56 protein-coding genes and 1 tRNA gene (2 of these 57 only partly in view) are annotated in these 56,090 nt (G+C 59.7%); 29 read left to right on the top strand and 28 right to left on the bottom strand.

Annotation, left to right across the window (positions count from 1 at the left end):
* The 10 genes from QOV41_RS18850 to QOV41_RS18895 all read left to right on the top strand — a co-directional run.
* On the top strand, window positions 1–487 hold the 3' portion of the coding sequence (locus QOV41_RS18850) for a substrate-binding periplasmic protein (RefSeq protein ID WP_284578479.1). 311 nt of this gene lie to the left of the window's left edge; the window shows 487 of its 798 coding nt (coding positions 312–798); its start codon lies beyond the left edge, outside the window; it ends in the stop codon at window positions 485–487.
* A 38-nt stretch (window positions 488–525) separates the two neighbouring features.
* Window positions 526–1,323 carry an amino acid ABC transporter permease gene (locus tag QOV41_RS18855; RefSeq protein WP_284578481.1) on the top strand — a complete coding sequence of 266 codons (798 nt, stop codon included), beginning with the start codon at window positions 526–528 and terminating at the stop codon, window positions 1,321–1,323.
* A gap of 63 nt (window positions 1,324–1,386) precedes the next feature.
* Entirely contained in the window at window positions 1,387–1,896 is a 510-nt protein-coding gene (locus QOV41_RS18860; RefSeq protein WP_284578482.1) for a CreA family protein, read from the top strand.
* A 177-nt stretch (window positions 1,897–2,073) separates the two neighbouring features.
* Window positions 2,074–2,709 carry a peroxiredoxin gene (locus QOV41_RS18865; RefSeq protein ID WP_284578484.1) on the top strand — a complete coding sequence of 212 codons (636 nt, stop codon included), beginning with the start codon at window positions 2,074–2,076 and terminating at the stop codon, window positions 2,707–2,709.
* A gap of 176 nt (window positions 2,710–2,885) precedes the next feature.
* The gene (locus tag QOV41_RS18870; RefSeq protein ID WP_284578485.1) at window positions 2,886–3,881 is read left to right on the top strand and encodes a BMP family protein; all 996 of its coding nucleotides are present in this window, start codon (window positions 2,886–2,888) and stop codon (window positions 3,879–3,881) included.
* Window positions 3,882–3,931: 50 nt separating this feature from the next.
* Window positions 3,932–5,485, top strand: coding sequence for an ABC transporter ATP-binding protein (locus QOV41_RS18875; protein WP_284578486.1), 1,554 nt, complete (start codon window positions 3,932–3,934; stop codon window positions 5,483–5,485).
* Window positions 5,482–6,564, top strand: coding sequence for an ABC transporter permease (locus QOV41_RS18880; protein WP_284578488.1), 1,083 nt, complete (start codon window positions 5,482–5,484; stop codon window positions 6,562–6,564). Before QOV41_RS18875 ends, QOV41_RS18880 begins: the two co-directional genes overlap by 4 nt.
* Window positions 6,565–6,568: 4 nt before the next feature.
* Complete coding sequence (locus QOV41_RS18885) at window positions 6,569–7,513, top strand: ABC transporter permease (protein WP_284578490.1); 945 nt, start codon at window positions 6,569–6,571, stop codon at window positions 7,511–7,513.
* Between the two features lie 20 nt (window positions 7,514–7,533).
* On the top strand, window positions 7,534–8,820 hold the full coding sequence (locus tag QOV41_RS18890) for an amidohydrolase family protein (protein WP_284578492.1): 1,287 nt from the start codon (window positions 7,534–7,536) through the stop codon (window positions 8,818–8,820).
* Between the two features lie 183 nt (window positions 8,821–9,003).
* Window positions 9,004–11,736, top strand: coding sequence for an EAL domain-containing protein (locus QOV41_RS18895; protein WP_284578493.1), 2,733 nt, complete (start codon window positions 9,004–9,006; stop codon window positions 11,734–11,736).
* 241 nt (window positions 11,737–11,977) lie between these two features.
* Here QOV41_RS18895 and msrA read toward each other — a convergent pair whose 3' ends face one another.
* Both msrA and QOV41_RS18905 read right to left on the bottom strand, forming a co-directional pair.
* Complete coding sequence (gene msrA / locus QOV41_RS18900) at window positions 11,978–12,640, bottom strand: peptide-methionine (S)-S-oxide reductase MsrA (protein ID WP_284578495.1); 663 nt, start codon at window positions 12,638–12,640, stop codon at window positions 11,978–11,980.
* A gap of 34 nt (window positions 12,641–12,674) precedes the next feature.
* Window positions 12,675–12,998: a hypothetical protein gene (locus QOV41_RS18905; RefSeq protein ID WP_284578496.1), complete on the bottom strand. Its 324-nt coding sequence runs from the start codon at window positions 12,996–12,998 to the stop codon at window positions 12,675–12,677.
* 245 nt (window positions 12,999–13,243) lie between these two features.
* On the opposite strand from QOV41_RS18905, the gene QOV41_RS18910 reads away from it, so the two are divergent.
* The 3 genes from QOV41_RS18910 (at window position 13,244) to QOV41_RS18915 (ending at window position 14,982) form a co-directional block, all read left to right on the top strand.
* A tRNA-Ser gene (locus QOV41_RS18910) sits at window positions 13,244–13,333 on the top strand.
* Window positions 13,334–13,430: 97 nt separating this feature from the next.
* The gene (locus QOV41_RS19830) at window positions 13,431–13,694 is read left to right on the top strand and encodes a DUF6538 domain-containing protein (protein WP_350151189.1); all 264 of its coding nucleotides are present in this window, start codon (window positions 13,431–13,433) and stop codon (window positions 13,692–13,694) included.
* Window positions 13,672–14,982: a site-specific integrase gene (locus tag QOV41_RS18915; protein WP_284578498.1), complete on the top strand. Its 1,311-nt coding sequence runs from the start codon at window positions 13,672–13,674 to the stop codon at window positions 14,980–14,982. The genes QOV41_RS19830 and QOV41_RS18915 overlap by 23 nt, the downstream gene beginning before the upstream one ends.
* A 119-nt stretch (window positions 14,983–15,101) precedes the next feature.
* Here QOV41_RS18915 and QOV41_RS18920 read toward each other — a convergent pair whose 3' ends face one another.
* From QOV41_RS18920 to tnpA, 5 genes are all read right to left on the bottom strand, one after another.
* Window positions 15,102–15,707 carry a DNA-binding protein gene (locus QOV41_RS18920; protein ID WP_284578500.1) on the bottom strand — a complete coding sequence of 202 codons (606 nt, stop codon included), beginning with the start codon at window positions 15,705–15,707 and terminating at the stop codon, window positions 15,102–15,104.
* A 141-nt stretch (window positions 15,708–15,848) separates the two neighbouring features.
* Window positions 15,849–16,172: a hypothetical protein gene (locus tag QOV41_RS18925; protein WP_284578501.1), complete on the bottom strand. Its 324-nt coding sequence runs from the start codon at window positions 16,170–16,172 to the stop codon at window positions 15,849–15,851.
* Between the two features lie 747 nt (window positions 16,173–16,919).
* Entirely contained in the window at window positions 16,920–18,464 is a 1,545-nt protein-coding gene (gene tnpC / locus QOV41_RS18930; RefSeq protein ID WP_284578503.1) for an IS66 family transposase, read from the bottom strand.
* A gap of 69 nt (window positions 18,465–18,533) precedes the next feature.
* Window positions 18,534–18,887: an IS66 family insertion sequence element accessory protein TnpB gene (gene tnpB / locus QOV41_RS18935; RefSeq protein ID WP_284577182.1), complete on the bottom strand. Its 354-nt coding sequence runs from the start codon at window positions 18,885–18,887 to the stop codon at window positions 18,534–18,536.
* On the bottom strand, window positions 18,884–19,276 hold the full coding sequence (tnpA, locus tag QOV41_RS18940) for an IS66-like element accessory protein TnpA (RefSeq protein WP_284577183.1): 393 nt from the start codon (window positions 19,274–19,276) through the stop codon (window positions 18,884–18,886). Before tnpA ends, tnpB begins: the two co-directional genes overlap by 4 nt.
* 211 nt (window positions 19,277–19,487) lie before the next feature.
* Here tnpA and QOV41_RS18945 point away from each other — a divergent pair, with 211 nt between their 5' ends.
* Window positions 19,488–19,763: a helix-turn-helix domain-containing protein gene (locus tag QOV41_RS18945; RefSeq protein ID WP_284578506.1), complete on the top strand. Its 276-nt coding sequence runs from the start codon at window positions 19,488–19,490 to the stop codon at window positions 19,761–19,763.
* Window positions 19,764–19,845: 82 nt separating this feature from the next.
* On the opposite strand, the gene QOV41_RS18950 is transcribed toward QOV41_RS18945, so the two are convergent.
* The 5 genes from QOV41_RS18950 to dctP all read right to left on the bottom strand — a co-directional run bounded on the left by QOV41_RS18950 (window position 19,846) and on the right by dctP (window position 23,758).
* Entirely contained in the window at window positions 19,846–20,157 is a 312-nt protein-coding gene (locus QOV41_RS18950; RefSeq protein ID WP_415926730.1) for a chorismate mutase, read from the bottom strand.
* Between the two features lie 257 nt (window positions 20,158–20,414).
* The gene (locus QOV41_RS18955) at window positions 20,415–20,864 is read right to left on the bottom strand and encodes a type II 3-dehydroquinate dehydratase (protein ID WP_284578508.1); all 450 of its coding nucleotides are present in this window, start codon (window positions 20,862–20,864) and stop codon (window positions 20,415–20,417) included.
* 9 nt (window positions 20,865–20,873) lie between these two features.
* Window positions 20,874–22,175 (bottom strand): TRAP transporter large permease, encoded by a 1,302-nt coding sequence (locus QOV41_RS18960; RefSeq protein ID WP_284578509.1) that lies wholly within the window; start codon window positions 22,173–22,175, stop codon window positions 20,874–20,876.
* Complete coding sequence (locus QOV41_RS18965) at window positions 22,172–22,690, bottom strand: TRAP transporter small permease (RefSeq protein WP_284578511.1); 519 nt, start codon at window positions 22,688–22,690, stop codon at window positions 22,172–22,174. Before QOV41_RS18965 ends, QOV41_RS18960 begins: the two co-directional genes overlap by 4 nt.
* An 87-nt stretch (window positions 22,691–22,777) precedes the next feature.
* Window positions 22,778–23,758, bottom strand: coding sequence for a TRAP transporter substrate-binding protein DctP (dctP, locus tag QOV41_RS18970; RefSeq protein WP_284578512.1), 981 nt, complete (start codon window positions 23,756–23,758; stop codon window positions 22,778–22,780).
* Window positions 23,759–24,032: 274 nt separating this feature from the next.
* Between dctP and QOV41_RS18975 the strand changes: the two genes are divergently transcribed.
* On the top strand, window positions 24,033–24,716 hold the full coding sequence (locus tag QOV41_RS18975) for a GntR family transcriptional regulator (protein WP_284581379.1): 684 nt from the start codon (window positions 24,033–24,035) through the stop codon (window positions 24,714–24,716).
* A gap of 3 nt (window positions 24,717–24,719) precedes the next feature.
* Here QOV41_RS18975 and QOV41_RS18980 read toward each other — a convergent pair whose 3' ends face one another.
* Window positions 24,720–25,631, bottom strand: a complete 912-nt coding sequence (locus QOV41_RS18980; RefSeq protein WP_284578513.1) for a shikimate dehydrogenase — start codon at window positions 25,629–25,631, stop codon at window positions 24,720–24,722.
* A gap of 143 nt (window positions 25,632–25,774) precedes the next feature.
* Here QOV41_RS18980 and QOV41_RS18985 point away from each other — a divergent pair, with 143 nt between their 5' ends.
* From QOV41_RS18985 to QOV41_RS19015, 8 genes are all read left to right on the top strand, one after another.
* Complete coding sequence (locus QOV41_RS18985) at window positions 25,775–26,437, top strand: TetR/AcrR family transcriptional regulator (protein ID WP_284578514.1); 663 nt, start codon at window positions 25,775–25,777, stop codon at window positions 26,435–26,437.
* Between the two features lie 330 nt (window positions 26,438–26,767).
* A complete protein-coding gene (locus tag QOV41_RS18990; RefSeq protein WP_284578515.1) occupies window positions 26,768–27,094 on the top strand; it encodes a Dabb family protein in 327 nt (108 codons plus the stop codon).
* Entirely contained in the window at window positions 27,091–28,983 is a 1,893-nt protein-coding gene (locus QOV41_RS18995; protein ID WP_284578516.1) for a bifunctional sugar phosphate isomerase/epimerase/4-hydroxyphenylpyruvate dioxygenase family protein, read from the top strand. Before QOV41_RS18990 ends, QOV41_RS18995 begins: the two co-directional genes overlap by 4 nt.
* Window positions 28,984–29,595, top strand: a complete 612-nt coding sequence (locus QOV41_RS19835; RefSeq protein WP_350150207.1) for a shikimate kinase — start codon at window positions 28,984–28,986, stop codon at window positions 29,593–29,595.
* Window positions 29,596–29,790: 195 nt separating this feature from the next.
* Entirely contained in the window at window positions 29,791–30,666 is an 876-nt protein-coding gene (locus QOV41_RS19000; protein WP_284578517.1) for an amidohydrolase family protein, read from the top strand.
* 127 nt (window positions 30,667–30,793) lie between these two features.
* A complete protein-coding gene (locus QOV41_RS19005; protein WP_284578518.1) occupies window positions 30,794–32,623 on the top strand; it encodes a feruloyl-CoA synthase in 1,830 nt (609 codons plus the stop codon).
* 55 nt (window positions 32,624–32,678) lie between these two features.
* Window positions 32,679–33,437 carry an SDR family oxidoreductase gene (locus QOV41_RS19010; RefSeq protein ID WP_284578520.1) on the top strand — a complete coding sequence of 253 codons (759 nt, stop codon included), beginning with the start codon at window positions 32,679–32,681 and terminating at the stop codon, window positions 33,435–33,437.
* Between the two features lie 61 nt (window positions 33,438–33,498).
* Window positions 33,499–34,293, top strand: coding sequence for a crotonase/enoyl-CoA hydratase family protein (locus QOV41_RS19015; protein ID WP_284578521.1), 795 nt, complete (start codon window positions 33,499–33,501; stop codon window positions 34,291–34,293).
* A gap of 23 nt (window positions 34,294–34,316) precedes the next feature.
* On the opposite strand, the gene QOV41_RS19020 is transcribed toward QOV41_RS19015, so the two are convergent.
* From QOV41_RS19020 to pcaD, 12 genes are all read right to left on the bottom strand, one after another.
* Window positions 34,317–34,742, bottom strand: coding sequence for a MarR family winged helix-turn-helix transcriptional regulator (locus QOV41_RS19020; RefSeq protein WP_284578522.1), 426 nt, complete (start codon window positions 34,740–34,742; stop codon window positions 34,317–34,319).
* 91 nt (window positions 34,743–34,833) lie between these two features.
* Window positions 34,834–35,856: a TRAP transporter substrate-binding protein gene (locus tag QOV41_RS19025; protein WP_284578525.1), complete on the bottom strand. Its 1,023-nt coding sequence runs from the start codon at window positions 35,854–35,856 to the stop codon at window positions 34,834–34,836.
* 48 nt (window positions 35,857–35,904) lie between these two features.
* Window positions 35,905–37,227, bottom strand: coding sequence for a TRAP transporter large permease (locus QOV41_RS19030; RefSeq protein ID WP_284578526.1), 1,323 nt, complete (start codon window positions 37,225–37,227; stop codon window positions 35,905–35,907).
* Window positions 37,224–37,757 carry a TRAP transporter small permease gene (locus QOV41_RS19035; protein ID WP_284578527.1) on the bottom strand — a complete coding sequence of 178 codons (534 nt, stop codon included), beginning with the start codon at window positions 37,755–37,757 and terminating at the stop codon, window positions 37,224–37,226. The genes QOV41_RS19030 and QOV41_RS19035 overlap by 4 nt, the downstream gene beginning before the upstream one ends.
* 147 nt (window positions 37,758–37,904) lie before the next feature.
* Entirely contained in the window at window positions 37,905–39,113 is a 1,209-nt protein-coding gene (gene pcaF, locus QOV41_RS19040; protein WP_284578529.1) for a 3-oxoadipyl-CoA thiolase, read from the bottom strand.
* 1 nt (window position 39,114) lies between these two features.
* Window positions 39,115–39,786: a 3-oxoacid CoA-transferase subunit B gene (locus tag QOV41_RS19045; protein WP_284578531.1), complete on the bottom strand. Its 672-nt coding sequence runs from the start codon at window positions 39,784–39,786 to the stop codon at window positions 39,115–39,117.
* A complete protein-coding gene (locus QOV41_RS19050; RefSeq protein ID WP_284578532.1) occupies window positions 39,786–40,505 on the bottom strand; it encodes a 3-oxoacid CoA-transferase subunit A in 720 nt (239 codons plus the stop codon). The genes QOV41_RS19045 and QOV41_RS19050 overlap by 1 nt, the downstream gene beginning before the upstream one ends.
* A complete protein-coding gene (locus tag QOV41_RS19055) occupies window positions 40,502–41,554 on the bottom strand; it encodes a 3-carboxy-cis,cis-muconate cycloisomerase (RefSeq protein WP_284578534.1) in 1,053 nt (350 codons plus the stop codon). The genes QOV41_RS19050 and QOV41_RS19055 overlap by 4 nt, the downstream gene beginning before the upstream one ends.
* Entirely contained in the window at window positions 41,551–42,171 is a 621-nt protein-coding gene (gene pcaG, locus QOV41_RS19060; RefSeq protein WP_284578535.1) for a protocatechuate 3,4-dioxygenase subunit alpha, read from the bottom strand. The genes QOV41_RS19055 and pcaG overlap by 4 nt, the downstream gene beginning before the upstream one ends.
* Entirely contained in the window at window positions 42,171–42,917 is a 747-nt protein-coding gene (pcaH, locus tag QOV41_RS19065; protein ID WP_284578536.1) for a protocatechuate 3,4-dioxygenase subunit beta, read from the bottom strand. Before pcaH ends, pcaG begins: the two co-directional genes overlap by 1 nt.
* Window positions 42,914–43,303 (bottom strand): 4-carboxymuconolactone decarboxylase, encoded by a 390-nt coding sequence (gene pcaC, locus QOV41_RS19070; RefSeq protein ID WP_284578537.1) that lies wholly within the window; start codon window positions 43,301–43,303, stop codon window positions 42,914–42,916. Before pcaC ends, pcaH begins: the two co-directional genes overlap by 4 nt.
* On the bottom strand, window positions 43,296–44,090 hold the full coding sequence (gene pcaD / locus QOV41_RS19075) for a 3-oxoadipate enol-lactonase (protein WP_284578540.1): 795 nt from the start codon (window positions 44,088–44,090) through the stop codon (window positions 43,296–43,298). The genes pcaC and pcaD overlap by 8 nt, the downstream gene beginning before the upstream one ends.
* A gap of 167 nt (window positions 44,091–44,257) precedes the next feature.
* On the opposite strand from pcaD, the gene pcaQ reads away from it, so the two are divergent.
* Complete coding sequence (pcaQ, locus tag QOV41_RS19080) at window positions 44,258–45,169, top strand: pca operon transcription factor PcaQ (protein WP_284578541.1); 912 nt, start codon at window positions 44,258–44,260, stop codon at window positions 45,167–45,169.
* Here pcaQ and QOV41_RS19085 read toward each other — a convergent pair.
* Entirely contained in the window at window positions 45,166–46,056 is an 891-nt protein-coding gene (locus QOV41_RS19085; protein ID WP_284578543.1) for a helix-turn-helix domain-containing protein, read from the bottom strand. The two genes, pcaQ and QOV41_RS19085, sit on opposite strands and share 4 nt — an antisense overlap.
* Window positions 46,057–46,130: 74 nt before the next feature.
* On the opposite strand from QOV41_RS19085, the gene pobA reads away from it, so the two are divergent.
* From pobA to QOV41_RS19100, 3 genes are all read left to right on the top strand, one after another.
* On the top strand, window positions 46,131–47,288 hold the full coding sequence (gene pobA / locus QOV41_RS19090) for a 4-hydroxybenzoate 3-monooxygenase (protein ID WP_284581381.1): 1,158 nt from the start codon (window positions 46,131–46,133) through the stop codon (window positions 47,286–47,288).
* 684 nt (window positions 47,289–47,972) lie between these two features.
* Window positions 47,973–49,196, top strand: coding sequence for a GGDEF domain-containing protein (locus tag QOV41_RS19095; protein WP_284578545.1), 1,224 nt, complete (start codon window positions 47,973–47,975; stop codon window positions 49,194–49,196).
* Between the two features lie 372 nt (window positions 49,197–49,568).
* Window positions 49,569–52,466, top strand: coding sequence for a PAS domain S-box protein (locus QOV41_RS19100; RefSeq protein ID WP_284578546.1), 2,898 nt, complete (start codon window positions 49,569–49,571; stop codon window positions 52,464–52,466).
* 93 nt (window positions 52,467–52,559) lie between these two features.
* Here the strand turns inward: QOV41_RS19100 and QOV41_RS19105 are convergent, their stop codons facing one another.
* On the bottom strand, window positions 52,560–53,402 hold the full coding sequence (locus QOV41_RS19105) for a LysR family transcriptional regulator (RefSeq protein WP_284578548.1): 843 nt from the start codon (window positions 53,400–53,402) through the stop codon (window positions 52,560–52,562).
* An 89-nt stretch (window positions 53,403–53,491) separates the two neighbouring features.
* On the opposite strand from QOV41_RS19105, the gene QOV41_RS19110 reads away from it, so the two are divergent.
* Window positions 53,492–54,319, top strand: coding sequence for a TlpA family protein disulfide reductase (locus QOV41_RS19110; protein WP_284578549.1), 828 nt, complete (start codon window positions 53,492–53,494; stop codon window positions 54,317–54,319).
* A gap of 315 nt (window positions 54,320–54,634) precedes the next feature.
* Window positions 54,635–55,761 (top strand): IS3 family transposase gene (locus QOV41_RS19115; protein ID WP_415926715.1). Its coding sequence is split into 2 segments (ribosomal slippage): window positions 54,635–54,875 and window positions 54,875–55,761, totalling 1,128 coding nucleotides; the frame shifts between segments, so codons are not numbered across the junction.
* A 226-nt stretch (window positions 55,762–55,987) separates the two neighbouring features.
* Here the strand turns inward: QOV41_RS19115 and QOV41_RS19840 are convergent.
* Window positions 55,988–56,090 carry the 3' end of a cupin domain-containing protein gene (locus tag QOV41_RS19840; RefSeq protein WP_350150218.1) on the bottom strand. Its footprint extends 338 nt past the window's final position, so the window shows 103 of its 441 coding nt (coding positions 339–441); its start codon lies off the right edge, out of view — the gene reads right to left on this strand; its stop codon occupies window positions 55,988–55,990.

The following is a 56,090-nucleotide window of genomic DNA, read 5'->3' on the forward strand; positions in this document are numbered from 1 at the left end:
GGAGCGCGAGGAGCAGATCGACTTTACCGATCCCTTCATCACGGTTGAGCAGTATTTCCTTGTGCGTGCCGACGAGGATCGTTTCACCGACGCCGAGAGCTTCGCTGCCAATGAGGAACTGCTGTTCGGCGCTCAGGCCGGCACCTCCTCCTTCTATACGGCCATCTATGACGTGCTGGACGGGGATGAAGCCAATCCGCGTGTTAAGGTCTTCGACAGCTTTGGCGCCGCAGTGCAGGCGGTCAAAGCCGGCGACGTCGATGCGGTGATTGCCGACCAGGCTGCGTCCACCGGCTATATCGGCGCCGATCCGGGCGCGTTCCAACAGGTAGGCGAGCCGATCAAGGCCGATCCGCTCGGCTTCATCCTCACCCCCGGCTCGGACCTTGTGGAGCCCTTCAACGCCGCGCTCGCAGAGATGCAAGCCGACGGGACACTGGACGCGCTCATCGACAAATGGTTCTTCGAGTACGGCTCGGCCGAGTAGGATAGATCTGGGGCCGGCACCTTCCCGGCCCCTCGCCCATGCCTCAACCCCAACCAACTCGCTCGCTGGCCCGCTTTCCCTGGTGGCTGCTGGCCATCGCGCTGATCGGCATCGTCCTGCTCTGGTCAGCCATCACCGACGCGGCCTATGCGCAGATCTTTGCAACACTGGCACGGGGCGTCGGCACGACGCTGTGGGTCACCATGGTGGCCTTTACTCTCGCAACGCTCTTGGGTCTCGTCGTGGCGCTGGCCCGAACGGCAACCAATCCGGTCCTGCGGCAGGTCGCGACTTTCTATATCGAGGTCATCCGCGGCATTCCGATCCTGGTTGCCCTCTTCTACGTCGCCTTTGTCGGGGCGCCAGCCATGGTCGGCGCGGCCAATTGGGTGCTCGAGCCCTTCGGCGCCAGCATCACCGTGCGGCAGTTCGACTTTGCCTGGCGCGCGATCGTGGCGCTCACCGTCTGCTACTCGGCTTTTATCGCCGAGATCTTTCGCGCCGGCATCGAAGCGGTTGACCGTGGACAGATCGAGGCGGCACGCGCTCTGGGCCTGTCACGCTGGAACACCTTCCGCTTCGTCACCGCGCCACAAGCACTGCGCACTATCCTGCCGCCGTTGGGGAACGACTTTGTCTCCATGGTCAAGGATTCCGCCCTGGTGTCTGCCCTTGGCGTCCAGGATATCACGCAGTTGGGCAAGGTCTATGCCTCGGGCACATTCCTGTTTTTCGAAACCTACAATGTCGTGGCGTTCCTTTATCTCGCCATGACCATATCGCTGTCGCTGCTGATCCGGTTGTTGGAACAGCGGCTCAATCGCCGGCGCTTTTAAGCGGCGCCCTTGCTCCGGCCCCAACGCACTCCCATGTGAGGCATGCCCTGAGAGGAGAATACCATGAAGCGTCTCGCTACCCTTGCCGTTGCCGCCGTCGCCGCCATTGCGCTTGCAGCCTGCGGGGACAGCCGCGAAGTGGGCAGCGTCGGCGTGGACTGGACTGGCAATGACATTGCCATCGATGCGGTGGCGGATGCCGAAGTGGATGGTGTGGTGTGTCACCTCGCCTATTTCAATCGCTCCTTCATCGATCGCCTCCAGCAGGGGAACTGGTTCGAAGACCCGTCCTACTCGGCGCTCGACTGTTCGGTGGTTGGTCCGGTCACCATCGGCGATATTTCACTACGGGGTGGCGGCGAGGAAGTGTTCCGCGAAGGTCGCTCGCTCATCTGGAAGTCGCTGCGGGTGTCCCGCATCTATGACGCGCAGAACAACGCTCTCATCTACTTGGGCCATGCTCGCGAGATCCAGCAGGGCTCGGGCAAGATGAGCCTGTCGGTGATACCGCTCAACGGCGTCGATGTGACCTGGGTGAATGGGGCGCCGGACCTACCCGTAGCCGCAGAGTAGAAAACCCTGAACAGCGCTGGTTTCCCTCGGCCTGCAGCGGGCGAGAACATGGTCGCGCGACTCCCCGTCGCTGCACAAATTTATTTCGGATTGAGCGACTTCAAAGCGCGTGGCGAGGTACGATATTCTCACTCACAGAAGTGGCACGTCCCTGGCGATGCAGAAGGAAGAGAGACTATGGCTATTTTGATTGGCGACACCGCGCCCGACTTCACCCTCGAATCTACTGAGGGCACCATCCACTTCCATGACTATGTCGAAGGGTCCTGGGCGGTTCTCTTCAGCCACCCCAAGAACTACACGCCGGTTTGCACGACCGAATTGGGTTATACCGCTAAGCTTAAGGACGAGTTTGCCAAGCGCGGCGTCAAGGTGCTGGGCCTTTCGGTCGACAAACTCGAGGATCATGCCGGCTGGGCCCGCGACATCGAAGAGACACAGGGTTCTGCACTCAACTTCCCGCTGCTTGCCGATACTAACGGCGAGGTCGCGCGCAAATACGACATGATCCACCCCAATGCCGACAATACGCTGACGGTGCGTTCCCTCTTCGTCATTGGCCCCGACAAGAAGGTGAAGCTCAAGATCGAGTACCCGGCGTCTACCGGGCGCAATTTCGATGAAGTCATTCGGGTGATCGACTCGCTACAGCTGACCGCGCAGCACCAGGTCGCCACACCCGCCAATTGGAAGAACGGCGAGGATGTGATCATCGTGCCGGCCGTTTCCAATGAACAAGCTAAGGCGAAGTATCCCGAAGGCTGGAAGGAACTGAAGCCCTATCTTCGCATTGTTCCGCAGCCCCGCGCGTAACGACGCGCACTCGTTTTCTCCCTGACAAACTGGCGGCAGGCAACTGCCGCCTTTTCTTTGTCCAGTGCTCGCCGCGGGGGATCATTGCGCTTTCCTGGTTGCCAAGCCCCACCCTTTGCCCGCTACATAGGCAGTGGGGAAGCTTGGGCGTTTTCTGGACAAATCGGGGAAGCAAAATGCAAAGACATCTGAAACTCGGTAGGCGGTCACTCTTGGCAGCGCTGGCGCTGGGTACCGCGCTTGTTGCGGCGGGTCCGGCCTGGGCACAAGACGCGCTAAAGGTTGCGGCCATCTGGACCGTACCGGTCGAGCAGCAATGGGCGAGCCGCCTGCACAATGCCCTCGTTGCGGCAGAAGAACGCGGCGAGATCGACTATGTGTTCTCCGAGAACATCTCCAATACCGACTATGAGCGCGTGATGCGTGAATATGCCGAACAGGGCGTCGAGCTCATGGTCGGAGAGGCATTCGGCGTGGAGCGGCCCGCACGTGCGGTGGCGGCAGACTATCCGGAGATAGACTTCCTGATGGGCTCGTCACTGCCGCCCGCCGAGCCGAACTTCGCGACCTTTGACAATTTCATCCATGAGCCGAGCTATCTCTCGGGCATGATCGCCGGCATGAACACCGAGACCAACGTCGTCGGCATGGTGGGCGGCTACGCCATTCCCGAAGTGAACCGGCTAATGAACGCTTTCATGGAAGGCGCGCTGTCGGTAAACCCCGACGTGCGGTTCTCCGTGAGCTTCATAAACTCCTGGTATGACCCGCCCAAGGCTAAGGAAGCGGCCTTCGCCATGATCGATGCGGGCGCTGACATCCTCTATGCCGAGCGCTTCGGTGTGTCCGACGCGGCCAAGGAACGCGGCGTCCTGGCCATTGGCAACGTCATCGACACGGCAGCCGACTATCCCGGCACGATTTTGGCGAGCGCCCTCTGGCATGGCGAGCCGATGATCGACATGGCCATTGCCGATGTGAAGGCTGATACGTTCACGGCTTCGGACTATGGCATCTATGCCTTCATGGAGCATGGCGGCTCGAGCCTTGTTTTCGATGCCGAACTTGCGGGCGAAGAAGCCATTGCCGCAGTGCAGGCGCGCCAGGACGAGATCCTCTCGGGTGCCTTTACGGTCGAGATCGACGACGCCGAGCCAGCCTCCAATATGTAAACGACAGCGCCGCGGCCTCCGGGGCGCGGCACTTCTACCCCGGGGGCACTATGCCTGACCATGACAGCGGCATCGTGCTCTCGCTCGAGGGCATCACCAAGCGCTTCCGCGCTCTGCTGGCCAATGACAGCCTCGACCTCGAGCTTCGCCGGGGTGAAATCCTCGCCCTTCTGGGCGAGAATGGTGCCGGCAAGACGACCCTGATGAACATTCTCTTCGGCCATTATGTGCAGGACGAGGGCTCGGTGCGGGTCGCGACGGACGAGGGGTTGGTGTCGCTGCCCCCCGGCTCTCCCGGCGCGGCATTAGCTGCAGGCGTCGGCATGGTGCACCAGCATTTCGCCCTGGCCGAGAACCTGACCGGCCTCGAGAATATTCGCTTGGGGACCGAACCCATCCTCAAACTTGGCACCGGCGGCGCCGCAGCGCGGCGCAAGGTGGAGCGGATCATTGCCGAGAGCGGTCTGGAGGTCGACCTTGACTGCCGCGTGGCCGCGCTCACCGTCGGCGAGAAACAGCGCGTCGAAATCCTCAAGGCGCTTTATCGCGACGTTCGCGTCCTGATCCTGGATGAACCGACGGCGGTGCTGACGCCACAGGAGGCCGAGGGTCTTTTCGTTATCCTCCGCCGCCTTGCAGCAAATGGGCTGGGCGTCATCTTCATCTCCCACAAGCTGGGCGAAGTCCTCGCCGTGTCGCACCGCATCCTCGTGTTGCGCGGCGGCCGCAAGGCGGGCGAACTCAAGACCGCGAACGCAGACCGGCGAGCCATCGCCGATCTTATGGTGGGCAAAGCCGTTGCGGAGGTGACGCGCACGTCCTCGACGCCGGCCGAACCCTTGCTGATGTTCGAGCGCGTTGGGCTGCGACATGGCTCCGTGCGCCTGCAGGATGTCAGCTTTTCCCTGCACGCCGGCGAAATAGTTGGCCTTGCCGGCGTTTCTGGCAATGGGCAGGCGGCCATTGCCGCGCTGATTTCGGGGCTCGCCGTGCCCGAGAGCGGTACTCTCCGTCTCTATGGCGATCCCGTGCGCAAAGCCGACCCTCGCGCGCTTGTCGCTGCTGGGGTCGCCCGTATGCCGGAGGATCGTCAGCATGATGGCGTGGTCGGTACCATGAGCGTCGCCGATAACATCGCCATCGAGGAAGTGCGCTCCCGATCATTCGCCCGCGCCGGAATGCTCGATCAAAAAGCCATGCGCCAGCGAGCTGAGGCGGCCATAGCCGCCTACGACATCCGCTGTCCCGGCCCTGATGCCGAAGCCCGCCTGCTCTCGGGTGGCAATGTGCAAAAGCTCATCCTCGCCCGCGTCCTCGAGCGGAGCCCCCGCGTCATCCTCGCCAATCAGCCGACCCGCGGCCTGGATGTCGGCGCGCAATCAGAAGTGCACCGCCGCATCATTGCCGCCCGGGATCGCGGCGCCGCCGTTCTCGTGATCTCGGAAGACCTTGACGAACTCTTTGCGCTTGCTGACCGCTTCCTCGTCATTCATGCCGGTGAAGTGAGCGACGCTGGTCCCTCGGAGCAGCTCGACCGAGGTTCCATCGGCCTTATGATGGCTGGGCAACACCGCGCACTACACATCAAGGCCGCTTCCGCATGAGTCTTCGCCTTGAGCCTCGTACCGGCGCCACGCTGGGCCTCAAACTCGCCGTTTCCATCCTTGCAGCCTTGGCAGCCCTGCTGCTGGTGGCCCTACCGGTCCTGCTGGCAGGCGGATCGCCGCTCGCATCCTATGGGCTGATCGTGCAGGGCGCCTTCGGCTCGCTCTTTGCGCTCTCCGAAACACTGACCCGGGCCACCCCGCTGATCCTCACCGGCCTCGGCGCCGCAATTGCGTTCCGCGCGCGGCTCTGGAACATCGGGCTCGAAGGCCAGCTCTATATCGGCGCCCTTGCCGCCGTACTGGTGGGCAGCGGCATATTTCAGCTCCCGCCCCTGTTGCTTATTCCCCTCGTCATGCTTGCGGGCTTCCTTGCCGGCGGATGCACCATGGTCGTTCCGGCCATTCTCAAGCAGCGTTTCGGCGCGGACGAGGTGGTGATTACGCTCCTCCTCAACTTCGTGGTCATACTCCTCGTCCAGATGCTGGTTGAAGGTCCGCTCAAGGATCCGCTCTCCATGGGGTGGCCGCAATCGGTACCCATCGACCCGGCCGCCGAGTTCCCCGCGCTCTTCCCACGCCTGCGCACCCATATGGGGCTGCTGGTTGGTATCGCCGCCGCGCTTGCGCTCTGGTTCGTCGTACGCAAGACGGTGCTGGGTTTTGAAATCCGCGCCGTGGGCGAAAACAAGGCCGCCGCCCGGTTTGCCGGCATTCCGGTCGACGGCACCATGCTCAAGGTGGCGCTAATTTCAGGCGGACTTGCCGGTCTCGCCGGCGTCGGGGAAGTTGCGGGCGTCAAAGGCTATCTCTCCGCCGACCTGTCGCCGGGCTATGGCTACTCGGGCATCGTGGTCGCCATGCTCGCGGGCCTTTCTCCCATCGGCACCGTCTTTGCCGCCATCTTCGTGGCCGCGGTATTTGTGGGTGCAGACTCGATGAGCCGCGCCACCGGCATTTCCAACTACCTCGCAGATCTCGTCGTCGCGCTGTCACTGCTCTGCGTGCTGGTCGGAGGCTTTTTCCTCCGCTTCCGCATCCACTGGGAGCGCTCTGCTCCCGCGTCGGCTGGAGAGTAGCGCCATGGAAATCATCGATATCCTCCTCTCCCCCAATTTCTGGGCCGCTGCCATCCGGATTGCAACGCCGCTGATCTTTGGCGTTCTGGGGGCCCTCCTTTGCGAGCGCGCCGGCGTGCTCAACCTCGGTATCGAGGGCATCTTCGTCGCTGGCGCGATGGCCGGCTGGTTCGCCGTCTACCTTGGCCTCGGTCTCTGGACGGGCGTTCTTGTTGCTGCAGCGGTAGGGGGAATGTTCGGCCTCCTCCACGCCGTCCTAACCGTTATCCTGGGCTTGTCACAGCACGTCTCGGGCATCGGCATTACCCTCCTGGCCACATCGCTGAGCTATTTCACCTATCGCACAGCCCTGCCCAGCGTCAGCACGCCGCCGCGCATCACGGCATTTCAGCCCCTTGCCATTCCCGGCCTTTCCGATCTGCCCTTTATCGGTCCGGCCCTCTTCCAGCAGACGCCCATGACCATGCTGTCGCTGGTCTGCGTGGGGCTTGTTGCCCTGGTACTCTACCGCACGCCCCTTGGCCTCGCTATTCGCGCGGTGGGCGACAACCCGGCCGCCGTCGAGGCGCAGGGGCTGTCCGTGCGCGGACTGCGCATCGGGGCGGTGGTCGCCGGCTCTGCCCTCATGGGGTTGGGCGGCGCCTTTCTCACCATGTCTGCTTTTGATGCGTTCTTTTTCGGCATGGTCAATGGCCGCGGCTGGATCTGCATTGCGCTGGTGGTCTTTGCCTCCTGGCAGCCGGGCAAGGCTCTCTTGGGCGCCCTCCTCTTTGGCGCCTTCGATGCCTTCCAAATCCGCCTTCAGGCGCAGATCGGGCAGGTGGTGCCGGGTCAGGTTTTCCTGATGCTGCCCTATCTGCTTTCCATCGCCGCGCTGGTTCTGGTCGCCCGCCGGGCCGACTATCCCCGCGCGCTCCTGCAGCCCTGGTTCAAGGGCCAGCGTCACTGACAAAGCCGAGGTAACCCCCCGTGTTCGATCTCAAAATTACCAACGCCACCCTACCCGATGGCCGTACCAATATGGGCATCGGCGTCAAAGAAGGGCGCATCGCAGCGCTCCAAGCCAATCTCGCGGGCGAGGCCGGCGAGACCATCGACGCTGCCGGGCAATTGGTCAGCCCGCCCTTTGTCGATTGCCACTTCCACATGGATGCAACGCTCTCGCTGGGCCTGCCGCGCCTCAACGAAAGCGGGCTACTCCTTGAAGGCATCCAGATCTGGGGCGAACTTAAGCCGCTCCTCACCCATGAGGTGGTGATTGAGCGCGCCTTGGCCTATTGCGACCTCGCCGTGTCGCAGGGGCTTCTCGCCATTCGCACCCATGTCGATGTGTGCGACGAGCGTCTCCTTGGCGTCGAAGCGCTCCTCGAGGTTAAGCGCCAGGTGGCGCCCTATATCGACCTTCAACTCGTCGCCTTCCCGCAGGACGGCTATTACCGCTATCCCGGCGCCCAGGACCTGCTCCGCCGCGCCCTAGACATGGGCGTGGAGGTGGTGGGCGGCATCCCCCATTTCGAGCGCACCATGGCCGATGGCGCCCGCAGCGTCACCGCACTCTGCGAACTCGCGGCCGAGCGCGGGCTCCTTGTCGATCTCCACTGCGACGAGACCGACGACCCTATGAGCCGCCACATCGAAACGCTGGCCTATGAAACCCAGCGCCTGGGGCTCGGTGGCCGCGTCAATGGTTCGCACCTCACCTCCATGCACTCCATGGACAATTACTATGTTTCCAAGCTCCTGCCGCTGATCGCCGAGGCCGGTGTTTCTGCCACCGCCAATCCGCTGATCAACATCGGCATCCAGGGACGCCACGACACCTATCCCAAGCGCCGCGGCATGACGCGCATCCCCGAAATGCTGCGCCATGGCATCACCTGCTCCTTTGGCCATGATTGCGTGATGGACCCCTGGTATTCGCTGGGGCAGGCCGACATGCTCGAGGTCGCCTCCATGGGCCTCCACGTGGCCCAGATGACCAGCCGCGAAGCCATGCGGCAATGCTTTGCCGCCGTAACGACCGGTCCTGCCAGCATCATGCATCTTGATGGCTATGGGCTCGAGCCCGGCTGCAAGGCCGACATGATCCTGCTCCAGGCGGCCGACCCAATCGAAGCAATCCGCCTCAAGGCGACCCGCCTGGCAGTCATCAAGAGCGGCAAACTCATCGCGCGCACCGCGCCGCGACAGACTGAGTTGCATCTGCCAGGCCGCCCTCCGCTGGTCGACGCCGCCACGCTAGGCCCCAAGCTCTAGGCAGCAAAGCCGCATCATTCCGGAAAGGACCTGTTCACCTTGGCGGCCGAAACTACCGCTCCACCGCGCCTTCCCCCCTCCCTTGTAATGCTTCGCTAAACCTGCACCGCAAAGGTGGGATGGAGGAAGCTCGCCCAGAAGGGCAGGCTGGCCTTGCACGCTGTGCAGGGCGGGAGGGTAGCGGTGCCAGAAGCGGGCAGCAGCAAAGATGGCGTGGGCGGAGGCGGCCGGTTGCTACCGCTCCTGCGCCGGCTCGCCCTGCTCCTGCCGCTGGTCTTGGTGGGCCTTGCAGCCTATCTGGGGCTCTTCGCGCCTGCCGATCAGGCGCTCCGCTCGTGGCGCTTCGAAGCACTCGACAAGCCGGCAAGCGGCGAAATCGTCTTTGTCGAAATCGACGCTCACAGTCTTTCGGTGGTGGGCGTATGGCCGTGGCCGCGCCAAGTCCATGCGGAACTCTTGGATCGGCTACTCGATCTTGGTGCGAGCGAAGTCGTCTTCGACGTCGATTTCAGCACAAGTTCCACTCTTAAAGGCGACCTCGCCTTTGAACATGCTCTGGAGCGAGCCGGAGGCTACGCCATGTTGGCCGCTTTCCAGCAAGTGGACGCAACGGGGCAGGTCCTGCTCAACCTGCCGCTGCCGCGCTTTGCGCAGCACGCCCCACCCGTCTTGGTCAATGTCGATGGGGACGGCACCGGCGCGGTGCAATCAACACCTGCCGCACTGCCGAGCCACAACATTCCCTCGCTTGCGCTAGGGCTGGTCCCGGGCAGCAGCCATAGTGGCGGGCGGATCGTCATCGACTTCGGCGTCAACCTGCACCAGATCGACCGCATCCCGGCGGCAGATGTCTTTACCGGCCGCATTGACCCCGCGCGCATCGCTAACAAGCAAGTCGTCATCGGCGCCAGCGCCATCGAGTTGCGCGACTTCTTCCCGGTGCCCCGCTTTGGTGTCGTGCCCGGTCCACTGGTGCAGATTGCCGCCGCCGAAACCCTTAAGGCCGATCGCAACCTGATCGATCTTGGTACCATGGTCAGCCATTGGATCGTGGCGGCGCTGGGCGGACTTGTCCTGCTGATGACCCACCGCAATACGACCATCCGGATGAATATGCTTGTTGGCCCCGTGGTCGCCGTGGCAACCGAGATTGCCGCCCTCACGGCCCAGGGCGCGAGCGGCACTCTCTTCGACACCGTGCCGGTCCATACCGCGATTGCCGTCATGCTCGTCACCGGGCTGGTTCGAGAACTGGCTATTCGTCGCCGGCAAAGTCGCCGCCTGCAGCGCCAACGCGCGGTGATGCGGCATATTCTTGAGCGCGTCGTGACCGACAATTTTGACGGCATTGTCGTGATCGATGCTGCGGGAATGATCGTGGCGGCGAGCCAAGCCGCCCAATCCATCCTCCAGCATGACGCCCCCTTGATCGGCAGCTCTGCAGAGGTAGCCCTGCCCACCCCAATGCTGACATTCGCGCGCACCCCTCCCGTCCGTGGAGCGGGGCAGGTCGAGTGCACCATCAACGGACAGATGCATCACTTCGAGTTGGTCTCGACGCGCTCCTGGGTGCCGACCCCCGACAATGAGGAGGGGCGGCAGGAAATCACCTGCCTCACCTTCCAGGACGTTACAGAGCGGCACCGGCAGGAGGCCCGCCTCGCCTATCTGGCCCGCCACGATGCGGTCTCTGGCGCACTCTCGCGCCAGGCCTTTGTCGACGCGATCGATCTCAGCCTCTCCAGCGGCATGGCTCCGGTTGTAGCCACGGTACGGCTGCGCCGCTTGCGCCAGGTCAACACCACCTTTGGCCATGAACTTACCGAGCGCATTGCGCGCGAAGTCGCACGCCGCCTCAAAGGGGCCGACCTCCAGCCAGCACGGCTTGGAACCGAGTTGTTCGGCTTCATCGTGCCGCCGGAGGTGGATCAAAGCAGTATGAGAACCTTCATCAGCAAGATCGCCTCGCGCCTTGAAGCACCCTACGAGGCGAACGAACATACGATCATCCTGGAAACGGCTTTCGGCCTGAGCGCATCGACTGGCGATGCCGTCAACGGGGCCGAACTGCTCCGCCAGTCCGACGTGGCGCTCTTCAGCGCCCCCTCCGGCCGAAGAGGCTTTGTTGAGTTCCAGATCGAGCAGGGCGACAAGATCCGCGAGCGCCAGGCGCTCGATATCGCCCTGCGGCGCGCGCTGGCCAAGAACGAGTTCTACCTGGAATTTCAGCCACAGATCGACATGGTGTCCGGCGCAGTGATCGGTGTTGAGGCGCTGGTGCGATGGCGTTCGGACGAGCTGGGCCGCGTCTCACCTGGCGCCTTCATCCCGCTCGCAGAAGAAACCGGCCTCGTTGTCGAATTGGGTGAATGGGTGATGATCGAAGCGTGCCGGCAAGCGGCAAGCTGGGGCTGGCAGGGCCGACTGTCGGTCAACGTCTCGGTGGTGCAGTTCCGTCTCGGCGATGTGGGTCAAATGATAAGGCGGGCTTTGGCAGTTTCCGGCCTCCCCGCCCATCAGCTCGATATCGAAATCACCGAGAGCCTGTTTGTCGACAACGATGCGGGGATCATCGAGACCCTGTCAGCGTTGCGGGAGCTGGGGGTCGGCGTTGCGATCGATGATTTCGGCACGGGCTATTCCTCGTTGAGCTATCTGTCCCGCCTGCCCATCGACAAGATCAAGATCGACCAGTCCTTCGTCCGCGCACTGCCTGACCCGCAAAGCCAAGCCATCGTCGACACGATCGTCGCCATGGCGCACCGCCTCGGCAAGCTGGTGGTGGCCGAAGGCGTGGAAACCGCGGAGCAGCGCGACTACCTCTCCAGCATCCAGTGTGAGGTTGGGCAAGGCTACCTCTTCGGGCGCCCCGCCAGCCCGCAAGCCCTCGGCTTGGTTTCCGAAGCAGCTGCGTGAAAAGCCCTTTCTCCTGCGCCCCCAGCTCGGGATCCCTGCTTTTTCAGAGCGATTGAACTGAGAGCCAATCATTATCTCGGAGATTGCAGCCTGCGGCTCCACCCAAGGACGTTTAAGATGGGGAACAGGGCAGGATTCTGACCTTGAAAATCTACAGCATGCTGCCCACCGGACACAAAAAAGGGGCTGATCCGATCGAATCAGCCCCAAAACCACATTCAGACTGCGTTCATTCTGGCATTTACTCGGCGGCGGCAGTAACGCCGAGCCCGATGGGGCAGGACACGCCCGTGCCCTGCAGGCCGCAATAGCCATTTGGATTTTTGGCCAGATATTGCTGATGATAGGTCTCGGCATAGAAGAAAGGACCAGCCTGAGCGATCTCGGTGGTGATCTGGCCAAGTCCACGCTGCCGCAACGCCGCTTGATATGCATCGCGGCTTCTGACCACAACTTGCGCCTGCTCAGGAGTTGTCGTGTAGATCGCCGACCGATATTGCGTGCCGACGTCATTACCCTGCCGCATACCTTGGGTAGGGTCATGCTCTTCCCAGAACGTCTTGAGCAGCGTCTCCAGAGTAATGACCTTGGGGTCATATACCACCTTGACGGCTTCCGTGTGCCCGGTTCGGCCCGAGCAGACTTCTTCGTAACTTGGATTTGGCGTCGAGCCACCCTGATAGCCGACCGCCGTTACTATCACGCCTGGCAACTGCCAGAACAACCTCTCGGCCCCCCAGAAGCAGCCAAGGCCGAGATAGATCGTCTCGGCACCCTCGGGATAGTGCCCCTTGAGCGGCTGGTCGTTGACAAAATGCTGCGGCGCAACAACCATTTCCACTTCGCGTCCGGGCAGTGCCTCGGCGGCGGTGGGAATGGTGGATGGCTTTGACTTGAAGAACATCGTGTCGTTTCCTTTCTGGGCACAACAACAGTGGTCAGATCTGGTCCTGCCGGAGATAGCGCAGGCGCCGCGGTGTTCGTCCCAGCAACGCCAGTATGACTCCCGGCACGCCAAAGACTGCAAATGCGGGATAGGTCAGCAGAGCCGCAAACCCGATTCGGAGCAAATCGGCAAAAAACCGGCTCTCCAAAAAGCCCTCCATCCCCGCCAAACTAGGCGGATGGATTTGCGTCCACAGCTCGAAAAGGCTGGTGAACATCAACTCATTGGCACCCAAAGACTTTGTGCCATCTATGACAAGCAGGACGAGCGCCAGGCCGATGAGCCAGGTGCCCGCAATTCTTAAGATCAGCCGCATCCTACATCCCGGTGCCTCGCGGGCATAAGTCGTGGCTGGCCTTGGCCGTTCCGCCCCGCGTATCGCTTCTTTTTGCCACGTGGCGAGGCTGCCTCACAAGATGGGGATGCGGTCGCTGCTCAAACAATCGTCATCTCTGTGTCGTGATCCCTTGCGCCCGGGCTCGCAATACGTATATTGCCCCCGCTCGCGCCGGCCTCTGGCTGGCCTCCCCGGAGGTATCCGATCTGGGGTTATGGCGATGCGGAGAGATGGCCGAGTGGTCGAAGGCGCACGCCTGGAAAGTGTGTAGGCGGGTAACCGTCTCGAGGGTTCGAATCCCTCTCTCTCCGCCACCTCCCTAAAAACCATCCGAATTCCGGCAAGTCCTTGCTATTAAGGCGTTTGCAACCGCGTCATTGGTACACAGGAGTGGTACACATGGGGTTGCGGATGCCGTCGCCGTATCGACACAAGGATTCGGGCATATTCTGGTTGCGCGTCCGCGTTCCTGCGGACCTCGTCCAGATTGTCGGCGCCAGAGAAGAAAAGCTCAGTCTCAGAACAAGGGACCCTCACCAAGCACGAGCGGCATTCATCGAGCAGATGAACAAGATCGAAGCCCGGTGGCGCTCCTTGCGCCTTGGGACAACCTCGCTTTCTCACAAAGATGCCGTGGCCATCGCCGGGGAAGATGGTCAGCGAGAACGAAGATGATCCGGGCGACCGCCAGCTGATTGGGGGCCGGCTACTATTCGACCGAGTTGCCGCGGGTCATCCCGGCGTGACGATCATCCGCTCGGGTCGGCCCGAGATGACAGAGCGCATGCTCGAGAGGCTGAAGAACCAAAATCGCCGGGCCGTGCAGCAATACCTGGATGAACGCGGTGAACGAATCGATGCCGACAGCTTCGAGCGGGTGCTGCAGGCGGTCAACAAGGCCATTCTGCAGGCCCGCGAGCAGGTGCTGCGCTACGCGGACGGTGACTACCGCGCCGATCCCAATGGAGACAGATTCCCAAGCCGGAACGCCAAGACTGAGGCGCTGCAAACTGACGCCGAAAAGGGGCCGAAGTACTATCTACTAACCGACGTGTACCACAGGTATGCCGTGGAGACGGAGCAAGCACCCTCTACGAGAAAGAAGTGGGGCCGCATCATCGAGCAGGTGGCTGAAGTGCATCCGGACATCAGGACCATCACACCCGACTGGTGTGTCGCCTGGAAGGACACTCTCTTGGATCGGGGCCTCTCCCCCCGATCAGTTCAGCTCGGCTACCTCGCCGCATTGCGATCCACATGCGAGTGGGGAAAAACCAACCGCCGCATCTCGACCAATCCAGTGGAAGGCATCGGCGTCAAGGTCAAGAAGACTCCTTCGGGGTTCAAGATGCGTGGCTATAGCGACACCGAAGCCAAGTTTGTTCTGGGCCTAACCCTCCAGCCGGTCACGGAGAAACTCTCCTCATACCATAAGGCAGCCCGGCGCTGGATCCCCTGGGTTTGCTGCTACTCAGGTGCGCGGGTTGGCGAGATCGCCCAGCTGCGCAAAGAGGACGTAAAGATCGATGATGGCATCCCACTACTCTGGATCACGCCGGAAGCGGGCGCTGTGAAAGACAAGAACCCCCGCTACGTGGCGGTGCACCCCCACCTGATTGAACAGGGTTTCCTGGACTTTGTCGCTTCCTCCAAGCAGGGCCCTCTCTTTTTCGATCCGAACTTGGCGCGAGGGGGGAGTGAGAAGAATCCCCAGTCCAAGAAGATCGGTGAGCGCATCTCCGCCTGGATCAGGAAGAACGGCATCACCGATGAACGGCTGGCGCCAAATCACGCATGGCGGCACCGTTTCAAGACAAAGTGCAGGATCAGTAAGGTGGACCCAGGCACTCGAGATTATATGCAGGGCCACGTCCCCCATAACGACGCCGAGGGATACGGGGAATTCCCTCCCGAAGCTCTGCGGCATGAAATAGAGAAGCTGCCTTGGGTCAAGGTTGGCTAGCAGGCGCAGCTACGGCCAGCGCACCAAATCGCAAGATTCAGGAAGCAGATGCGTTCCTGAACGTCTGCAGGCCGCGACTGCCGCGCAAATCGAGCGGTCTTAAGCCCACCTGCATAGAACTAAGCCTTGGGCGGCCTTCGAAGGGAAATGGTTCGGAGATCCCGCTTGAACTTCGAGGTACCATGCTGAGGAGTTCTGGCCACCAATACCTCCACTCTTGATAGCGCCTTTTGAAGCTCGTCTGTCGCACGCCCGCGCTCCTCGGCCAGCTGCCTTCCAAGCTCTGAATTCTCTGCTTCGAGTTTTTCTGAACGCGCATGTAGAGCCGCGTTTTCTGCAGCAAGTTGCTGGAGCTGATCGGAGAGGTTGTCCGTAGCTTGCTCCAGACGTGAGCACTCGTCAGCGAACTCCTGGATCTCCGCATCCTGCTCGTCGACGACCAGTGACATACGCTCGGACCAGGCCCGCAGCTTATCTGCTTCGGCTCTCCGGCCGGCTTCGTAGATATCCGACAGGGCAGAGCGAGCCATCTCAATAACTGCGGCGGGGACCTCTTGTTCATCACCGGCACCGTTCCTAAGCGTACGCATGTGAGCGATGATCGTGCTTTTGCTCCCGCCACCGATCAGATCCATGACCTTGCTGGCGGTAACTTTGGAGCCGCCCTGTCGCAGAGCTACTACGGCGCCTTTGACGCGCTCTAGGGTCGCAATTTCACTACTCATCCGCCTATACTCCTCATCCAGGTACGGTACGGTACCATACCGTACCTCAAATTTGTTGCGGGCCCGTTTAGAGACCTGCCCACTGCTCGTGCGTGTCAGATGCTCTCATCGGGTCGGTCGACCGTCAGTTGGGAGATCTGTCTAGGAGCGCGTTCCGATCCAGCTGCCGACGTGAAGCGGCGCCGAGCGGTCGATGTCCACAAACCCCTGAGCAGACATGGAGAGAACTACGCCAAACGGATCGGTGTGGTGCGGCAGAACACTCGCAACTTCTGCAAGGGTGCTGATCTTCGCGTTGCGCAGGTGCTTGAGCACAGCATCTATTTCCTTGTGGGAGTAGCGGGTGTGCTTCGATTGTGCGATTGCCCGGGCAACGGCGCCACGGGTCTCCGCCTTGATCCACCGTTGCGGTACCAGAACGCACACGGTACGGACCTCGTAGGCTTCCCGCTTGATCTCCAGCAAGCGAGCTCGCGAGGGAGGGTCCCTCCACAAACGGGTGGGGACACACAGGGCTGTCACCATGCGCCCTTTCGCCATCACACGAAGAATGACGATGTCAGTGGGGGCGAACCCAGCAGCGGAGACCAAGTGCGACACGACCGGATCATCGCCAAGCGGCACCAAAGCGGGGTGCGACGCCACGTAGGCACTTGCACAGTTAGCTAGCTTGCGGTGCTCATGGAACAGACGCGCGCTACGCGCATCAGAGTGAAACGTTGTTGCCGGCGCCGATGCGCCAATGCTGCCAGAGGTGAACATTCATCAAGTCCTCATCTCGGGGGAGCGTCATGGGCATCTTCTGACACGCATGCGAAAATCAACTCTGGGCAGCTATGCCCTTTTGTTATGACCCATAACATACGTTCGCTGAGTTAGGGGTGAAAGTAAAAAGAGTCGAAATAACTCACTTCCCCCAGTCGTGGTTAACGTCCTCTCGCTCTGTGCAAATCAACATTGGCCCTGTGTAAGGCGTGCAGGACTCAGCGCTCGCCTTCAGCGGCTCGCCATCTAGCGTAAGCGGTGTTCTGCGGCCACTTGGGCTCAGGGTCGAGGGAACTGAACGACGTTGTTGCCGCGCATGAAGGCGATGGCTCCTTCGCTGTTTAGAGCGGCTAAGGCAGCATCGCGCGCCTCGCTGTCGGTCTCGAACTGATTGGGAGGGCGCCTCGTTGCTGGTGGTTTCCGATTATGCCGCCAGAGCCAAGAGCGTCAATCGCCCAGCTTTGCAGCATAGTTCCACGGCAGCAGATCGTTGATGCGGCTCTGCTTGTAGTCGGCGATGATGGCGTGGAGTGTTGCGGCCAGCCAGGCATAGGGATCGACAGCGTTGAGCTTGCAGGTTTCGATCAACGAGGCGATGACAGCCCAGTTTTCAGCACCGGCATCATGGCCGGCGAAGAGCGCGTTCTTCCGGTTCAGCGCGATCGGGCGGATGGTCCGCTCAACGGTATTGTTGTCGAGCTCGATGCGGCCATCGGTGAGGAACAGCACTAACCCCGACCAGTATTTGGCGATGTAGCTCAAGGCCTCCCCAAGCGGCGCTTTCGCGGAGACGCGGGCGCGATGAAGGTCGAGCCAAGCCTTTGTCCGGGCGACGGCTGGTCCGGATCGTTCCTGGCGAGCAGCGAGACGCTGTTCGGGGCCCAGGCCTCGGATCTCGGCTTCGATGGTATAGAGCTCGCCGATGAGCCGCACACCCTCTTCCGCAATCGGGGCGGTGCCGGCGCGCGTGATCTCGATCAGCTTGCGACGGGCATGGGCCCAGCAATAGGCGAGTTGGATACCCGCGCCGACGCGGCCGGGCGCGATCAGTCGGTTGTAGCCGGCATAGCCATCCACCTGCAGGATGCCGCCAAAGCCCTGCAATATCTGTTCGGCATGAAGACCACCTCGGCCCGGGGCATAGGTGAAGGCAACACCGGGTGGTGCGGTGCCATTCCAGGGACGATCATCGCGGGCCAGGGCCCAGAAGTATCCGGTCTTGGTTTTGCGGGCACCGGGATCGAGCACTGGCGCGCGAGTTTCATCCATGAACAGCTTGGATGAGCGCTTCAGATCCGCCATTAGGGCAGCATAGACCGGACGCAACTCGAAGGCGGCCCGACCAACCCAGTCGGCCAGCGTTGAGCGGTCCAGATCAACACCCTGACGACTGAAGATCTGCGCCTGGCGATAGAGCGGGAGGTGGTCCGCATACTTGCTGACCAGGACATGGGCGACCGTGGCCTCGGTCGGCAGCCCGCCAGGGATCAGCCGAGCGGGCGCCGGCGCCTGCACCACGCCGTCGGTGCAGGACCGGCAGGCATATTTGGGGCGACGGGTCACGATCACGCGGAACTGGGCCGGGATCACGTCGAGCCGCTCGGAGACGTCCTCGCCGATGCAGTGCAGCCCGCCGCCACAGCCACAGACCAGGCTTTCGGGTTCGATGATCTCTTCGATCCGCGGCAGGTGTTTGGGGAGTGAACCACGATTGGTACTGCGCGGCTTGGCCGGACGTCGGGCCAGCCGGTCCTCGGCGTCCTCCGCGGCCTGGACAACCGCGATTGCCATTTCCAGATCCTCCAGCGCCAGCTCGAACTGGTCCGGGTCGCTCTTTTCCGATCGACGCCCGAAGGCCGCCTGCTTGAACGCGGCAACCAGCTTTTCCAGTTGAGCGATCCGCTCGTCCTTGCGCTGATCACGCACCTCCGCTGCGATCAGCATCGCCTTGAGGGCAGCAATGTCATCGGGAAGTTCGGCGGCATCGAGCATGGCCAGAATCTACCAGATCAGGCGCCGCCGATCCCGCAAAAAGACCAGCCCTGAGTCATCCTGCCGCAGTTATTCGACCGCTTCTGGTGCCCGCGCTTCTACCGCCCGAACCCGCCGCCAGTCGAGCCCAGAGAACAGCGCCTCGAACTGCGCGTGGCTCAACGTCATCAGGCCGTCCTTCACCGCAGGCCAGCTGAAGTTGTGCTCTTCGAGGCGCTTGTAGGCCATGACGAGACCCGTGCCATCCCAGTAGAGCAACTTCAGCCGATCGCTTTTGCGAGCACGGAACACGAAGACCGTGCCGGTGAACGGGTCCTCGTGCAACACGTTCTTGACCAGCGCAGCCAGGCTGTCGTGACCTTTGCGGAAGTCGATCGGCTTGGTGGCTACCATGATCCGCACCCGGTTCGAGGGGAAGATCATGTGATCGCCGTCAGTGCACGAACGACCGAAGCAATCCGGCGCGCGGAGGCGCCTGGCTCCAGCCGGATGACCACCGATCCCAGCACGATCTCCGGCCCGACCGCCGCCACTGGTTCCGCCGCCGTTACATCCTCAACGACTGGAGCGACCATCAACGTCGCGAACTCCATCTGGTCCTTTGGCGCCGGTAGCACCAGCTTCCCGTTTCTAGCCATCGTCCGCCACGAGGAGACATGGTTGGCCTTCAGACCATGCCGCAGCGCGACCTCGCCCACCGTGGTCCCAGGTCGAAGTGTCTCGGCGACAATCCGAGCCTTCTCATCATCGGGCCATTGCCGGTTGCGGCGGCGCCTACCGCCACTTGTGAGAAACTCCAATGGAGCGTCCATGGAGAACCTCCCGCACCAACTTCAATCCGTGCGGAATCTCATGGCTGACAAAAGAACGGAAGGTGGGGCGGGAACACCGCTTACCATCTAGCTGCTGAGTGAACGAAAGGTCAGGTGGTCGCAGGGAAGCTCAGATCCGGTGAGTGCACCATTCCGCGGCAGGGCGTAGGCGGCCACTAGGATGAAGGCCGCTGATACTGGAAGATGTGGCATGGAATCGCGATTCGAATCTCACATCCCTATTCACGTGACCTCCGGCCAGATCAGGGCGGCGCGCGCCTTCCTAGGCTGGTCCCGAGAAGAGGCAGCTTCCGCGTGCGGAGTGAGCAGAGCGACCCTGGCGCGGCTGGAACAGAGTGACCACCTCCTCAAGAGCAGTACACTTGCGAGTATACTGCAGGCCTTCGAGGCTCGTGGCGTAGTTTTCTTTCAGGACCAGTGGGGGTGTGGTGTCGCTCTAAGACACGCGCCGGGGCACAGCAGCTAACCTTACCCGGACCAGTGTGGCCGGGTTAAGCATAAAGTCTTGGATGCCTTTACCACCTGAGTGAGAGCGATCGCAGTCGGCCTCAAGTAGTCTTATCAGCAGTAGCAGCTGCTTTATGGTGGCGAATGACCTCGTCAATAACAAAACGCAGGAAGCGCTCTGCGAACACCGGGTCTAAGCGAGCCTCGAGAGCCATTTGGCGGAGGCGGGAAATCTGAAGATCCTCTCGCGCGGGGTCTGCTGCCGGCAACTGATTGGCAGCCTTCAACTCACCGACCTTCTGCGTCAGCTTGAATCTCTCGGATAAGATGAAAATGAGGGAGGCGTCCAGGTTGTCGATGCTTGATCGCAACGCCACGAGCTCTTGTGGAATAGCATGATGGTCGATGATCATTTAGCTCCGAGGCGGCACCAGCTTCTATGCATCTCCCACGATCACATTAACCGTGCCGGTGCCCTTACAAGCGGGGCACGATTTCCCGTCGATGTTGCCTCTCCCCGAGCAGTTTGGGCATACGCCCTGCCCTGATTGTTTGCTGCCCGGGGGGGCTTCGTCGGCAGGCTTCCGATCAGGATTCTTGTTTTCGTCGCCCATGTTTCTGCCACCCTAAGTTATTGCGGAGGAGGCTGGGGAGTGCAAGTGCACGCAGCCTAAACGGCATTAGTTTCGGCCTTGGAGATCATCTTCTCAATTGCGCGAACAGCCACACCATAGCCTTCAGCACCGAGGCCCGCCATCACCGCTGTCGCCACCATCGATACATATGACCGATGGTAGATCTGCTCCCTACGGTGCACATTGGTGATGTGGAATTCGATGATCGGTCCGCTGAACATTTTGAGGGCGTCGAGCAGAGCGAGCGAGGTAAAGGTGAAGGCGGCCGGATTGATGATGATGGCTGCTGCCTCATCGATCGCTTCGTGAACCCACAGTATCAGCTGCTCTTCGCTGTTTGTCTGGCGAAACTCTAGAGGGCGATCTGGCGACGCCACTCGGCACAATGCTTCAACCTCCGCGAGAGTGGTATGCCCATAGATGTGGGGCTCGCGTTTTCCCAAGCGGTTCAGGTTGGGACCATTCAGTACATAGATCGGTTTCATATTCATATCCTAGCCTTGGTAACCGAACAGCCTTGGAAGCCAAAGGACCGTGTCAGGCACGAAGGTGAACAACATCAAAGCGCCCAGAAGCGCAAACAGGAAGGGGAGTACGTCGACAACGAGCTCACGCATGGTCGAGCCAGAGATTCTGGTCATGATGAACAGCAGCAATCCGAACGGTGGAGTAATCAGACCGAGCATGATGTTTACGACCACGACAACTCCCAGATGCACCATATCGATACCGAGTGCCTGGGCTGTCGGAATCAGGATTGGTACGATAACCAGCAGGATCGTCGTGCCCTCTAGAAGGCAACCGAGTAGCAGCAGCAGAATATTCATCGCGATCAAAAAGGTGATCGGATTCAGATCCCATGACACCAAGATCGCGCTGAGGCTCCGAGGTATGTTCTCGATGGTTACGACGTAGTTGAAGACCAAGGCGCCCGCGATGAGCATGCCGATCGAAGCGGTCGTTTTGGAGCTGGTGGCAAGAGATTTGTAGAGCTCTTTCGCGCTTACGCTGCGATAGATGACCACCGAAACTACCAGGGCGTAAAACGCGGCAATCGCAGCCGCCTCCGTGGGTGTGGTTATGCCTCCGTAGATGCCGAACATCAGGACAGCCGGCATCATCAGGACCGGAAGAGCCTCCCACGTCATTCGGGGAATCTGCCGGAGCGGCGTTGGAGCCTCGATCGGGAACTGTTTGATCCGTGCGGTGATGGTGATGAGCACCATCATCGACAAGCACATGAGCAAACCCGGAACCACGCCAGCAAGGAAGAGGTACCCGATCGACGCGTCCGAAATCAGCGCGTAGAGCACCATAGGAATAGAGGGAGGGATGATCGGACCAACTACCGCAGTGGCCGCCGTGAGTGCAGCAGCGTAGCTCGGAGTGTATTTGCCGTCCTTGGTCATCATGAACTGCATCATCTTGCCGCTGCCCGCAGCGTCGGCAACCGCCGACCCGGACATCCCGGCAAAGACCATAGACTGGAGCACGTTAACCTGTGCCAGCCCGCCTCTAAACCGGCCGACAAGCGCGTCGCACCACTTGAGCAAACGTTCCGAGAGGGAACCGGAGTTCATGATCTCGGCAGCCAGGATGAATAGCGGCACGGCCAACATGATGTAGTTGGAGTACATGCCGTTGAGAAGCTGTTCAGCAGCGATGCCCATGTCCTGCCCGCGTGCGAGCAAGTACATGATGGAACCGCATATCATCGCCAGTCCCATTGGCAAGCCGAGTAGAGCCAGACCGACGATTGCAACCAGAGCTAGGTTAAAGGGAAGGGACAGCATCAAACACCTGAGCTCACTTTGGTAGGATCGGATTCCCGGTCATCCCTGCCCCAGATGGCCCGGCAACCCCGCCAGAACTGCCTGATGATCACTGCTACAGCGAATATGGGATAGATGGCGTAGAGGTAGTCGAAACGGATATTCAGATACGCGGTCTCTTCCACCTTCATGAAAGTCACGTAGTCGAGCACGGCAGGTAGCGAGATGCCGAACAAGGCGATCACTGCTATGGCGGTCACAACCACCATCACGCGAAACACCCCCTTGCTTGCAGTGCCGTAAAAGAGATCGAATCGGATCTCCTCGTGATCAGCGACGACGAAGGCGGTCCCGAAGAGTACCAGCCAGAGCCAGAGGACCACGCTGATCTCATGCGTCCACCCGATAGACATGTTGATGAGATAGCGGGCAACGATCTGAAGAATGAATACCGCGAACATCGCCGCGAGCATCCCCGCAAGCACGTTTTCTGCGCGAGCATGCAGCCAGGCTCCAGCCCGGGCTAGACGTCCATACATCGAGAGTAGACTCCGTTCGGCGAGTTACCGGCCGATAGCATAAAGATGGCGAGGTTACTTGAAACCTCGCCATCCTCCAGGCGCCTCTTAGAGGGCGTTGATCTGGTCCAGCACGCCTTCCGGCCAAGACTCTGACAGCTCAGAGTCTAGGTACTTCTGCTGCGCGAAGGAGCGGAAGGCATCGAGGTCCGGCTCATAGATCTTCAGACCGGCATTTTCGAACTGCGCAACCAGCTCCTCTTCCTGCTTGAGGTGTGCCTGCTGGCTAAAGTCAATTGCCGCGTCAGCGGCAGCTTGGAACTCAGCCTGCTGCTCTGGCGACAAAGAATCCCAAGTACCTTTGTCCACCACCAAAAGGTCATAACCGACGAGGTGCGAGGTCAGGACGATCTGTGACATCACTTCGAAAAACTTCATGTTCTCGACGTTCGGCAGTGGATTGTCCTGGCCGTCGATAGCTCCGGTCTGCAGCCCTGTGTAAACTTCAGCATATGCCATCGGAGTGGGGTTAGCGCCAAGGGCCTCCCCAAGGAATTGCCATGCGTCTCCGCCCGGCATGCGCAGCTTCACCCCAGCCATGTCTTCAGGGGTGTTGATCTCCTTGTCGATGCGCAACCCGACCTGCCGCGTACCGAAATACGTCGGCCCCAGGATATGGATGCCGAGCTGATCTTCGGCCATCTTCTTGAACTCGGCGCCGAGTTCGCTATCGAAGAAAGCGCGCAGGTGCTCAGCATCGCGGAACAGATATGCGGAGGTCAAGACGGACCACTCGGGGATCTGGTTCGATATATCCTGAGGGGCGATGTTCCCCATCTCGAGGTTGCCGCGCTGCAGGGCGACAAGTTCGGTTCCCTGCTTGAACAGGTTTCCACCGTAATAAGGCTCGAAGGTAAACTCGTCGCCAATCTGGCTGGCGAACAGCTCCATCATCTCAGCTCGAATGTCCTGCTCCGAGAACACTGCGGAAAACCGAATTACCGAGTCGTCCTGGGCAAAGCTCGGCAGAACAGTTGCGAGCATCAGGCCACCGGCAATGAGGGCCCGCCGGGTTAGTGAAAAGTTCATAGTCAATCCTCCCTTGGGCGATAGCCCAACATTTCTGCCTTAAGCGGCACTCCCCGGAGCTTCACTCAGGGAAGCGTCCGTCCGCAGCACTTTGTACGAAATGGTTCGTTCATGTCAACGCCATGCTGCATCGACGAGCAAGATACAGCACCAAAATCATCAGTCAATACGCGGATCATCAGATGGTTTTCTCCTTGTCAGGCGCTTCACACCCCAAAGGCAGGGTGGTATTCGTCTGGGGGAAAAGGAGCAGCAAGTGTCTTCAAGCAACGGAATGGTCGTGTCGGTGAGCAGGGGCGAGCAGCCCGGGGAAACCATTGGAGCCACAGCTTACCGGCGGTTGCGGAGAGATATCATCAACGGGGAGCTGCTACCCGGCCAGAGGCTGCGCTTAGAGAACCTGCGAGAACGGTACGGAGTGAGTGTCAGTACTCTCCGCGAAATTCTCAGCCAGCTGGTCAGCGAGTCTTTCGTAGTGGCTGAGGGGCAACGGGGGTTTGAGGTGAGTGCTGCTACCGCCAACGACCTAAAGGAAGTGGGCGACCTGCGCCTGCTGCTGGAAAATCACGCGCTAGCACTGTCGCTCAAGCAGGGAGACCTGGATTGGGAGGCTGCGGTAGTTGCGGCCTTTCACAAGCTCTCCTCGATCGAGCAGCGGCTTCTAAACGGCGAGACAGAGCATACTCCGGCTTGGATCGCCTGCGACTTCGCCTTCCATCAGGCGCTCATCTCGGCCTGCAACTCACGTTCGATGTTGACGCTGCATTCATCGGTGTTCGACCGCTTCCTGCGCTATCACATGATAGCCAAGAGCTTCAGGGGGGCAGGAGTTGCGAAGGACCACGAGGCACTGTTCCAGCTTGCGCTCGCGCGCGACGTAGAAGGCGCTCAGAGGATGCTGGAGGGACACGTGAGCAAGGGCATCAAGCACATATTGGCGACGGGTACCCTGACCTAGTCGTCATCCCGAACTGGCAACGGCCTCTTCAAAAGTCTTGGTCATCGCTTTCACGTCAGCCGCCCTACCGGTAAACAGCTCTAATGCCCTAACCGCCTGGAAGATGGCCATTCCACCGCCGGAGAGAACTGCAGAGCCGCGAGAGCGAGCCTTTTGTACGAGGGCAGTCTCTCGCGGAAAATACACAACGTCCGCCACCCACTGGTCAGGAGCGATCCCGTCGGGCTCGACAGGAACGCCCGGAAACTTGGTCATTCCAACAGGAGTTGCATTTACCACTCCCGAATACCCGCTGAGGTCCGCCGGGTTCTCATGAAGGGCTCGGCCGGAGACTTGATCTAGCCCAAGGCGCGAAAGAAGGCTTTCTGCCCGAGCCAGATCCTTGTCGACAATATCCAGATTCCTCGCACCAAGAGCCACCAAGGCGTGCGCCACCGCCGCACCCGCACCACCGGCGCCGATCTGTAGTACCCGATCTTTCCGGACGTCGCCGAGGCTTCTTCTGAAGCTTTCGGCGAAGCCCCAGACATCGGTATTGAACCCTTTCTTCAGACCTGAGCCAAACACGACAGTGTTCACTGCGCCGATGGAACTAGCTTCGGGAGAAAGTTCGTCGAGAAAAGAGAGCACCGCTTGTTTGAAAGGGTACGTCACGTTCAGCCCGCTGAAACCAGACGCATGGGCGGCCTGCACCACATCGCCCAGAACGGAGTCGGAGTACCCAAGCTGATCGAAGTCGATGAGGTGGTACTTGTAGGCCAGTCCTAAGCGAGCACCCTCCTGCTCGTGCATCAGCGGGGAGAGAGAGCCCGCAATACCCCTGCCGACCAAGCCTATGGTCACGTTCTCAGCTGTTGGGTGCAGGTGCTGCGCTCTCAAACCACTGAGATAGGACGATGGCTCTTGAGCTGACACGCGTACAACTTTCCCACTTGAATTGATTGGCAGCCCTTGTTTCCGAGAGTCCGGCGACGCTACAAGAAACTCCCAGAGCCTACACATGTACGAACTGGTTAGTTTAGTCAACAGCGTCCGACGAAGCGAAGGTTCGGTTACCCATGAGAACGGAAAACCCCGTCAAGGCACCTCGTCCATCTGCGCGTACCCAAGACCCCGAAGGCACCCGGCAGAACATCATCGAGGTAGCATCCCAGGAGTTTGCGGAAAACGGATTAGCAGGTGCTCGCATTGACGAGATTGCCGCCAAGACGCGCTTCAGCAAGCGCATGATTTACTACTATTTTAGGGACAAAGAAGGACTTTACCTGAGCGCACTGGAGCACGCCTACAGCCAAGTGCGAGAGGGTGAGGCCCATCTGGACATTGACGGCCTTGCACCTACCGAGGCTCTGCAAAGGATAACCGAATTCACCTTTGACCACCACCATCAGCACGAGGCGTTCATTCGCATGGTGATGATCGAAAACATTCATGGCGCTCAGTATCTAAAAAAGTCCGAAGCCATAAGCAGGCTCAACGTTACCGCCATCAGCCACATCCAAGCTCTTTATGAGAAAGGCGTTGGCGAAGGTGTCTTCCGCCCCGGCCTAGACCCACTGGATATTCATTGGCAGATCAGCGCCCTATGCTTCTTCAACGTGTCCAACCGAGCAACTTTCTCTCATCTTTTTGGTAGGGACATGGGTGCTCAGAGTGTCCAGAAGGCCCTACGGCAGAACACGGTGGAGATGGTGGCACGCTACGTCATGCTACATCCCTGACGAGCTCGCCGGATTGACGGGAGTAGCATAGCCACGATATTAACTAAACGGTTAGTCCAGCAGGGCGACAGGTAGTGATAAGGGGAGAGAGTGCTTGAAAGCGGCAAACCTCTATTGTGTGCAGCCCATATCACAGAGCGCGGGTGGGGACTACGACATGGGGCAAACCGTTGAGGCGCCCGGACCATACGAGGCGGCCCGGCTCGTCTTAGGTGAGAACATCTGCCTGGATGGGTCGAGGAGCGACATTTGCGCCCGTGTAGTGCGAATAGATCAGCAGTACCGTGCCGTCAGCACCACCATCTACTCCCGCACATCGAGGAACTCGCCATGATCGAACACATTCTCGTTGCGGGTGTACATCCCGAGCGCGCTGATGAGCTTACCCGTGCGCTAGCGGGCTTCTGCGCTGAGGTATTGGTAGAGTTGCCAACGATCGTGCGGTGCACGAGCGGTCCGAACTTCAATCCCCGGTCTTTAGCGCAAGGCCACACTCATGGCCTTTATGCCCTCATACCAGACGATGAGACGCTGCAACGCTATCTTTCGTGCGAGAGGCACCAAGCTTTAGTTCAGCATCTCGATGAACTCGGAGCCGTTCGCTTCGCTTTGGATTTTCGGGCTGAAGGCCTAGGTACGGGTGCATTCTCGCAATGAAAACATCAATCGCGACCGTATCGATAAGCGGTGAGTTACCCGAGAAGTTGCAGGCCATCGCGGCCGCTGGCTTCGATGGAGTGGAGATCTTCGAGAACGATTTCCTGACCTTTGGGGGCACGCCGCAAGAAGTCGGAGCCATGGTTGCGGACCATGGGCTTGAGATCACCGTCTTTCAGCCCTTCCGAGACTTCGAGGCCCTGCCGGAACCACAGCGGCAGAAGGCGTTCGATCGTGCCGAACGGAAGTTCGATCTTATGGGAGAACTGGGAACCGATCTCGTCTTGGTTTGCTCAAACGTCTCCCCGCTGGCGCGCGGTGGCGTGGACAGAGCGGCAGCCGATTTCCACGAGTTGGGGGAACGAGCAGCTAAAAGGAACATCCGGGTAGGATACGAGGCCCTGGCATGGGGCAGGCACATCTCCGACCATCGTGATGCTTGGGAGATAGTTCGACGGGCCGATCACCCGAACATCGGCCTAATTCTTGACAGCTTCCATACATTGTCGCGCAAGATCGACCCGGAAAGCATCCGGGCCATCCCGGGAGACAAGATTTTCCTAGTTCAGCTCGCTGATGCCCCGCTCATCGACATGGATCTGCTGTACTGGAGTCGGCACTTCCGCAACATGCCAGGCGAGGGTGATCTCCCCGTCGTCCCGTTCATGAGGGCGGTGGCAGCGACGGGTTACGACGGCCCACTATCGCTCGAGATTTTCAACGATCAGTTCCGCGCCGGCTCGCCAAGGGCAATTGCCAACGACGGGCACCGTTCACTGCTCTATCTGATGGACGAAGTGGCACGGGTCGAGCCACAACTGGCCATCTCCGTTCCAGCTATGCCGCCACGGATCGAAGTGAACAACATCGAATTCGTGGAATTCACGGCGGACGAGGAGGATGGGGAGAAACTCGCAAAGCTCCTGAGGACGATGGGCTTCAGAAGAGCAGGGAAGCATCGCTCGAAGGATGTGACCCTCTATACGCAAGGCGGCATTCACCTCGTCATCAACACCGAAAGAGAGGGCCTAGCCCACTCCTGCTTCATCACCCACGGCACGTCCGCGTACGCGATCGGTTTGAGAGTTTCGGACGCCCGCGCCACGCTTGAGCGTGCAAGTGTGCTGGGCGCGAAGATGTTCGAGCAGGCGGTCGGACCTGGTGAGCTAAAGATACCAGCCATCCGTGGTGTGGGTGGCGGCGTCCTCTACTTCATCGACGACAAGAGTGAACTTAAGGACGTATGGGATCTCGAGTTCGAAGCGGTAGGTGAGCAAGAGACGGCTGAGGACGCCGGTCTGACCGGCGTGGATCATCTTGCGCAAACGATGAACTACGAGGAGATGCTGACTTGGCTCCTCTTCTACCGCTCCATCTTCGCGACCGAGAAAAGTCCAATGGTGGATGTACCAGATCCCTCGGGCCTGGTCCGCAGCCAGGTCATCGAGAATGCCTCGGGCTCGTTGCGCCTCACCCTCAACGGGGCTGAGAACAGGCGTACCTTGGCCGGTCACTTCATCGCAGAAACCTTTGGGTCAAGCGTGCAGCACGTGGCGTTCTCCTCCAGCGACGTCGTTAACTCTGCGGAGCAGATGCAGTCTGCCGGGTTCTCAGTCCTGGAGATTACACCGAACTACTACGACGACCTCGAAGCCCGGTTCGACCTTGACCCGGAGTTCCTCGCAACCCTGAAGTCTCTGAACATCCTGTACGACAAGGATGATCATGGCGAGTATCTGCAGTTCTACAGCACCAATTTTGGCGAAGGCTTCTTCATTGAGGTCGTGGAACGCAGGGGAGGATATCGCGGCTTCGGTGCGGCAAACGCACCCTTCAGAATTGCCGCACAGAAACGCTCGATCCGCAGGCCTTCGATGCCCAGCATTTAAGTGCCACAACGGGGTCCCAACAAGCAGTGGGCGAGACGAAGCGGGCGCCGAGTCTTAGATGCTAGCTGCGCCCACTCGATAAAGCAGCAACTCGACGGGCGTTTCGTCCTTTTCATTGGGATGATGGGATGTGGCAAGTCCCTCATGGGCCGCATGTTGGCATCCGAGTTGGGCTTGCCCTTCCTAGATCTCGATCACGAAGCAGAGGCCGCAGCCGGACTCACCATCTCGGAGATCTTCGGGAGCTACGGCCAAGCCGAGTTTAGACGTCTGGAGGAACGGATCTTCTCCCGCCTGATTGGTGGCGGGCAGTCCGTGATTTCCCTGGGCGGAGGAACCTGGCTTTCGGAGGAGGTCCGCCAGCAGGCGAGACACAAGGCAGTCACTGTGTGGTTAGACACTCCACTCGAAGTGCTAGTGAGACGCACAGCACACCGAAGCCATAGACCATTGCTTGCGGGGGAGAGCGCCGCCAGTTCACTCGCTGATCTCCTTAATGAACGGCTGCCCATCTATCGACTAGCAGACCTGCCCGTAGCCCTCGGGGATCAGTCCCCACGTGCGGCCCTGAACAAGGTCACACTTGAGTTGAACTCGTGGTTGGGCAGTTAACAAGAGAGCTCTATCCCGTCGGCATTAGTTTCTTGGTATTCAGACCGCCTTGCCGCGGGCCTGCCACTTCGGCGACCTACTGAGCACACCAGGTGGTTCGGCAAGCCCAGCGACGCGCGGTTTGCTTTCATTCCCCAATTTGTTATGTGTCATTACCATTATAGGTAGCTATTGCCGCCAACAGGAGGAAAGCCAGTGGTCGATTTCAAGAGCATACGAGCTATCGACATACATACCCACGCAGAGGAGCCGTGCGGGCTTCATGCCGACGATGGTTATGACGAACTTCAAACGACCATGGCCAAATACTTCCGCGCACCTTGGGCCCACCCTCCCACGATCCCAGAGACTGCTGCGCACTATCGGTCCATGAACATCGCAGCAGTGATATTTCCGGTCGATGCGGAGCGGGAGACAGGCTTTCGGAGGTACAAGAACGAAGAGGTAGCTGAGCTCTGCGCCCAGAACTCAGACATCTTGATCCCCTTCGCCTCGATCGACCCTCACAAGGGGAAGCTAGGGGCGCGCGAGGCCCGGAATCTGGTGGAGCATCATGGTGTGCAAGGCTTCAAGCTACATCCTACCATGCAGGGCTTCTATCCGAACGATCGGCTTGCTTACCCGCTGTATGAAGCCATAGCAGAGTCCGGCAAGCCGGCGCTGTTTCATACCGGCCAAACCGGTGTAGGCGCCGGCATGCCGGGCGGAAATGGCATGAAGCTCAAATACTCCAACCCTATGTTCATCGACGATGTCGCAGCTGACTTCCCCGACATGAACATCATACTCGCGCATCCCTCTTTTCCTTGGCAGGAGGAAGCGCTTGCAGTGGCCACTCACAAGCCAAATGTCTACATCGACCTCTCCGGTTGGTCGCCGAAGTACTTCCCGCCGATCCTCATTCGGTACGCCAACACCGTGCTAAAGCATAAGATGCTGTTTGGATCCGACTGGCCAATGATCGCACCGGAACGGTGGTTGACCGCCTTTGAAGACGCGGAGTTCAAGGAAGAAGTTCGTCCCCTCATTCTCAAGCAAAACGCCATGCAGCTTCTCGGCGTCACCGGCTGAATCGGTCGTCTAGTAGAAGCCGGGGCCAATCACGCCAATTGCGCAATAGCCCTAATATTGTTATGATTCATAACACAAGGGAGGAGCTATCATGAATGCTGTAAGTGTGCCCCTACGGCAGGTCCGGATGGGCCGGTTGGCCGTGCGGGTGCAGGAACGCGAGGACGGATCGATGATTGTGGCCTCCGACGAGGCACTCGGCCCCTATCCCCGGTCAATCATCGACGCAATCGAAGTCTGGGCAGAGAAGACGCCTGACGTTACCATGGTGGCAGACCGCGGTTCTGATGGTGAGTGGCGCAAACTCACTTACCGCCAGGTAACCGAGCTGCTTAGGCCGCTCGGCCAGGCACTCCTCAATGCAAACCTCTCTAGCGAACGGCCGCTGGCAATACTTTCCGGCAACGAGGCGGAACACCTGCTGCTGGGCTTGGCAGCCATCTCGGTCGGCGTGCCATACGCGCCGGTCTCCCCTGCTTATTCGTTGCTGTCGAGCGACTTCGGCAAACTCAGGCACATCATAGAGAAGCTCACGCCCGGTATGGTCTACGCGTCGGACGGCGCTGCGTTCGGTCCAGCGATAGCCGCCGTGGTTCCCGCAGAGATCCCGCTCCTGGTGCGCAGCAATCCGCCGTTGAGCCGCGTGAGCCTCACTTTCGATGAGCTGTTGACCACTAGTGTAAATACGGCGGTAGACGACGCGAGGGCGAAGGTCACGCCTGACACCATCGCCAAGGTACTCTTCACCTCTGGCTCTACGGGAATGCCCAAGGGAGTCGTTACGACCAATCGTATGATGTCGTGCAATCAGGAGATGATCCGGTCAGCTTTGGCATTTCTACAGGACGAGCCACCGGTACTACTGGACTGGATGCCTTGGAATCACGTGGCTGGCGGAAGTCACAACACCGGTATCGCCTTCTTCAATGGAGGCACCTTCTACATCGACGATGGTCAGCCCACGCCGAAGGGCATCGCAAAGACGCTGCGCAACTTGCGCGAGGTACAACCCACGGTCTACTTCTCCGTGCCGAAGGGATACGAGTTCCTGGTGGCTGCCTTCGCCGACGATCACGAGGTTCGTCGAAGCTTCTTCTCAAGAATGAAACTCATGCAGTATGCTGGGGCTAGCCTATCCCAGCACGTTTTCGACGGCTTGAACGAAGCGGCTCAAGCCGAATTGGGCGAGCGAGTTACGATCATCACTGGATACGGCTCTACCGAGACGGCCCCGTTTGCGTTCACTACCACGTGGGCGGCGCCTCAAGCAGGTCACATCGGTTTGCCCGCGGCCGGCATGACCATCAAGCTTGTTCCTAACGGCGACAAGCTAGAGGTCCGGCTAAAGGGGCCGAACGTCACTCCGGGTTACTGGCGAGACGAGGAAAAGTCGAAAGCGGCATTTGACGAAGAAGGTTTTTATTGCATCGGCGACGCCATACGCCCCCTCGACCCGCTAGACATTTCAAAAGGCTTCGCCTTCGACGGGCGCGTCAGCGAGGACTTTAAGCTTTCTACCGGGACTTGGGTCAATTTCGCTGCCGTGCGAAAAGCCGTGATCGATGCCTGCGCCCCCCTGATCCGCGATGTTGTGCTCACGGGAGCGGACCGCAATTACATCGGCGCTCTGATATTCCCGGACGTGGAGGCTTGCATCCGTTGCGCGGCCCTACCTGCCGGCACCGGCGCTGGTGACGTGATCGCTCATCCGGAGATCACTCGCAGATTCCAGGAAAGTTTGGCTCAACTGGCGCAGAAAGCTACGGGAAGCTCCAATCACGTCGCTCGGGCTCTCGTGATGAGTGCTCCACCCAGTATTGATGCAGGTGAGGTGACCGACAAAGGTTCAATCAACCAGCGAACTGTGCTTGCGGCGAGGAAGTATCTCGTGGAGCAACTCCACGCCGAGGATGCCCAGGAGCCTGTGCTGCATCTGCCGCGTACCGAGCAGAGGTGATGTTGCCGATCTCAAAGGCGCCTGAGCTGCAAGCCTCATCCAAGGATTCTCCTCCATGAAACTTTCCGGAACGACTGCTTTCGTAACTGGCGCCGCCTCGGGGCTTGGTGCTGCCATGGCTAAGCACTTGGCGGCGGCAGGGGCCAGAGTTGCGGTCTTCGACCGGAACTCGGGTGGGCAAGCCGTGGCGGACGCTATTGGCGGCGTGTACATTCAATGTGACGTGGCCGACGCGAAGGAAGCTGAAGCTGCGGTCGGTGAGGCTGTGTCAGTCTTGGGCAACCCTTCTGTGCTCGTGAACTGTGCCGGTGTGGGCACGGCAAAACGTATTGTCGGTAGAGAAGGACCGATGCCTCTTGAGGACTTCGAGCGAGTTGTTCGCATCAATCTCATCGGCAGTTTCAACATGCTTCGCCTTGCTGCTCATGCCATGCAGGCGCGGGAGCCCGATAGTAATGGGCAACGTGGGGTGATCATCTCGACCGCCTCGGTGGCTGCTTATGAGGGGCAGGTCGGCCAAGCTGCTTATGCCGCCTCTAAAGGTGGCATCGTAGCGTTGACACTGCCGGCCGCTCGCGAGTTCGCGCAGTTCGGCATTCGTGTTCTTGCCGTTGCCCCAGGCCTCTTCCTCACTCCATTGCTGCAGGAGCTGCCTGACGACGTGCAGACTGCGTTAGCGGCATCTATCCCCAATCCATCGCGGCTCGGCAGGCCCGAGGAATTCGCACACCTGGTGCTGGCATTAGCCGAAAACGACTACATGAACGGGGAAGTGGTGCGGCTGGACGGCGGTCTCCGCATGCAGGCGAAATAACTCACTTAAACCTGAGCGGTTCGGAACGGCTCCGGTCTGACATCATCCCAGTCGAGGTATTATGAGCGAAACGTCTGAAGCTACTCACCGCGGGCTGGTTACAGTCTCGCAGATTGGGAACGTGGCGCACCTGAGGTTCGATAGGCCTGAGAAGCGTAACGCCTTGAACGACGCCACAATCACTGCAATCGATGAGTTCTTCTCATCGCCCCCAGCCGCTGTCCGGGCGATCGTTCTCTCTGGCGCTGGCGGCCATTTTTCATCCGGATTGGATCTGAGCGAACAGGTGCACCGTGAACCTCTTGCGGTTATGGCGCACTCCCGCAACTGGCACCGGGTCATGGAGCTGCTTCAGAACTCACCCGTGCCGGTAATCGCAGCTATGACAGGGGCTGTCATGGGAGGCGGCCTCGAGCTTGCGGCCGCCTGCCACGTCCGCTTGGCGGAGGAAGGCGTGCAATTTCGGATGCCGGAGGGGCTCCGGGGCATCTTCGTAGGGGGCGGCGGCTCGGTGCGAATATCGCGCCTCATCGGGTCCGATCGCCTGATCGAGATGATGCTCACCGGCCGAATCTACTCGGGCGCAGAAGGGGAGCGAATAGGGCTTGCTCACTACGTGGTTCCCGAGGGCCGAGCCTTGGAAAAGGCATTCGAGCTAGCCCACCGCATCGCCGAGAATTCCCCTGCCATCAATCAGTTTATCATTCAGGCAATTGGAAAGATTGCTGCTATGCCGCCGGAGGCCGGCCTCTATGCAGAGAGCTTGACAGCGGCGCTAAGCCAGACCGGCCCAGATGCCGAGGAAGGTCTGCGTGCCTTTTTGGAGAAGCGGAAGCCAGTTTTTGGTCGCTCCTGACCTTCAAGGCACGGCGCTGAAGGTCAGGTTAGCCGATCAAGGAGTTCGAAGAGCGTCTGCTTCTCACGGCCGCCGCCCAGACGATGGACGCAGTCCTGTTCAAAAGCGGACTGGATGGCTCGGGCCTTCTCCAGGAGAGCCTCACCCGCTCGGGACAAGTACAGAGCATTGGCGCGTTTGTCCCCGGCATCCGCGCGCCTCTCCACCAAGCCACGATCTTGTAGTTGGTGCACGATCACCACGAAGTTGGCTCGTTTGATGCCCAGCACTTCTCCGATCTCGATCTGCTTTCGCCCTGGGTTCTCCGCAATAAGCTCCAAGGTAGAGTATTCTGCGGGCTTGAGGGCTACATCGGCGAACGCCGACTGAAATCTCTGGAAGACGCTGATCTGGGCACGTCGAAGACGATAGCCGATGATGCCGGTTGTGGTCTCGGTCTTCAAATCCACTCGCTGGTGTTCCATCCACTCATAGCTACAGATGCAGTCGTTTACGTGGATGGACAGCCCACCGCAACAGCGGTGGGCCGAAGTGGTGTTGCTACTGACGCTCGGCGTCTACAGCGGCCCGCGCAGCGGCAAGAAGGCCCTCGCCGTCTTCTCCCAGCGCTTCCATATCGGACAGCCACTGGTCGATTGTCGGTTGAGCTGCTTCCTTCCAACGGGCAGTCTCTTCCTCACTCAAGGTGACGATTTCGTTGCCCGCGTCCTCAGCAATCTGAAGACCTGTCAGATCTGCCTCGTCCATGACGCGCCCGAACATCTTCGAGGTCTCGAGGCCGGAATTCGCGTCGATCACGGCGCGAAGGTCTTCAGGAAGAGACTGATAAGAGTCGCGGTTCATGACGAAACCGAAAGTCTGAGTGTAAAGGCCGTTATCACCTGCAAATCCGGTGTGGTGACCGACCAGTTCCGCAATGCGGAGCGAAGGAGTCACTTCCCAGGGGGACGTGGTGGCGTCGATTACCCCGCGAGATAGAGCCTCTGTGGTCTGCGGCACCGGCATGCCAATGGGTTCGGCGCCGAGTTGTGACAGCATGTTGGAGATGATGCGTGACCCGCCGCGGATCTTCATGCCTCTAACGTCTTCAAGCGTATTGATCGGCTCCTTGCTGTGAAACAGTCCAGGGCCGTGCGTGTGAAGCGCCAGTACGTGGACGGTCTCGAACTCGTCGGCTGAGTTTTCCATCACATAGTTGTAGAAAGCCGCTGAGGTCTCTTCGCCGTTCGTCATCAGAAACGGCAGCTCGAACACCTCCGATTTCGGGAAGCGTCCGGGGGTGTAACCAAGAACGGTCCAAACGACGTCCACTACTCCGTCTTCAGCTTGCGAGAACAGGCTGTCTGGGGTGCCGCCAAGCTGCATTGCCGGGTACATCTCAACCTCGATGCGACCGTCCGACTGCGTCTCCACTGCCTCGGCCCAGGACGCAATCGCCTGCGAAGGAATGGGCGCCTGCGCCGGCAGGAACTGGTGAACTCGAAGGGTGACCTCCTGTGCCACGGCCGCGTACGACAGCGACATGGCAGCCATTGCTCCCAGGAAAACTGCACTAATCTTCATAACTATACTCCTCCCACGTTATGCCAAAGAAGCGAACGCCCTTGACGGTTAGTATAGCAGCCAGACCAACCCCAAGGTTATGGGCGGGAAGGCCACAAGTATCCCGGTGCGGATCATATCGCTGGCCACGAATGGGGCTGCACCGCGGAATGTGTCCCCCAGGCGCGTGTCACGCGCCATGGAGTTGATGATGAAGAGGTTCATGCCTACGGGCGGCGTGATCAAGCCAACCTCGACTACGATGAGCACCAAGATGCCAAACCAGATTGCAAAATCGTCCGGGGCGAGCCCGAAGTCCAGACCGCTCATCATGGGGAAGACAATGGGTACCGTGAGCAGGATCATCGACAACGAGTCCATTACGCAGCCGAGGACGAGATAAAAGAGAAGGATGATCGTCAGCACAACCCACGGATTGAACCCCTGCTCCCCAACCCATTCGGCCGATACTTGCGGCAGTTGGGATAACGCCAGGAACCCATTGAGTGCTGCCGCACCTAGAACAATCAAGAAGATCATTGCTGTTGACGAGGCCGTCGATAGCAGTGCTTCCGTGAGGCCCTTCCGGCTCAAGCTGCGGGAGACCAGAGCAATCAATCCCGTTCCTGCTGCTCCGATAGCGGCCGCTTCTGTCGGCGTGAACACACCGGTGTAGATGCCGCCGATTACCACGATGAAAACCACCAAGACCGGCCACACTTTGCCAAGTGCCCTGAAGCGTTCACCATAGGGCAGACGATGGCGAGTACCCCCCGAGCCCGGCCGGACACGCACATAGATCGCGATCACCGCCAGGTATCCGATTGCTGCCAGAATGCCCGGGATGAAAGCTGCCATGAACAGCTTGGCTATGTTCTGCTCGGTCAGTACCGCATAGATCACCAGGATAACGGACGGTGGAATGAGGATGCCCAGCGTGCCTCCTGCTGCAACAGCGCCTGTCGAAAGCGCCCCGGAATAGCCGTAGCGCTTGAGTTCGGGCAGCGCGACCTGTCCCATAGTTGCAGCAGTGGCCAGCGAAGACCCGCAGATCGCACCGAAGCCAGCGCTGGCTCCGATCGCCGCCATCGCGACGCCACCTTTACGGTGGCCAAGCCATGCCGCAGCGGCGTTGAACAGGGCCGCTGACATGCCGCTCAGCGTAGCGAACTGTCCCATCAGAATGAACAGTGGCACAACCGACAACGAGTAGTTCGCAAAGGTGCCGTAGGTCAGATGCTTGAATTGAGCCAGCACCGGGTTGAAGGTGCCGGTGATTAGGTATGATCCTAGTATGCCCACGCCTAACATCGCCAGTCCGATGGGGACTCTGAAGAAAATCAGCAGCAATATAAATGGAAACGAGAGTAACCCCAGGAGCAGATTGCTCATAGATCAGCTCCCGCCCGCACTGGCTCGGTCTGTCCTGTGGCGGCATTCCTGATGGACCGACCGACCACGAACAGGCTGACCACAACAAACACTGCGGCCCCTACGAGCGCTGCAGCATATGCCCACCCGAGGGGCATGCGCAAAAGGAGCGTAGTTTCCCGAAAGGCGAATTTGTCCATCATGCCGTAGTAGAGCCGCCAAGCGATGAACAACGCGGCGATGAACATGAGGAGGTCAGTAATGACCAGCAACCAAGCGTTGAAACGGCGCCCAAAATTGTCTGTCAGGAGCGTGACTATGGCATGTCCTCGGGTGAGATGGGCCCAGGGCAAGAAGGCGAACACTGAAAGGCCCATTGCCGCGGAAACCAGTTCGTAGTCCCCAGGAATGGGTCCGAGTCCCGCCCAGAGAAGGGCTCTACCGGCGACGCTGATAACCACCAACAGGATGGAAGCAATCATGACGACGCCACCGGTGATTGCTGTGGCTGCCGCCAAGGCTGTAACTCCGCGCTCAAGCCAGTTCGTCAAGCCTCGCCTCCTCCAATCGGCCTCTCCTCCACCGACCTGCCAATACTGTTATATTTTATAACTAACGACAAGTCTGCTTCTACTGGCCTCGCGCGCAGAATGTTACCCGGTGCCGCATTGTCGAGGACGTGTTCTGAACGCTTTGACTCAAACCCGCTCAAGTGCTACCGCGATCCCCTGTCCCACCCCGACGCACATGGTTGCGAGCGCACGCTTCTTGTCGGTGAGGCTGAGCTCAAGAGCTGCGCTCCCGCTGATGCGGGCACCGCTCATCCCAAGTGGATGTCCCAGCGCAATGGCGCCGCCGTTCGGATTCACGTGAGGCGCATCCTCAAGGATGCCGAGCTCCCGTAGCACCGCTATGCCTTGGCTCGCAAACGCCTCGTTGAGCTCGACATGGTCGAAGTCGGTCGGCTGCAATCCTAGGCGGGCGCACAACTTCTTAGTGGCCGGAGCTGGCCCCATGCCCATTACGCGAGGTGGGACGCCTGCACTAGCACCTCCCAGGACCCGCGCTAATGGTGTCAACCCGTACTTACGAGCGGCCGCCTCACTAGCAATGATCAGGGCCGCAGCACCATCATTGACGCCCGAGGCATTACCGGCAGTAACTGTGCCACCTTCAGACCTGAACGGGGTCGGCAGCTTGGCAAGCACTTCCAGAGTGGTGTCGCTGCGTGGATGCTCATCCTTGCTGACTACGACCGGATCGCCCTTGCGCTTTGGGATTGTAACAGGCGTGATTTCCTGCCCCAGCCGGCCGCTCTCCTGGGCCGCAACAGCCCTTTGCTGACTGCGAAGAGCGAAACTGTCCTGGTCCGCACGGGAAACCTGATAGTCAGCGGCGACGTTTTCACCGGTCTCTGGCATGGAGTCGACGCCGTAGAGCTTCTTCATTCGCTCGTTCACGAAACGCCACCCGATTGTGGTGTCGTATATTTCCGCGTTTCGGGAAAAGGCTGCTTCGGCTTTCGGCATCACAAACGGTGCACGCGACATCGACTCGGTGCCACCAGCGATCATTAGCGCGGCCTCCCCTGCCTTGATGGCCCGAGCGGCCGTGATCACTGCATCCATGCCCGAACCGCAGAGGCGATTGATGGTCGTGCCGGGGACCGATGAGGGTAGCCCCGCCAGCAACAGACTCATGCGAGCCACGTTGCGATTATCCTCGCCTGCCTGATTGGCATTGCCGAAGATCACATCGTCGACGGCTTCCCAATCAAGCCCTGCATTTCGGGCCACCAGTGCGAGCAGCGGTATCGCTCCAAGATCATCCGGCCGAACGGACGATAGAGCTCCCGCGAAACGGCCAATCGGGGTACGGATGTAGTCGCAGATAAAGACTTCCGTCATTTCAAAGCTCCGGCGCAGCGAGTTCGCCGATTTCGGCGGGGATCATCAGTTCTGCGCCCGTGACCGCCTGCAGGTCTTCTAGGCTCAAATCGGCGAGCTTCTCTCGCAGCACGAAACGCCCGCCTTCCACGTCGATGACGGCTAGGCTGGTGTAGACCCGGGTCACGCACCCGACGCCAGTAAGCGGTAGACTGCACTGCTTTACCAGCTTGGGCCGGCCATCCTTCGTCACGTGATCGGTAATAACAGCGACTCGCTTCGCTCCATGAACCAGATCCATGGCACCGCCGACGGCCGGCACCCCCTTGGGGCCCGTGCTCCAGTTGGCGAGATCTCCGGTTTCAGCGACCTCGTAGGCGCCGAGGATCGCAACATCGAGATGCCCGCCTCTAACCATGGCAAAGCTATCGGCGTGATGGAAAAACGCCGCGCCTGGCTTCAGGGTCACCGCCTTCTTCCCAGCGTTGATCAAGTCCCAGTCCTCCTCACCCGATGGCGGAGCTTCACCGAAGTTGAGGATGCCATTTTCGGTGTGAAAGATGGCCTGCCGACCCTCAGGCTGGAATTTCGCCACCATTTCGGGGAAGCCGATTCCCAGGTTGACGTATGCCCCGTCTTCAATGTCCTGAGCGGCACGCCAGGCGATCTGGGCGTTTGTGAGCTTTTGGTTCATCAGTGAGCCACTCCTGCGCGCATCAGAACCTCTTCCTGTTGAGCATCGGCAATCTCGATCACGCAGTCGACGAAAATGCCGGGAGTGACCACATGCTCAGGGTCGATCTCGCCCGCTTCAACCACGCGAGAGACCTGCGCCACGGTGTAGTCCGCCGCGGCGGCCATCAGCGGCGAGAAGTTGCGACCGGCTTTGCGGTAGGTGAGGTTGCCCATCTCGTCGCCCAGCTCCGCCTTGATCAAAGCTACGTCTGCCTTGAGCCACCGCTCCTGGACGTACATGCGCCCGTCGAATTCGGCTGTAGGCTTCCCGGCAGCGAGATCCGTGCCGTAGCTTGTAGGGGTGTAGAAAGCTGGAATACCCGCTCCACCTGCTCGAATGCGCTCGGCAAGTGTACCTTGGGGCACCAGCTCAAGCTTGATCTCGCCTGCCTGATATTTCTCGGTGAAAGCACGCGGGTCAGCCGACCGAGGAAAGGAACACACCATTTTCGCCACCATGCCGGCGTCGATCATCGCTGCGAGCCCAATGCGGCCATTGCCAGCGTTGTTGTTGATGACGGTCAGATTCTTTGGGCTGCCTGTCCGCCGGAACCGATCGACCAGGGCGTGGATGAGTTCAATCGGTGCGCCAGAGCCTCCGAACCCGCCGATCATGACACTCATGCCGTCCCTTATCCCGGCCACCGCCAAATGGCGGTCCGTGATCGCCTTGCTCATTCCTTTTCCTTCCGCTCAAGCCGCTCGGTGAAGCGCAACTGCTCCAGCAGCGTGTTTCCCAGCCGCAAGCTTGCACCTGTCGCGATGCACATCTGCGGCAGCACCATCCATTCCAATGTCCAGGCTGCGCCGGAGCGTTCGTTCTCGTGCACCATGGCTTGGTGCAATGTCCCCATGAGGCCCGCATTGAAACGAGCCAGGCTCACCAGCACTTCAGCACTGACCGGGTTGGCCTTGTGAGGCATGGAAGACGAGCCACCAGCTCCCTCAAGCCGGACTGAGCCAATCTCTGTCTGGGCGAGCATGGTCACGTCCGCCCCGAGCTTTCCCATAGATCCGCTGATCAGCGCCAGCAGAGACCCGAATGAAACAACCGGATCGCGCATGGATTGCCAGGGTGCCGCAGCAGCCAACCCCAGGCGGCCTGCCAGGTCCCGAGCGATCTCATCGCCTTTTCCGTCGAAGCTTAAACGATCGCCTACCGGCCCACCCAGCTGAACCGCCAGTTGGCGGCGGCACACCGACACGGCATCCAGGTGCCGAACGAGTGGCTTTCGCCACGTCCGCAGTTTCTCCCCTACTGTGGTAGGAAGGGCTGCTTGCATCCGGGTGTGCGCCATCAGGGGCAGGTCTGCGTCTGCACTCGCCATTCGCCCCAGCTTGTCCAGCAGGTTCACCAGACGGGCATCCAGCACAGCGAGAACCTCGGATAGCTGCAGCATCAGGGCCGTATCGATGACATCCTGGCTCGTCGCACCCATGTGCAAGGCGTTGGCGTGTTCCGGCTCAACCCGTTGCCGCAACTGCTTGATCAAGGCTGGGACAACGACGCCGTCCCGTGCCATTCCGCTTTTCAGCTCCTGCCAGTCCGGCACGAAACCTTCGATAGCAACTCGGACTGCGGACGCGGCTGGTTCCGAGATCATGCCCGCAGCTGCTTCAGAGGCGGCTAGCGCCTCCTCGAAGCGCAGCATTGCCTGCAGTTGCGCTGAATCGGAGAGCAGCGCCTCGACATCAGCATCTCCGGTCAGGGCGGCGAGGAGTGTCATACGTCGAAGAACACCGTTTCGCGATCACCCTGCAGGTGAATATCCAGCAGGTACCGCGGAACAGCCCCTTCCTCCTTGCGGGCGATCAGGGTCTCGCGGCGGCGCGGGTCCGGAATTCGGTTCAGCACGTAATCGGATGCGTTCGCTTCCTGCTCGTCTCCGAAGTACAATCGAGTTTGCAGGCCGATGTTGATGCCACGGGCCACAATCCACAGCAGCACATGGGGCGCCATCGGCTTACCATCAGGACCCGGGACGGCACCCGGTTTGATGGTCTCGAACGTGAAGATGCCTTCCCCATTTACTGGCTGACGCCCCCATCCGGTGAAGGCAGGGGTAGAATTGCTGCTGGGTCCGGTGGGCGCAAGAAAGCTGCCATCGGCGCTCGCCTGCCAGATCTCGACCACCGCATCTGCGACAGGCGCACCCGAACCGTCGATGACCCGCCCAACAATTTCGATGCGCTCACCCTCCGTATCGGGGGTCAGCATGGTGGAGCCGGTGTCCTTATCGAACACACCGGTGATCTCTACGAAGTTGGGCGTCATACCGATATGGACGTAGGGCCCGGCGGTCTGCGAAGGCGTTTCCTTCAGGGTCGGAGTAAGATGCAGCATCAGTTACCCTCCAGCTTGTTCTCGAACATCGTGGACCGGCGCCCCCGCAAGACGATGTCGAAGCGGTAGGCCAAAGCATCCATAGGAGTGGTGTTGTGCCGGTCGAGCTTTGCGGTCAGCTGATCAATTCCTGCCTTGTCGGGCACACTCGCTACAATCGGGCACTGCCAGATCATCGGATCGCCTTCGAAATACATCTGGGTGATCAGCCTTTGAGCAAAGGCATGCCCGAAGATGGAGAAATGGATGTGAGCCGGGCGCCAGTCATTGCCGTTATTCGGCCAAGGATATGCCCCAGGCTTGACCGTACGGAAGTGATAGAAGCCATTCTCGTCGGTAATTGCCCGACCACAGCCACCAAAGTTCGGATCAAGAGGAGCTAGGTAAGCTTCTTTTTTGTGACGGTAGCGGCCACCCGCATTGGCTTGCCAGAACTCGACCAATGTATTGGGCACTGCACGTGCATTCTCGTCCAGCACTTGCCCGTAGACGATCAGCCGCTGGCCAATCGCCTCTGTTCCGTCCTGGCTGTAGTTCCGGATAAGATCATTGTCGAGCGGCCCGAGGCTGGAATGCCCGAAGGTGGGGCCGGTCAGTTCCGAGGCGGTGGCGCCAATCGACAACAGGGCGTGCTTGGGCGTTCTGAAGGTTGTGCTCTTGTATCCAGGCGTGTTCGCAGGCGGATGCCAGGCTCGATCGCGCGGATATAGGGCTCCGTCGGAACCCGGAAGAATGATCCCAGTCACTTAGATAGCTCCTCGCGTTTGCGTAATTCTTCCTTGGCGATCTTGAAGGCGTTGTTCGCCGCGGGCACTCCCGCATACACGGCGACATGCATCAGAGCCTCCTTCAGATCTTCTGCGGAGGCGCCGGTGTTCGCCGTCGCTCTGACATGCATGGCTAGCTCCTCGTCATGACCAAGAGCCGCCAGAAGCGCGACGGTCAGTATTGAGCGCTCCCGCTTCGTCAGTCCCGGCCGAGACCACACCGAGCCCCAGGCGCCTTCGGTAATGAAGGTCTGGAAGTCCTCGTCGAACGCAGTCTTTCGCGCACTTGCGTTGTCCACGTGGGCATCGCCTAGAACGGAGCGGCGCGTGACCATGCCGCGTTCGAACAAAGTAGAATTAGTCATGCCCAATCTCGCTCAAAAACGACTGCATCAATTCGATTAGAGTCTCTGGTTGTTCTATGGACGGGATATGCCCCGCATTGGCGATCTCCACGAAGCGCGCATCGGGGATCCGTTCCGCCGTGTCGCGGACCAGCTCCACCGGTGTGGCAAGATCCTGATCGCCAGCGACTACCAGCGTGGGAGTTCGGATAGCATGGACTTTCTCCCGCAGGTCAGCATCCCGCAGTGTTGCACAGGTGTTGGCATAGCCATGCGCCGGGATACGCATGAACATGTTGCGCCAGCCGGCGAGTTGGTCCGGTTTTTCCCGGCGGTAGGCCTCGGCGAACCAGCGCTCCATAACGGCGTCTACCAAGCCCTCCATGCCTCCCGACCGAACGGCCGCTATTCGCTGCTCCCATGCGGCCACGTCGCCGATCTTGGCGGCGGTGTCGCAAAGTACCAATCCCCGGAGGCGTTCTGGATGCCGCAATGCATAGGCTTGTGAAATGAGACCGCCGACCGAGACACCGGCTAGAGCGAGCGTGTGTACCCCGAGATGACCAAGCAGGCCCGCAAGGTCGTCGACATGTTCGTCCAGACAATACTCTCCCGACGGAGCATCGCTCAGTCCGTGGCCTCTCTTGTCATAGGAAATGACGCGATATCGCGGAACAAGGCTCTCGATAACCGCATCCCAGATCCGGGCATCCGTGCCCAATGAGTTGACCAGTGCGATAGTGGGCGCACCAGCTGGGCCTTGCACCCGATAATGCAGCAGAACGCTCCCGATGCGCTTGAAGGCCATGTTCATTCCTCTTGCTGAGCTGACCTAATGCACTTGGCAGTCTCAGGTAAAATGATTAGTTGCAATCAATGCATAACTGCCAAGTTATGCGATGAGCCGACCCAGTGCACCTATCGGACGGCATCGACTATATACATAACCGGAGAACCGAGCTGCCTTCTCATCGCATGATCGATCCACGCATCAAGCTACGCCACATTTCTTGCTTCCTTGAGGTCGCAAGACTTCAGAGTGTCGTTAGAGCCGCGGAGGTGCTCAACATCAGCCAGCCCGCAGTCTCGAAAACCATTCAAGAACTTGAACAGGTACTGGAAACGCCGCTGTTCGACCGCAGCCGGCGGAACTTGTTCCTAACCCCGGTCGGGGAGGTATTCCTCCGCTACGCAGGCACCAGCCACGCGGCACTGCGTCAGGGGATTGAGGCTGCAGGCGGGATCAGCACTAACGCAGTCGTGAAAGTGGGAGCTCTGCCAACCGTGTCTGCCCGGATTTTGCCTACTGCCGTGGAGACGTTCTCGAGGCAAGCTCAGAAGGCGCACACTCGCATCATCACCGGACCGAATGCACACCTGCTATCACTCCTTCGTACTGGCGAAGTTGATCTCGTGATCGGGAGAATGACCGAGCCGGACGCCATGCTCGGTTTCTCCTTCGAGCATCTCTACTCTGAGCGGATCGTCATGGCGGTGCGAGCGGGGCACCCGCTGCTTGCCGACCGCAACTTCAATCTCCCAATGATCGAAGCCTATCAGGTTCTGATGCCAACCCCCGACTCCGTAATTCGGCGGACGGTGGAACGAATGCTGATCGCGCATGGCATTGGACACTTCCGTGATGAGGTCGAGACAGTCTCAAACGCCTTCGGCCGAGCTTACGTCCGCCAGACCGACGCAATATGGATCATATCGGAAGGAGTGGTGGCAAAGGACGTCGAAGAGGGGCAACTCGCATTGCTTCCGGTCGATACCAACGAAACGCTCGGTCCGGTTGGCTTCACGACCCGAACGGAGACGACGCCGGCAATTGACACCCTTGCATTCATGCAAGCGGTGCGGAGCGTTGCCGCAGGCCTGCGCTAATCCAAATCACCAGGGTTTCCCACCTGGTGAAACAGACGCATTCTTCCTCCGGCTCGCCTGAACTCACTTGGCGGCGTACCCAGCACTCGTGTCACAAACCTTGAGAAGTAGGCAGGATCTTCATAGCCGAGGTCGGAACCAATTTGCTTAACCGATTGGGTCGAGAACAGCAGGAGACGCCGGGCCTCAAGCACTACCCGATGCTCGATGACACCCAGCGCAGAGCTACCAAAGACTCTCTGAGTGACCCGGTTAAGATGGTTGGTGCTGATCCCCAGGGCTGACGCGTACTCACCGATCCTCCGGGTCTCGCGGAAGCGCAGTTCGACAAGATCCCGGAAGGCGTGCGCATGGGACTGATACCGGCCGCCACCCGCCGGTGCAGAAGCAGAGCCTTTCATGACCCGGCGCAGTGCGACCGCAAGCAGCGTGATCAATGCAGGCATTGCCACCAGGTGCGCATCAGCCGGCCTGTCCGCTTCGGCAATGAGGCTGTATATGGCTTGAGTTACAGAAGCCTCGGCCGGAGCGATCCCCGGCTGCAGCTCGCCCGCTCCGGTAGCGGTCAAGTCTCGCTGCATCAGCGTAAGTACGACCCCATCAATATCGGAACTGAATTTGAACGCATGAACGCAGAGGGCGGGCACAACCACAACTGCGGGCGCCTGCATTTCCCACGCTGCCCCATCGATCGTGACGCTCGCACTGCCACCTGCGATATGCAGCACCTGGAAGAACTGTTCGTGCCGATGTGGTGCGATTTTATAGGCGTGCACACGGCTTCGAGATTGAATGGGCTCCCAATGCAGCCACTCCTGAGCACCCTGCCCACTTGGCTCCCCGTACAGGGCGTAGGTCGGGATCTGAATCATGTTCGGATTGTCCAACACATTGTCCCGGCTGTCCATTGGCGATGGACGTGTCTGCCGGTCATTCTGAATGGAACAGGGAGTGTGAAGGGATGCGGACTCAAGTCGTGATCGTAGGTGCGGGACCGGCAGGTCTGATGTTGGCGCGTCTACTATGGCTGGAGGGCGTTGAGAGCGTGGTTCTCGAGCGAAAAAGCGCGGCTTACGTCTTAGGTCGCATACGGGCCGGAGTCCTCGAGCAGGGCACGATGGACCTCATGGACCGTGTTCAGGTTGGATTGCGGATGCATGCGGAGGGACTGGTTCACCGCGGTGTGGAGTTAAGCTTTGGCGGTGATCAGCATCGGATTGACTTCGCATCGTTGGTCAATCGCCAGGTGTTGGTCTATGGACAGACGGAGCTGACGCGCGATCTCATGGCCGCTGGCGGCGCGATGTATATCTACGAAGCTGATGACGTGGAACTCCACGACCTGGATGGCCGATCTTGGGTCACCTACAAGAAGGACGGCGCGACCCACCGCATCGACTGCGACTTCATAGCGGGGTGCGACGGCTATCACGGCATCTCTAGAAGCAGTGTTCCGCAAGAGGCACTTACCACATACGAACGCATCTATCCGTTCGGCTGGCTCGGAGTTCTTGTCGACAAACCTCCGGTAGCCGATGAGCTTATCTACGCGCAACACGAGCGGGGCTTCGCCTTGTGCTCGCAACGGTCGCCGACAAGGAGTCGGTACTACGTGCAGGTCCCCGCCGACGAAGCTGTTGCCGAGTGGTCCGATGACCGTTTTTGGGATGAGCTCCGCCGCCGTTTGAACCCCTCCACTGCAGAGGCTCTGCAAACGGGACCATCGATCGAAAAGTCAATCGCCCCGCTACGCAGCTTCGTGGCGGAGCCCCTGCGTTTCGGTTCTTTGTTTCTTGCAGGCGATGCAGCGCACATCGTTCCACCGACTGGCGCCAAGGGGCTGAACTTGGCAATGAGCGACGTCTCGTATCTGGCTGACGCATTCATCGAGCACTACCGCGAGCGCTCCGGTGCTGGCCTGAACTCTTATTCTCATCGCGCTCTCGAGCGCATCTGGAAGGCAGAACGCTTTAGCTGGTGGATGACGAGCTTGCTGCACGTTTTCCCGGAGACCGGGGCATTCGGCAAGCGCATGCAACGTGCTGAGTTCGACTATCTGAAGACATCACGAGCCGCTCAACAGAGCCTGGCGGAGAACTATACAGGATTGCCGTTCTAGCGGGACGTGCTCGAATGGGATGAGGGTGTCGGGGACCCCGCTTGAGACGCAACGCTTCTCGGTTCCGACCTTGAAGCAGAGATTCGTCGGCTCAAGACCGATGTGGAAGGGGACATCGTTGGCAATGGAAAAGAATAGCGCAAACCCAAGAGTGGTACCTCCAGTCGAACTGAGACGCGTGACGAGCGGAGCCGGATGGCGGTCAAGTACTTATCGGAGTTGGGCGCCATTGCGGGTGAAGTGCCACCTACCCCTCCCGCCGCAGCTGGTGAGATCGAGGTAGCTTTGAAGACGAAAAGCCAAGAAGTTGCTTTTGGTCAGCCATCACCGGCGGACGCAGGACAGGCGTTCTACGACCAAGTTGTTTCGACGCTTAAGCGTGCGCGATAGCGTCCGGGCAGAGAACGCAGACTCCACCTTTAGTGGGTCTGCTACTCCGCTTCTAAGCCTTTTCTGGCTAGGACGAGTCTACTTGATGTTGTTGGTGACTCCTTCCCTCAGCGGACCGCATCTCGATCGTATGCTGGTCCTCATCTGCCAAGGAACCGCTGCAGCAGTCGTGTCTCCGGAGCTCAGCTGAGAATGGGTGAATATCCTCCCCTGCAATTCACGCAGCATTAATTCCGCTGGTCCACTTAATGGCGAGCCTGACTTTTTGTGCCAGGCCAGACGACAGGCGCAGGCATGTATAAACAAGCTCTGAGCGGCGAGGTTGAACGCCTACTTTCGGGAAGAACCCGAGATATCACGCTAACTGGTGCACTTGCCGGACGCTTTCGGGACCGCTCTTTCAAGCAGACGGCCAAGATCGTCCGGTCCTGGATGCTGTGGGTCATTCTGCTCGACGCCTTGGCGATGGGCACGAACATCCTGCTGCTTCCGGTTGAAGCAGCATTCCCGATGCTCCCCCCTTCCCTGATCATCCCTCCTTCTGCCTTGGCTGTTTACGCGGCATGGAACCGCCAACGCTCGGACCTGCTCTTGAATGGCAGCTTGGTGGCTGGAATGGCAGCGATCCTGCTGTCCGTATGTCTGATGGGAGCGGCAGCGGGAGGGGAATTCTACGAGCGGTATCTCAGCATCATGCTGTTCGTCGCGGTGGCAGGCATCATCATTTTCAACGTGCCCGCCGGTGCCACGCAGGCCATCGCAGCATTTGCCCTTGTCCTCTATTTGGCCTTTCAGCTCGGCAATCGCGAAGTGAGTACATCAAGCGCCCTGTCAGCGTTTCTGTTCTTCGCCAGCGGGGTAACCGCCACGGTGGTCGCCCGTCGTACCATGACGATTCTGGCGCACCGCACCTTTCTTCTCGAGCTTCGGGATGCCCAGCGTGTTGATGAACTCGCGCGCGCTAACGAGAAGCTCGACACGCTCTCCCGGACTGATGCCCTCACCAAGTTGCCCAACAGACGCGACCTTGAGGACGTGCTGGACAGAATGAGGTCCCCGTCAGCCTCAGGCGGTGGGCTCGCCATGCTGATGTGCGATATCGACTGCTTCAAAGCGCTCAATGATGAACTTGGGCATGCCGAGGGCGACAGATGCCTGGCCGAAGTGTCGCAGATGATTCGAGGATCAATGCCGTCGCACTTATCTTACGCATGCCGCTACGGTGGCGAGGAGTTCCTGGTGATCCTGGCCGGCGAGGCTGCCGGTCAGGCGCTGGAGGTCGCGGAGGCAATCAGGTCCAAAATCGAAGCAGGGCAATTACAGAATCCAAGATCCTCAGTTGGTCCATGGGTCACCGTGAGCATCGGAGTGGCAGCGTCGCGAGAGGTTCTGACGCAGTCGCCGGAAGAGTTACTGCACGCTGCCGATCTAGCTCTGTATGCAGCCAAGAGTAAAGGACGCAACATGGTTGTCGATTCCATGACGAGTTTGGAAATTATCGAAGACCAGGTGGCCTAGTTCATAGCAGGTCCGCAGTCGGGCGACGCAGGTCAATGCAACAGCAGATTTGGGGCCCTTTGCGGAATAGCAGGTTTCGGGCGACACGTTCGAGATAGCTGCCACTGATCTGCAATGAAGGCAGCGGCAGCTCGCGACCCCGTCACTGCCGTTTATCGGCTTCGACGACTCGCCCTAGAGCAGTCATGTCGCTGCTGTTCAAAGGCACAGCTGACGGTAGCCGATTGGCAGTTAGGCCGACGCGGTGGCCTCGGTCACAAGAAACTGGCATCATGAGGCTTCATACTAGGCGAAGGCCCAGACATGGCTTTCGCTTCTCCGGCGTTGTGCGGCCCTGCCAGCGTGCGCCTGCACGTAAGGACTGAGCGAGCTGTGACCTCTCTAGACTTTCTATCCGAAGGTGGCGCGGCCGGCGCCTTGATGCGAACCCTTGATTGGAACTCATCACCACTCGGCGCACCTGCAGACTGGCCACAGTCGCTGCGCTCCGTCGTCGGTTTGCTGCTGAACTCGCGCTTCCCAATGTTTGTCGCCTGGGGAGACGATTTGGGGTTTCTCTATAATGACGCCTATGCCCAGATCCTGGGTGCCAAGCACCCCGATGCCATGGGCCGACGCTTCCATGAAGTCTGGCCAGAAATTTGGAACGACATCTCTCCTATGATCGAGGCGGCTCTTGCTGGCCATGCAACCTACCATGAAGACTTGCCTCTCCTGGTCAATCGCCATGGACGCGATGAGGAGGCGTGGTTCACCTTTTCTTACTCTCCTGTCCGGGACGAGAGCGGGCGAGTTGCCGGCGTGTTCTGTGCGGTGTCTGAGACTACCAACCAGTACTTAGCTGCGATCCGGCGCAATGCCCTGCTGGAGCTTGATGGTAGACTTCGCAATGCCTCGGACACCAGCACCGTATCCTTCGCCGCTTCAGAACTCCTGGGTGAGGTACTAGCCGTCACACGGGTGGGTTATGGAGTGGTAGATGCGGGTGCAAGGACTATCTTCGTCGAGCGCAACTGGTCCTCGCCAGGGTTTGCGGATCTAGCCGGACATCGCCGCTTTGCTGACTACGGCACCTACATACGCAATCTTGTGGATGGTGAGACTGTCGCCATCGGCGACGTGAACACTGATCCGCGAACTGCCGCCAAGGCTGAGGCCTTCCGAGCCATCAGAACGACAGCCTTCGTCGACGTGCCTGTGATGGACAACGGTCGAATTGTTGCAACGCTTTTTGTCCATTCGGCTACCCCCCGCACCTGGACTGGTGAGCAAGTTGCCTTTCTCAAGGACGTTGCGGAGCGCATACACGCAGCTGCCGCCATACGTGCGGCAGAGCAGGGCCTACGTAAAAGCGAGGCGCGCTTCCGGCTGGTGGCTGACGCAGTACCCCAGATCGTGTGGATCACCGACGCAGATGGCCGCACCGAGTTCTTCAACAAGCAGTGGAGCGACTATACTGGGGCCGTCTATGAGCCGACCACTGCCGCAGATGTAGCTGCTAAACACGTTCATCCAGACGACGCGGCCGCAACGATCAACGCTTTTGACCATGCGCGGCGCACTGGCGCCACCTTCCTTGTCGAGCACCGCATCCGGTCGAAAACTGGAGAGTACCGCTGGTTCCTGGTGCGTGGGGAGCCGTTTAGAGAACCTCAATCCGGCCAAATCGTCCGTTGGTTCGGCGCTTCCGTGGACATCGAGGATCGGCGCCAGGCGGAAGCAGAACTTCGGGCTTTGAACGAGACCCTTGAAGAACAGGTTGCCTTGCGCTCAGCAGAGCGCGATCGGCTCTGGCAACTCTCACAGGACTTGCTGGCAAGAGCCGATTACAGCGGCATGATGTCCGCAGTCAGCCCTGCGTGGATCCAGGTGCTAGGCTGGAGTGAGGTCGAGCTGCTCGCGCGCGGCTATGCCAGCTTCATGCATCCGGACGATGCTGCAGCAACGCTGCAGGCCATTGCGCACATGGCCAAAACGGGACAGCCAAGCCGCTTCGAGAACCGCATAGCCGCGTCGGACGGCAGCTGGAAGCATATCGAGTGGACCGTAGCACCAGAGCCGGACGGCTTGAACTTCATCGCTGTCGGCCGAGACATGAGCCTGGTCAGGGCTCGTGAGCAAGAACTTGTGCATACCCAGGAACAGCTGCGCCAGAGCCAGAAGCTCGAAGCGATGGGTCAACTCACAGGCGGCGTCGCTCACGACTTCAACAATCTCCTCACTCCCATAATGGGCACCCTGGACACGTTGGTGCGTCGAGGAATCGGCAGTGATCGGGAGCGGCGGCTGATCGAGGGGGCACTACAGTCGACTGAGAGAGCCAAGACCCTTGTGCAGCGGCTGCTGGCATTTGCCCGCCGTCAACCGCTGCAAACAACCGCTGTGGACGTCGCGGGTCTCGTCAATGGCATGGTGAGCCTAATCAGCTCCACCCTCGGACCTACCATCGACGTTCGAACGGAGGTGGATCCAGACATGCCCCCAGCCGGGGCCGATCACAACCAGCTCGAAATGGCGCTTCTGAACTTGGCGGTGAATGCACGGGACGCGATGCCCGATGGAGGCGAACTCATCCTGGGGGTCAAATGTGAGCGGGTGCGTGAACCACATGCATCCAATCTCAACTCCGGGGACTATATTCGGCTGAGCGTAAGTGACACCGGGACGGGTATGGATGAGGAAACCCGCCGTCGCGCCATTGAGCCGTTCTTTTCGACGAAGGGCATTGGCAAGGGTACCGGGCTCGGCTTGTCCATGGTGCACGGCCTTGCCGCCCAGTTAGGAGGCGGTCTGACCATTAATAGCACGCCCGGTCAGGGCACGACTATCGCGCTGTGGCTACCCACTGCTTCTGCGAGCGTTCAGTACGAGTCATCCCCCTCAGAACCAGCTAACGCGACCGGAAGAGTTGGCCTGGCGCTTTTGGTTGATGACGAGGACGTCGTCCGCATGAGCACGGCCGATATGCTGTCGGACCTCGGGTACGAGGTGAAAGAGGCCGGCTCAGCCGCAGAGGCTCTGCAGTTAGTTCGGAGCGGTCTCGAACCGGACCTCCTTGTTACCGACCACCTCATGCCCGGGAAAACCGGCGCTCAGCTTATACAAGAGCTGAAACCTGAAAGACCAAAACTGTCGGTGCTGATCATCTCTGGTTATGCAGAAGTGGAAGGCATGGATCCTGAAATACCTAGGCTCACCAAGCCTTTTCGCACCACCGATCTGGAAACGATCCTCGCTACGTTGATGAGTCCTGCAGGGAGCAGCAACTGAGCGCCTCTCGATGATAGGCGGACAGGAGGCGAGCGCATCGCTGACGTTACTGTCCTGTTGATAGCCTGACGAAAGCTGCTTCCGGAACTGCCGCTAGGTTCGTGCCAGACATTCGAACAACGCCTTTACTCGTGCTGTTCGCCTGAGTTCCTTAGGTGCCAGAAGCCACACATCTAGCGAAAACGCCGGTTCATCTGAGAGCCTTTGGAGCCCAGAGTCTTGTTCTGCGACTACGCTCGGCAACATGCCGGCACCTATGCGCTGCTGAACCGCATTCAACATCATCAATGGGGTAGTAAAGAAGGAGGAGGCTCTCGCTCCAGCGACATGCCTGCGCATCCAGTCTTCAGCGCGTGACGCGCAGGGATGGCTTGAGTAGTCGAGCCAAGGCATGCGTGTCAGCGGTGTGTCGACGGCGAGAGTTCCTGCAGCATAGGCATAGAAATCAAGCCGCTCCAGGACTCTCCCGTATAGGTAATCTTCGGGCGCGTTGGTGAGCCTTAACGCCACCTGAGCTTCTCTACGTGAGAGACTTTTGACGTCCACATCGGTGGAGATGAGCAGCTCTACCCCTGGGTAGCGCTCCTTGAATACTGCAAGTTGGGGCATGTAGCGAACGGCCAGCAGGTCAACGGTCGTTAGCTCAATCCGCCCAGCCAAGGTATCGTCGTGACCAGAGATGCCACGCTCAAGAGCCGTTAATTCCTGCTCGATACGCTCTGCAGCATCGGCAGCTCGCTCCCCCGCATCGCTTAAGCGTAGTTTGTCGCCCACCCTCTCCAACAGGCTGGAGCCAAAGTGCTCCTCCATGTCCCGGACCTTGCGAGAGACCGTCGTATGGGCGATCCCCAGGTTTTGCCCAACTTGGCTGAAGGTTGATGCAGTTCTGAACTCGGCCAGAAGCGACAGATCATGGCGAAGAGGATTCTTGTGCAAATTTGCTCACTTGATGTGCTTAGGAGTCGATTGCGGTTCCAGCATTGCACATCCATGTTCCTGGTGTCGATGGCCGGGAGAACAGCCAAATGGCTCAAGCAACACTTGTCGCCAACAAGAACTACAGCTCGGATGAGCGCTACCAGTACGACACTTTCACCACAGGGCTGATCCTTCACGACATGGTCTTCAAGAGAAGCGATCCAGGTCCTGGTGATATGGTACCCGCGTTTGACCTTCCAGTTGTCGGAGGCGAACGCTTTCAGAGCTCTGACCTTGGAGCTAAGCCCGTCTTGATGGTTTTCGGTTCGCTAACCTGCCCCGTGACGGAGAGCTCCGGGCCAGTTCTCAACCGACTGCACATGGAATTCGGAGACCAGATTCGCTTTGTTGTCGTAAACACCCGCGAGGCTCATCCAGGCGAGCTCATACCGCAACCGAAAACCCTCCGGGAAAAGGAAGAGCACGCTGAGCAGCTGAGACAACATCATCGATTTGCCTTCGAGGTGGCCATCGATGATATAGAAGGCACCTTCCACCGAGCCATGGGACCCAAGCCGAACTCCGCATATCTGCTTACCCCCCAAGGTCAACTCCTGTTTCGGGCGCATTGGGCTAACGACGCACGCAGCTTGAAGAGTGCTATTACCCAGGTGCTAGCTGGACGGGGTATGCGCAAAGGCAAGAGCTCGGCCATGCTCTGGCCACTGCTGAAGGCGATTGGCCACTTACCTGCGGTTGTCCAAAGAGGGGGGCGAAAGGTAGCTCGCGACGTCTGGCGGGCGGTACCGCCATTCGGTGTCATGGGAGGCGCCAGCAGGCTCTTGCCGTTCTTGCCGCGGGACTACCGCGGGCCAGCGGTGACGATCATGCTGGTCGGATCAGTCGCGGGGGCAACCATTTTTCTTCTGCTGTAATCTAAATACCTGCTTCAGCCTGGCACAACAAGCTGCCCGGTGTGTCTGCTTAGGTCATCAGCCAGCAAAAAGCTGCCGTTCCGCAATCCACCCCTTCTCAGTCATCGCTGATGGCTTCACGGACCCGCCGCATCTCTCAAACAGAGCCGAACGCGTGAGCGGCAAGAATGTACCGTGTGGCCCGATATGGTGCTCCAGCGATCTGGGTGCAGTTCAGCTTATGGATTGGCAACATCGTCCCCTTCGCCCTTCAGACTGAATAGCCCCTAGATTTGTAGACGCCTTCTTCCCTAATTTTGAGGCAAGGAGGCCTACATGGGCAAAGGCAATTTCAGCGACGAGTTCAAGCGGGACGCGGTGCGTCAGATCACCGAGCGGGGGTATCCCGTTTCGGAGGTGTCGCAGCGTCTGGGGGTGAGTGCTCATTCGCTCTACGAGTGGCGCAAGAAGTATGCATCGGATGTTTCCAAGGGTGGGGATCAGGCCGATGAGATCCGGCAGCTTAAGCGAGAACTGGCGCGGGTCACTGAGGAGCGCGACATCCTAAAAAAAGCGGCCGCGTACTTCGCCAAGGATGCAAAGTGAGGTACGCGTTTGTCGCCGAGCATCGCCAGCAGTTCTGTGTGCGCACCATGTGCCGGTGCCTTTCCATCCATCCCAGCGGCTATTATGCGTGGCTCAAAAGCCCTTTGAGCAAAAGGGCGCGGGAAGACATTCGCCAGACCGAGCTGATCGAAGAGGCCTGGAAGCAGAGCGGCAAGGTTTATGGCTACCGCAAGCTGCATGACGACCTGCTGGACCAGGGCGAGACCAGTTGCGCCAATCGTGTTGCGCGCCTGGCCAGACTGGCCGGGATCAAGGCTCAGATCGGCTACCGGCGCCGGCCTGGTGCCTATGGAGGCAAGCCATCTGTGGTGGTCGACAATACCCTGGCTCGTCAGTTCGACGTCGATGCGCCGGACACCGCCTGGGTGACCGACATCACCTATATCAAGACCATGGAGGGCTTTGCCTATCTGGCCGTGGTCATCGACCTGTTCTCGCGCCGCGTCGTCGGCTGGTCACTACAAAGCCGGCAGACCAGTGAGGTCGTCCTTCAGGCCCTGCACATGGCTGTCTGGCGCCGAAAGCCACAGAACACGGTGCTAGTCCATTCCGATCAGGGCTCCCAGTTCACCAGCATGGACTGGGCTAGCTTCCTGCGACACCACAATCTGGTTCACTCGATGAGCCGGCGCGGCAACTGCCATGACAATGCTGTGGCCGAAAGCTTCTTCAACCTGCTCAAGCGCGAGAGGATCAGGCGTCGGACCTATCGGACACGGGACGAAGCCCGCCAAGATGTGTTCGATTACATTGAGATGTTCTACAACCCCACCCGAAAGCACGTCCGCAACGGCATGCTCTCACCCGTCGAGTTCGAACGGCGGCACCAAATCTAACCCCGAAGGTGTCTACAGAACACGGGGCTATTCAGACACAGGCGCTCGCCTGTCATCGGCAGCGGTGGTGAATTCGCCAGTTGAGTTTGCAGAAGGACTGACATCGCAACAGTGGTACTGACGCAGGATAACGTGGTCGTTCGAAGATCGCCTCAGCCTCACGCATGTGGTCGCGCGACACTCCCTCAGCCGAGATCAGCTGCTGGTCTCGCGAGAGCGTTGGTAGCTACCATGTCGACCAGTGACTGACCTCCTCCTTCGCTGCATCCGCCCAGACTTTGTGTTGGTCCGCGGTCGCCGCAGAACTGCCTGCGGCGGCTCTTGCGCGC

Origin of the sequence: Devosia sp. RR2S18, from assembly GCF_030177755.1 — a bacterium.
Lineage (GTDB): Bacteria > Pseudomonadota > Alphaproteobacteria > Rhizobiales > Devosiaceae > Devosia > Devosia rhizosphaerae.

What these genes read in the sequence shown, in the direction of transcription:
- QOV41_RS18880 (WP_284578488.1), top strand. Translation starts at nt 5,482, where the DNA reads ATGAGTCTTCGCCTTGAGCCTCGTACCGGCGCCACGCTGGGCCTCAAA.
- dctP (WP_284578512.1), bottom strand. Translation starts at nt 23,758, where the DNA reads ATGAACTTTTCACTAACCCGGCGGGCCCTCATTGCCGGTGGCCTGATG.
- QOV41_RS19015 (WP_284578521.1), top strand. Translation starts at nt 33,499, where the DNA reads ATGAGCGAAACGTCTGAAGCTACTCACCGCGGGCTGGTTACAGTCTCG.
- QOV41_RS18985 (WP_284578514.1), top strand. Translation starts at nt 25,775, where the DNA reads ATGAGAACGGAAAACCCCGTCAAGGCACCTCGTCCATCTGCGCGTACC.
- QOV41_RS18945 (WP_284578506.1), top strand. Translation starts at nt 19,488, where the DNA reads ATGGAATCGCGATTCGAATCTCACATCCCTATTCACGTGACCTCCGGC.
- QOV41_RS18990 (WP_284578515.1), top strand. Translation starts at nt 26,768, where the DNA reads ATGATCGAACACATTCTCGTTGCGGGTGTACATCCCGAGCGCGCTGAT.
- QOV41_RS19030 (WP_284578526.1), bottom strand. Translation starts at nt 37,227, where the DNA reads ATGAGCAATCTGCTCCTGGGGTTACTCTCGTTTCCATTTATATTGCTG.
- QOV41_RS18875 (WP_284578486.1), top strand. Translation starts at nt 3,932, where the DNA reads ATGCCTGACCATGACAGCGGCATCGTGCTCTCGCTCGAGGGCATCACC.
- QOV41_RS18860 (WP_284578482.1), top strand. Translation starts at nt 1,387, where the DNA reads ATGAAGCGTCTCGCTACCCTTGCCGTTGCCGCCGTCGCCGCCATTGCG.
- QOV41_RS18965 (WP_284578511.1), bottom strand. Translation starts at nt 22,690, where the DNA reads ATGTATGGACGTCTAGCCCGGGCTGGAGCCTGGCTGCATGCTCGCGCA.
- QOV41_RS18995 (WP_284578516.1), top strand. Translation starts at nt 27,091, where the DNA reads ATGAAAACATCAATCGCGACCGTATCGATAAGCGGTGAGTTACCCGAG.
- QOV41_RS18955 (WP_284578508.1), bottom strand. Translation starts at nt 20,864, where the DNA reads ATGAAACCGATCTATGTACTGAATGGTCCCAACCTGAACCGCTTGGGA.
- pcaD (WP_284578540.1), bottom strand. Translation starts at nt 44,090, where the DNA reads ATGGCCTTCAAGCGCATCGGGAGCGTTCTGCTGCATTATCGGGTGCAA.
- QOV41_RS19055 (WP_284578534.1), bottom strand. Translation starts at nt 41,554, where the DNA reads ATGACACTCCTCGCCGCCCTGACCGGAGATGCTGATGTCGAGGCGCTG.
- QOV41_RS18975 (WP_284581379.1), top strand. Translation starts at nt 24,033, where the DNA reads ATGGTCGTGTCGGTGAGCAGGGGCGAGCAGCCCGGGGAAACCATTGGA.
- QOV41_RS19005 (WP_284578518.1), top strand. Translation starts at nt 30,794, where the DNA reads ATGGGCCGGTTGGCCGTGCGGGTGCAGGAACGCGAGGACGGATCGATG.
- QOV41_RS18905 (WP_284578496.1), bottom strand. Translation starts at nt 12,998, where the DNA reads ATGCGGCTGATCTTAAGAATTGCGGGCACCTGGCTCATCGGCCTGGCG.
- QOV41_RS19010 (WP_284578520.1), top strand. Translation starts at nt 32,679, where the DNA reads ATGAAACTTTCCGGAACGACTGCTTTCGTAACTGGCGCCGCCTCGGGG.
- tnpA (WP_284577183.1), bottom strand. Translation starts at nt 19,276, where the DNA reads ATGGACGCTCCATTGGAGTTTCTCACAAGTGGCGGTAGGCGCCGCCGC.
- QOV41_RS18885 (WP_284578490.1), top strand. Translation starts at nt 6,569, where the DNA reads ATGGAAATCATCGATATCCTCCTCTCCCCCAATTTCTGGGCCGCTGCC.
- QOV41_RS18920 (WP_284578500.1), bottom strand. Translation starts at nt 15,707, where the DNA reads ATGAGTAGTGAAATTGCGACCCTAGAGCGCGTCAAAGGCGCCGTAGTA.
- pcaC (WP_284578537.1), bottom strand. Translation starts at nt 43,303, where the DNA reads ATGACTAATTCTACTTTGTTCGAACGCGGCATGGTCACGCGCCGCTCC.
- pobA (WP_284581381.1), top strand. Translation starts at nt 46,131, where the DNA reads ATGCGGACTCAAGTCGTGATCGTAGGTGCGGGACCGGCAGGTCTGATG.
- QOV41_RS18865 (WP_284578484.1), top strand. Translation starts at nt 2,074, where the DNA reads ATGGCTATTTTGATTGGCGACACCGCGCCCGACTTCACCCTCGAATCT.
- QOV41_RS18950 (WP_415926730.1), bottom strand. Translation starts at nt 20,157, where the DNA reads ATGATCATCGACCATCATGCTATTCCACAAGAGCTCGTGGCGTTGCGA.
- QOV41_RS19045 (WP_284578531.1), bottom strand. Translation starts at nt 39,786, where the DNA reads ATGAACCAAAAGCTCACAAACGCCCAGATCGCCTGGCGTGCCGCTCAG.
- QOV41_RS19110 (WP_284578549.1), top strand. Translation starts at nt 53,492, where the DNA reads ATGGCTCAAGCAACACTTGTCGCCAACAAGAACTACAGCTCGGATGAG.
- msrA (WP_284578495.1), bottom strand. Translation starts at nt 12,640, where the DNA reads ATGTTCTTCAAGTCAAAGCCATCCACCATTCCCACCGCCGCCGAGGCA.
- pcaF (WP_284578529.1), bottom strand. Translation starts at nt 39,113, where the DNA reads ATGACGGAAGTCTTTATCTGCGACTACATCCGTACCCCGATTGGCCGT.
- pcaG (WP_284578535.1), bottom strand. Translation starts at nt 42,171, where the DNA reads ATGCTGCATCTTACTCCGACCCTGAAGGAAACGCCTTCGCAGACCGCC.
- QOV41_RS19095 (WP_284578545.1), top strand. Translation starts at nt 47,973, where the DNA reads ATGTATAAACAAGCTCTGAGCGGCGAGGTTGAACGCCTACTTTCGGGA.
- QOV41_RS19050 (WP_284578532.1), bottom strand. Translation starts at nt 40,505, where the DNA reads ATGAGCAAGGCGATCACGGACCGCCATTTGGCGGTGGCCGGGATAAGG.
- QOV41_RS18870 (WP_284578485.1), top strand. Translation starts at nt 2,886, where the DNA reads ATGCAAAGACATCTGAAACTCGGTAGGCGGTCACTCTTGGCAGCGCTG.
- QOV41_RS18855 (WP_284578481.1), top strand. Translation starts at nt 526, where the DNA reads ATGCCTCAACCCCAACCAACTCGCTCGCTGGCCCGCTTTCCCTGGTGG.
- pcaQ (WP_284578541.1), top strand. Translation starts at nt 44,258, where the DNA reads ATGATCGATCCACGCATCAAGCTACGCCACATTTCTTGCTTCCTTGAG.
- QOV41_RS19830 (WP_350151189.1), top strand. Translation starts at nt 13,431, where the DNA reads ATGCCGTCGCCGTATCGACACAAGGATTCGGGCATATTCTGGTTGCGC.
- tnpB (WP_284577182.1), bottom strand. Translation starts at nt 18,887, where the DNA reads ATGATCTTCCCCTCGAACCGGGTGCGGATCATGGTAGCCACCAAGCCG.
- QOV41_RS19025 (WP_284578525.1), bottom strand. Translation starts at nt 35,856, where the DNA reads ATGAAGATTAGTGCAGTTTTCCTGGGAGCAATGGCTGCCATGTCGCTG.
- QOV41_RS18915 (WP_284578498.1), top strand. Translation starts at nt 13,672, where the DNA reads ATGGTCAGCGAGAACGAAGATGATCCGGGCGACCGCCAGCTGATTGGG.
- tnpC (WP_284578503.1), bottom strand. Translation starts at nt 18,464, where the DNA reads ATGCTCGATGCCGCCGAACTTCCCGATGACATTGCTGCCCTCAAGGCG.